The organism is Paracoccus aminovorans (genome assembly GCF_001546115.1).
GTDB classification, from domain to species: Bacteria; Pseudomonadota; Alphaproteobacteria; order Rhodobacterales; family Rhodobacteraceae; genus Paracoccus; species Paracoccus aminovorans_B.
Genome location: NZ_KQ955212.1, coordinates 12,742 through 55,166, shown reverse-complemented (window position 1 = coordinate 55,166; position 42,425 = coordinate 12,742). Strand labels below are relative to the sequence as shown.

47 protein-coding genes and 10 pseudogenes are annotated in these 42,425 nt (G+C 63.4%); 29 read left to right on the top strand and 28 right to left on the bottom strand.

Features of this window, described 5'->3' with window-relative positions; all coding sequences use genetic code 11:
- Positions 1-122 (bottom strand): annotated as a pseudogene (locus ASV56_RS23245) (DDE-type integrase/transposase/recombinase); the annotation flags it as partial.
- Between the two features lie 197 nt (positions 123-319).
- On the opposite strand from ASV56_RS23245, the gene dps reads away from it, so the two are divergent.
- The gene (gene dps / locus ASV56_RS22105; RefSeq protein WP_082724980.1) at positions 320-862 is read left to right on the top strand and encodes a DNA starvation/stationary phase protection protein Dps; all 543 of its coding nucleotides are present in this window, start codon (positions 320-322) and stop codon (positions 860-862) included.
- A gap of 296 nt (positions 863-1,158) precedes the next feature.
- Here the strand turns inward: dps and ASV56_RS22100 are convergent, their stop codons facing one another.
- Together ASV56_RS22100 and ASV56_RS22095 are read right to left on the bottom strand one after the other, a co-directional pair.
- A complete protein-coding gene (locus tag ASV56_RS22100) occupies positions 1,159-1,431 on the bottom strand; it encodes a type II toxin-antitoxin system RelE/ParE family toxin (protein WP_062564110.1) in 273 nt (90 codons plus the stop codon).
- Positions 1,428-1,709: a hypothetical protein gene (locus tag ASV56_RS22095; protein ID WP_062564109.1), complete on the bottom strand. Its 282-nt coding sequence runs from the start codon at positions 1,707-1,709 to the stop codon at positions 1,428-1,430. The genes ASV56_RS22100 and ASV56_RS22095 overlap by 4 nt, the downstream gene beginning before the upstream one ends.
- 259 nt (positions 1,710-1,968) lie before the next feature.
- Between ASV56_RS22095 and ASV56_RS22090 the strand changes: the two genes are divergently transcribed.
- The 5 genes and pseudogenes from ASV56_RS22090 to ASV56_RS23230 all read left to right on the top strand — a co-directional run.
- The gene (locus tag ASV56_RS22090; protein WP_062564108.1) at positions 1,969-2,331 is read left to right on the top strand and encodes a MobC family plasmid mobilization relaxosome protein; all 363 of its coding nucleotides are present in this window, start codon (positions 1,969-1,971) and stop codon (positions 2,329-2,331) included.
- Positions 2,331-2,483 (top strand): hypothetical protein, encoded by a 153-nt coding sequence (locus ASV56_RS23870; protein WP_156429284.1) that lies wholly within the window; start codon positions 2,331-2,333, stop codon positions 2,481-2,483. The genes ASV56_RS22090 and ASV56_RS23870 overlap by 1 nt, the downstream gene beginning before the upstream one ends.
- Positions 2,484-2,625: 142 nt before the next feature.
- A complete protein-coding gene (locus ASV56_RS23240) occupies positions 2,626-3,240 on the top strand; it encodes a ParA family protein (RefSeq protein WP_082724979.1) in 615 nt (204 codons plus the stop codon).
- The gene (locus ASV56_RS23235; protein WP_082724978.1) at positions 3,233-3,499 is read left to right on the top strand and encodes a CopG family transcriptional regulator; all 267 of its coding nucleotides are present in this window, start codon (positions 3,233-3,235) and stop codon (positions 3,497-3,499) included. Before ASV56_RS23240 ends, ASV56_RS23235 begins: the two co-directional genes overlap by 8 nt.
- 289 nt (positions 3,500-3,788) lie before the next feature.
- Positions 3,789-4,046: pseudogene (locus ASV56_RS23230) on the top strand (IS30 family transposase); the annotation flags it as partial.
- Here ASV56_RS23230 and ASV56_RS22080 read toward each other — a convergent pair.
- Genes ASV56_RS22080 through ASV56_RS22060 form a run of 5 tightly spaced genes read right to left on the bottom strand, consistent with a single transcriptional unit; the run spans position 4,025 to position 9,324 of the window.
- Positions 4,025-5,044, bottom strand: a complete 1,020-nt coding sequence (locus ASV56_RS22080; RefSeq protein ID WP_062564106.1) for a DmpA family aminopeptidase — start codon at positions 5,042-5,044, stop codon at positions 4,025-4,027. The pseudogene ASV56_RS23230 and the gene ASV56_RS22080 overlap by 22 nt on opposite strands.
- Entirely contained in the window at positions 5,044-6,732 is a 1,689-nt protein-coding gene (locus ASV56_RS22075; protein WP_062564105.1) for a dipeptide ABC transporter ATP-binding protein, read from the bottom strand. The genes ASV56_RS22080 and ASV56_RS22075 overlap by 1 nt, the downstream gene beginning before the upstream one ends.
- Positions 6,729-7,625 (bottom strand): ABC transporter permease, encoded by an 897-nt coding sequence (locus ASV56_RS22070; RefSeq protein ID WP_036702812.1) that lies wholly within the window; start codon positions 7,623-7,625, stop codon positions 6,729-6,731. The genes ASV56_RS22075 and ASV56_RS22070 overlap by 4 nt, the downstream gene beginning before the upstream one ends.
- Before the next feature lies 1 nt (position 7,626).
- Positions 7,627-8,598, bottom strand: a complete 972-nt coding sequence (locus ASV56_RS22065) for an ABC transporter permease (protein ID WP_062564104.1) — start codon at positions 8,596-8,598, stop codon at positions 7,627-7,629.
- Between the two features lie 24 nt (positions 8,599-8,622).
- Positions 8,623-9,324: a creatininase family protein gene (locus ASV56_RS22060; protein ID WP_036702814.1), complete on the bottom strand. Its 702-nt coding sequence runs from the start codon at positions 9,322-9,324 to the stop codon at positions 8,623-8,625.
- A 213-nt stretch (positions 9,325-9,537) separates the two neighbouring features.
- Here ASV56_RS22060 and ASV56_RS22055 point away from each other — a divergent pair, with 213 nt between their 5' ends.
- The 5 genes from ASV56_RS22055 to ASV56_RS22035 all read left to right on the top strand — a co-directional run bounded on the left by ASV56_RS22055 (position 9,538) and on the right by ASV56_RS22035 (position 14,936).
- Positions 9,538-10,110, top strand: coding sequence for a MarR family winged helix-turn-helix transcriptional regulator (locus tag ASV56_RS22055; protein WP_062564103.1), 573 nt, complete (start codon positions 9,538-9,540; stop codon positions 10,108-10,110).
- A gap of 15 nt (positions 10,111-10,125) precedes the next feature.
- Positions 10,126-11,706: an ABC transporter substrate-binding protein gene (locus tag ASV56_RS22050; RefSeq protein ID WP_036702816.1), complete on the top strand. Its 1,581-nt coding sequence runs from the start codon at positions 10,126-10,128 to the stop codon at positions 11,704-11,706.
- A gap of 91 nt (positions 11,707-11,797) precedes the next feature.
- Positions 11,798-12,712 (top strand): polysaccharide deacetylase family protein, encoded by a 915-nt coding sequence (locus ASV56_RS22045; protein ID WP_062564102.1) that lies wholly within the window; start codon positions 11,798-11,800, stop codon positions 12,710-12,712.
- Positions 12,709-13,638, top strand: a complete 930-nt coding sequence (locus tag ASV56_RS22040) for an isoaspartyl peptidase/L-asparaginase family protein (RefSeq protein ID WP_062564101.1) — start codon at positions 12,709-12,711, stop codon at positions 13,636-13,638. The genes ASV56_RS22045 and ASV56_RS22040 overlap by 4 nt, the downstream gene beginning before the upstream one ends.
- Before the next feature lie 365 nt (positions 13,639-14,003).
- Entirely contained in the window at positions 14,004-14,936 is a 933-nt protein-coding gene (locus ASV56_RS22035) for an IS5 family transposase (RefSeq protein ID WP_062560474.1), read from the top strand.
- Positions 14,937-15,025: 89 nt separating this feature from the next.
- On the opposite strand, the gene ASV56_RS22030 is transcribed toward ASV56_RS22035, so the two are convergent.
- Both ASV56_RS22030 and ASV56_RS22025 read right to left on the bottom strand, forming a co-directional pair.
- On the bottom strand, positions 15,026-15,430 hold the full coding sequence (locus tag ASV56_RS22030; RefSeq protein ID WP_062564100.1) for a PIN domain-containing protein: 405 nt from the start codon (positions 15,428-15,430) through the stop codon (positions 15,026-15,028).
- On the bottom strand, positions 15,427-15,666 hold the full coding sequence (locus ASV56_RS22025) for an AbrB/MazE/SpoVT family DNA-binding domain-containing protein (RefSeq protein WP_062564099.1): 240 nt from the start codon (positions 15,664-15,666) through the stop codon (positions 15,427-15,429). Before ASV56_RS22025 ends, ASV56_RS22030 begins: the two co-directional genes overlap by 4 nt.
- Before the next feature lie 249 nt (positions 15,667-15,915).
- On the opposite strand from ASV56_RS22025, the gene repA reads away from it, so the two are divergent.
- The 3 genes from repA (at position 15,916) to repC (ending at position 19,359) form a co-directional block, all read left to right on the top strand.
- Positions 15,916-17,103: a plasmid partitioning protein RepA gene (gene repA / locus ASV56_RS22020; protein WP_062564114.1), complete on the top strand. Its 1,188-nt coding sequence runs from the start codon at positions 15,916-15,918 to the stop codon at positions 17,101-17,103.
- The gene (gene repB, locus ASV56_RS22015) at positions 17,103-18,026 is read left to right on the top strand and encodes a plasmid partitioning protein RepB (protein WP_062564098.1); all 924 of its coding nucleotides are present in this window, start codon (positions 17,103-17,105) and stop codon (positions 18,024-18,026) included. Before repA ends, repB begins: the two co-directional genes overlap by 1 nt.
- Before the next feature lie 166 nt (positions 18,027-18,192).
- The gene (gene repC / locus ASV56_RS22010) at positions 18,193-19,359 is read left to right on the top strand and encodes a plasmid replication protein RepC (protein ID WP_082724976.1); all 1,167 of its coding nucleotides are present in this window, start codon (positions 18,193-18,195) and stop codon (positions 19,357-19,359) included.
- Positions 19,360-19,415: 56 nt separating this feature from the next.
- Here repC and ASV56_RS22005 read toward each other — a convergent pair.
- From ASV56_RS22005 to ASV56_RS22000, 3 genes and pseudogenes are all read right to left on the bottom strand, one after another.
- A pseudogene (locus tag ASV56_RS22005) lies at positions 19,416-19,742 on the bottom strand (DUF2585 family protein).
- An 8-nt stretch (positions 19,743-19,750) separates the two neighbouring features.
- Positions 19,751-19,891 (bottom strand): DUF2585 family protein, encoded by a 141-nt coding sequence (locus tag ASV56_RS25005; protein ID WP_367577178.1) that lies wholly within the window; start codon positions 19,889-19,891, stop codon positions 19,751-19,753.
- Between the two features lie 211 nt (positions 19,892-20,102).
- Entirely contained in the window at positions 20,103-20,495 is a 393-nt protein-coding gene (locus ASV56_RS22000) for a winged helix-turn-helix transcriptional regulator (protein WP_082724975.1), read from the bottom strand.
- Positions 20,496-20,593: 98 nt separating this feature from the next.
- Here ASV56_RS22000 and ASV56_RS21995 point away from each other — a divergent pair, with 98 nt between their 5' ends.
- Positions 20,594-20,857, top strand: a complete 264-nt coding sequence (locus tag ASV56_RS21995; RefSeq protein ID WP_062564095.1) for an oxidoreductase — start codon at positions 20,594-20,596, stop codon at positions 20,855-20,857.
- Between the two features lie 209 nt (positions 20,858-21,066).
- Here the strand turns inward: ASV56_RS21995 and ASV56_RS21990 are convergent.
- From ASV56_RS21990 to ASV56_RS21975, 4 genes and pseudogenes are all read right to left on the bottom strand, one after another.
- Positions 21,067-21,561 (bottom strand): annotated as a pseudogene (locus tag ASV56_RS21990) (transposase); the annotation flags it as partial.
- Positions 21,562-21,696: 135 nt separating this feature from the next.
- Positions 21,697-22,392: pseudogene (locus ASV56_RS21985) on the bottom strand (IS110 family transposase); the annotation flags it as partial.
- Positions 22,393-22,427: 35 nt separating this feature from the next.
- Positions 22,428-22,823, bottom strand: a complete 396-nt coding sequence (locus tag ASV56_RS21980) for a PIN domain-containing protein (protein WP_172823808.1) — start codon at positions 22,821-22,823, stop codon at positions 22,428-22,430.
- 25 nt (positions 22,824-22,848) lie between these two features.
- The gene (locus tag ASV56_RS21975; RefSeq protein WP_062564093.1) at positions 22,849-23,094 is read right to left on the bottom strand and encodes a type II toxin-antitoxin system VapB family antitoxin; all 246 of its coding nucleotides are present in this window, start codon (positions 23,092-23,094) and stop codon (positions 22,849-22,851) included.
- A gap of 65 nt (positions 23,095-23,159) precedes the next feature.
- Between ASV56_RS21975 and ASV56_RS23865 the strand changes: the two genes are divergently transcribed.
- From ASV56_RS23865 to ASV56_RS21965, 3 genes are all read left to right on the top strand, one after another.
- Positions 23,160-23,309: a hypothetical protein gene (locus ASV56_RS23865; protein ID WP_156429282.1), complete on the top strand. Its 150-nt coding sequence runs from the start codon at positions 23,160-23,162 to the stop codon at positions 23,307-23,309.
- A 41-nt stretch (positions 23,310-23,350) separates the two neighbouring features.
- Positions 23,351-23,578 (top strand): hypothetical protein, encoded by a 228-nt coding sequence (locus ASV56_RS21970; protein ID WP_156429281.1) that lies wholly within the window; start codon positions 23,351-23,353, stop codon positions 23,576-23,578.
- Positions 23,579-23,711: 133 nt separating this feature from the next.
- Entirely contained in the window at positions 23,712-24,914 is a 1,203-nt protein-coding gene (locus ASV56_RS21965) for a DUF1173 family protein (RefSeq protein ID WP_062564092.1), read from the top strand.
- 11 nt (positions 24,915-24,925) lie between these two features.
- On the opposite strand, the gene ASV56_RS21960 is transcribed toward ASV56_RS21965, so the two are convergent.
- Positions 24,926-25,282 carry a hypothetical protein gene (locus ASV56_RS21960; RefSeq protein ID WP_062564091.1) on the bottom strand — a complete coding sequence of 119 codons (357 nt, stop codon included), beginning with the start codon at positions 25,280-25,282 and terminating at the stop codon, positions 24,926-24,928.
- 190 nt (positions 25,283-25,472) lie between these two features.
- Positions 25,473-26,432, bottom strand: coding sequence for an IS481 family transposase (locus ASV56_RS21955; RefSeq protein WP_062562900.1), 960 nt, complete (start codon positions 26,430-26,432; stop codon positions 25,473-25,475).
- A 48-nt stretch (positions 26,433-26,480) separates the two neighbouring features.
- On the opposite strand from ASV56_RS21955, the pseudogene ASV56_RS21950 reads away from it, so the two are divergent.
- The 7 genes and pseudogenes from ASV56_RS21950 to ASV56_RS23860 form a co-directional block, all read left to right on the top strand.
- A pseudogene (locus ASV56_RS21950) lies at positions 26,481-26,962 on the top strand (IS5 family transposase); the annotation flags it as partial.
- A gap of 241 nt (positions 26,963-27,203) precedes the next feature.
- Positions 27,204-27,362: pseudogene (locus ASV56_RS24740) on the top strand (integrase core domain-containing protein); the annotation flags it as partial.
- A gap of 169 nt (positions 27,363-27,531) precedes the next feature.
- Complete coding sequence (locus ASV56_RS21945) at positions 27,532-28,389, top strand: DMT family transporter (protein ID WP_253880241.1); 858 nt, start codon at positions 27,532-27,534, stop codon at positions 28,387-28,389.
- Between the two features lie 387 nt (positions 28,390-28,776).
- Entirely contained in the window at positions 28,777-30,444 is a 1,668-nt protein-coding gene (lldP, locus tag ASV56_RS21940) for an L-lactate permease (RefSeq protein WP_062564088.1), read from the top strand.
- Positions 30,441-31,235, top strand: coding sequence for an FCD domain-containing protein (locus tag ASV56_RS21935; RefSeq protein WP_216635432.1), 795 nt, complete (start codon positions 30,441-30,443; stop codon positions 31,233-31,235). The genes lldP and ASV56_RS21935 overlap by 4 nt, the downstream gene beginning before the upstream one ends.
- Entirely contained in the window at positions 31,232-32,365 is a 1,134-nt protein-coding gene (lldD, locus tag ASV56_RS21930) for an FMN-dependent L-lactate dehydrogenase LldD (RefSeq protein WP_062564086.1), read from the top strand. The genes ASV56_RS21935 and lldD overlap by 4 nt, the downstream gene beginning before the upstream one ends.
- A 267-nt stretch (positions 32,366-32,632) precedes the next feature.
- The gene (locus ASV56_RS23860) at positions 32,633-32,809 is read left to right on the top strand and encodes a hypothetical protein (protein WP_156429283.1); all 177 of its coding nucleotides are present in this window, start codon (positions 32,633-32,635) and stop codon (positions 32,807-32,809) included.
- Here ASV56_RS23860 and ASV56_RS21925 read toward each other — a convergent pair.
- From ASV56_RS21925 to ASV56_RS24730, 7 genes and pseudogenes are all read right to left on the bottom strand, one after another.
- Entirely contained in the window at positions 32,790-33,188 is a 399-nt protein-coding gene (locus ASV56_RS21925) for a PIN domain-containing protein (protein WP_062564085.1), read from the bottom strand. The genes ASV56_RS23860 and ASV56_RS21925 overlap by 20 nt on opposite strands.
- Entirely contained in the window at positions 33,178-33,405 is a 228-nt protein-coding gene (locus ASV56_RS21920; RefSeq protein ID WP_062564084.1) for an AbrB/MazE/SpoVT family DNA-binding domain-containing protein, read from the bottom strand. The genes ASV56_RS21925 and ASV56_RS21920 overlap by 11 nt, the downstream gene beginning before the upstream one ends.
- A 428-nt stretch (positions 33,406-33,833) precedes the next feature.
- The gene (locus ASV56_RS21915) at positions 33,834-34,841 is read right to left on the bottom strand and encodes an IS110 family RNA-guided transposase (RefSeq protein ID WP_062562688.1); all 1,008 of its coding nucleotides are present in this window, start codon (positions 34,839-34,841) and stop codon (positions 33,834-33,836) included.
- Positions 34,842-34,954: 113 nt separating this feature from the next.
- A pseudogene (locus tag ASV56_RS23220) lies at positions 34,955-35,257 on the bottom strand (transposase); the annotation flags it as partial.
- Positions 35,258-35,282: 25 nt separating this feature from the next.
- Positions 35,283-36,409 (bottom strand): IS3 family transposase gene (locus tag ASV56_RS21910; protein WP_156429061.1). Its coding sequence is split into 2 segments (ribosomal slippage): positions 35,283-36,145 and positions 36,145-36,409, totalling 1,128 coding nucleotides; the frame shifts between segments, so codons are not numbered across the junction.
- A 660-nt stretch (positions 36,410-37,069) separates the two neighbouring features.
- A pseudogene (locus ASV56_RS24735) lies at positions 37,070-38,905 on the bottom strand (oleate hydratase); the annotation flags it as partial.
- Between the two features lie 219 nt (positions 38,906-39,124).
- Positions 39,125-40,348, bottom strand: a pseudogene (locus ASV56_RS24730) (IS256 family transposase); the annotation flags it as partial.
- 241 nt (positions 40,349-40,589) lie between these two features.
- Here ASV56_RS24730 and ASV56_RS21895 point away from each other — a divergent pair.
- Positions 40,590-40,784 (top strand): hypothetical protein, encoded by a 195-nt coding sequence (locus tag ASV56_RS21895; protein ID WP_010400642.1) that lies wholly within the window; start codon positions 40,590-40,592, stop codon positions 40,782-40,784.
- A 185-nt stretch (positions 40,785-40,969) separates the two neighbouring features.
- Here ASV56_RS21895 and ASV56_RS21890 read toward each other — a convergent pair whose 3' ends face one another.
- Positions 40,970-41,395 (bottom strand): type II toxin-antitoxin system VapC family toxin, encoded by a 426-nt coding sequence (locus ASV56_RS21890; protein ID WP_062564083.1) that lies wholly within the window; start codon positions 41,393-41,395, stop codon positions 40,970-40,972.
- A complete protein-coding gene (locus ASV56_RS21885) occupies positions 41,395-41,640 on the bottom strand; it encodes a type II toxin-antitoxin system VapB family antitoxin (RefSeq protein ID WP_010400651.1) in 246 nt (81 codons plus the stop codon). Before ASV56_RS21885 ends, ASV56_RS21890 begins: the two co-directional genes overlap by 1 nt.
- 65 nt (positions 41,641-41,705) lie before the next feature.
- Here ASV56_RS21885 and ASV56_RS23855 point away from each other — a divergent pair, with 65 nt between their 5' ends.
- The 3 genes from ASV56_RS23855 to ASV56_RS25000 all read left to right on the top strand — a co-directional run.
- Positions 41,706-41,855: a hypothetical protein gene (locus ASV56_RS23855; RefSeq protein ID WP_156429282.1), complete on the top strand. Its 150-nt coding sequence runs from the start codon at positions 41,706-41,708 to the stop codon at positions 41,853-41,855.
- A 41-nt stretch (positions 41,856-41,896) separates the two neighbouring features.
- Positions 41,897-42,124, top strand: coding sequence for a hypothetical protein (locus ASV56_RS21880; RefSeq protein WP_156429281.1), 228 nt, complete (start codon positions 41,897-41,899; stop codon positions 42,122-42,124).
- A 133-nt stretch (positions 42,125-42,257) separates the two neighbouring features.
- Positions 42,258-42,425 (top strand): DUF1173 family protein (locus ASV56_RS25000; protein WP_156429285.1); only part of this gene is annotated, 168 nt, incomplete at its 3' end.

Here is a 42,425-nt window from a genome sequence, read left to right as displayed (position 1 = left end):
GCGGCTCTGGCGTTCCGGCGGGTTTGCACGAGGATGTCGAGCGTGTGGCCATTGGCGTCAACCGCCCGCCAGAGCCAGTGTTTCCTGCCGCGTATCGGGATGACGACCTCGTCCAGATGCCACGACACAACAACTTGGCAATGCCATCCTAAGAGTCTAAGAGGCGCCGGTGCGCACAGATCGTCCGTTTGGTCGCGCTGCACGGGCTGAACATGCTGGGGAACAGGGAAGTGGAGAAGCTGCGCCAGAGGGCCACGGCCTGACGGGACTTCCGACGGCGCCCCCTCGCGGGCGCCGTTTTCCTTTGCGCAGACCGGGCATGCGGGAACCGGTCTGCCGGGCCAACGTTGAGGGGGCAACGCAACGGAAAGAAAGGAAGACCGGCATGGCCGTCAATCTCAAGGGACTGAAGGACAACGCCCGCAAGGCCGCCATCGAGGAACTGCAGGCCTGCATGTCCGACGGGCTGTCGCTGTCGATGGCGCTGAAGCAGGCGCACTGGAACCTCAAGGGGCCGAACTTCATCGCGGTCCACGAGTTGCTGGACGCGGTCAAGGCGCGGCTGGACCCCAATATCGACGACATGGCCGAACGCATCCAGCAGCTTGACGGCACGGCCAAGGGGACCGTCGAGACGGTGGCGCAATCGACGAGCCTTGACCCCTATCCCACGGACCTGAGCGCCAGCGACGACCATCTGCGCCAGATCTGCGAGCGGATGCGCGCCTATGGCGGGCGGGTGCGCGACGGAATCGACACGGTGGGCGACGCCGGCGACCAGGACACGGCGGACCTGCTGACCGCGGCCTCGCGGCAGGCCGACAAGGACCTGTGGTTCCTCGAAAGCCACCTCGAGAAATAGGCTTTCGCGAACGGCCCCGCCCTCAGCGGCGGGGCTTGCCCTTCCAGGTGTCCAGCCAGCTGCGGAACCGCCGCCGCGTCTGGCGGCCCTGCGCCCCCGCCCTCGCCCGCGCCGCATCAGTGCGGGCATCGACCCGGTCCCACGCCCGGTCGGCCCGCCGGACCGCGGGATCCACGGTGCGTTCGCGGAGAGCGCCTGTGGCGCCCTGTAAGGGACTTGGGCACACCAAGGGCTTGGAAGCGGCCCACAGGCGCGTGCGGCGCTCTCACGCCTGCTTGCGCGGCCCTAGTCAGCGATCAGGGCCAGAGGCGGGCGGTATGAACGAGGGCGAGAACCCAGATCTTGTCCTGGTTGATGGTGTAGACCAGGCGATAGCTGGGATGCGGGATCAGCTCGCGGGTGTCGGGAATATGGCCTGGCTTTCCCATGAAGGGGTGATCTGTCAGCCGGGATGCGGCTTCACCGAACAGCTGGTCCATGCGGATCGCAGCGGACGGGTTGTCGGCCGCGATGTAATCCATGATGTCGGCGCGGTCCTGTTCGGCTTCAGGTGCCCAGAGAACGATCACGCGGAGCCTTCTGCGAGTTTGGCCCGTCTGGCCGCGAAATCGGCTTCCACGGCCTCGTGGTTGCGTCCCTGGCCATCCAGCATCGAAGCGCGGGCCTTGCCCACCTTGCGGCCCAGATACTCGCTGTAGGCCCGCTCATGACGGCGCTTCTCGATGTAATCGCGCATCAGTTCACGGACGACCTGCGATGCAGGGCGGTCAGCGGCTGCGGCTTCGGCCATGAAGCTGTCCCGCAGATCCGGTTCCAGCTTCATCGTGAATACGGCTTTGGTGTTCATAGCTCATCCTCACAGATACTGACATAGTGTATACTGCGTCAGTATCTCAATTCCAGACCGATCATCTGTTCCTCTGTCTCAACCGGTGGCGATCCCTCTTGCGTGCACCTTCTTCGCCAGCATACTCTCGTGGCCACGGCAAGGCTGCGCCTTGCCCTGACCACTCGCGCTGGTGAGGGGGCGTGCCGCCCCCTTCAAACCCCCGGTCCGCACAGAGTGCGGCAAGGGCGATCCCCTGCACCCCTCTGGAGCCCGCGTCATGGCCGACGACCCTTCCGCTGCCCCCGAGCCTGCCCGCTGGATCAAGCTGCGCGCCAGCGCGGCCGAGCGGGCGCGCTGGCAGGCCCTGGCGGCGGGCCGGGGCGTGTCTTTGTCGGAGCTGATCCGGGCGTCGCTCAGCGGGTTGCGGCTGCGGACGCGGCGGGAGCCGCCGCCGGTCGCGCCGGAGTTGCTGCGGGAGCTGGCGCGGATCGGGAACAACCTCAACCAGCTCGCCCGCGCGGCGAACCGGCACGAGCCGGTGACGGCCACGGCGCTGCTGGCCCGGCTGATCGCCATCGACCGCGAGCTTGGGGCGCTGCGGGCGGCGCACAGGCGGGCCGACCCGCCGGAGCGCGGCTGATGCTCATCAAGTTCACCAGTGGCGGGCGGGGCGGCGGCGGGGCGGTGTGCGATTACCTGGTCGATGTCGGCCGGGATGGGCGGGAGCTTTGCCCGCCCGAGGTCGTGCGGGGCGACCTGGCGCGGACGCGGGAGCTGATCGACAGGCAATGACCCTACGTCGGTAGAGAGTTTATACATCAGACGTAATCGCACAATAGCATAGGCGCGCAGTCGCATATTTGCGTAAATATGCAGAGTCGCAGTCGCGTGTCTATGGCTTTGCGCTTTCGCATAACCGCGCTATTGTGCGATTATGAAAACGATAGTCATCGCCGCTCAAAAAGGTGGGGCAGGGAAGACAACCCTTGCTCGGAACCTCGCAGTAGCCGCCTCGGGTGAAGGGGGTCGCATCTTGTGCCTGGATCTCGATCCTCAGGGCTCGCTTCGAGGTTGGTGGGAGAGTCGCGAGGCTGATATGCCGGCCATGCTCGAACGGGACCCGGCACCAGACGCACTTAGACCAACGCTCGCGGCAGCTAAGGCGCAGTTTGACCTCTGCATCATCGATACCCCACCTGCTGCTCCAGAATGGTTGTCTGAGGCCCTTGGTGCTGCCGACCTAGTGCTCATCCCTGTCCGACCTTCGCCAGATGATCTTCGGGCAGTGGGTGCGACGATCGCCGCAGTCAACCGTGCTCAGGTCCCGTTCGCCTTTGCTCTCTCGCAAACACCGCGCGCGAGGATCACCGACGAGGCGGCTCGCGTTCTGGCACAGCACGGGCGGGTGGCTCCGGTGAACATCGCACAACGTGTGAGCTACGCGGAAACGGGCGCCACGGGGCAGGGTGTGACCGAGACATCCGATGATAGGGCAGGGGCCGAGATTGCTGCTGTCTGGACGTATGTGAAGGGGATTCTCAATGGCTAAGAAACCTGTGACCCTGGACGGTCTGCTCAACACCGCGACCAAGCCACTCGACACCGGCATTCCTCAGCGCGGGGCAGGGCAGGAGCAACCTGTCGCGAAACCTGCGCCGAAGAAAAGAGAAGGGGAGAAGCGTCTGACGCTCGCTCTAGATGGCGAGACCTATCGCCGTCTGCGAATGCACGCGGCGACGACGGATGAAACCCATCAAAACATACTTGAACGCGCACTTACGGAATACCTCAACCACGTAGGTGCGTAATTACGTAGATGCGTATTCTCTTTATTTGGTGTTAATCAGCCTGTTCAGGATCCTACGCGACAATATTTCGTATTGAGCCGCTCTGCACTGCCATTAATGCTGTAGCCACACTCAGCACGTTGCTCTGATCACGCGGATTATGATGGAAAAGCACCTTCTTACCGAACGGGACATCTGCACCAAGTTCATCACTCCGGCACTGCGTGCAGCCGGCTGGGACGAGATGACGCAGATCCGAGAGGAGGTCAGCTTTACCAAGGGTCGGATCATCGTGCGTGGCAAAATGGTGATCCGTCGCAATGCCGCCACGCGCTCTGGCGGGTTCGATTATCGTGCCACAACGGCCCAGTGGCATGCCGAACGCTCGGCCAGGCGGCCGAAGGCCGCGAAGCTGGCGACGAACGCGGCGTTGCGGCAGTATGTGCAGGACAGGCTCTCGGGCCATATCCCGCACCCGGGCGGCTCGGTCGTTGTCGGCCCGCAGACAGCCTGGAAAGGCCGGCGACACGGGCGGCGGCAACCGCGTCAGTGGGCCGCCAGCCAGTCCGCCAGCAGCGGACGCGCAAGCCCGTCCGGCCCGGTGACGGCGGTGGCGGTGCAAAGCGCGTTCAGGATCGCCTCCTCGGTGCTCTCGGCGGCGGCGCAGAAAATGTCGTCGATGCGGTCGTCCGAAAGCCGGACCAGCGGGATCGTGTCGCCCTCGGACTGATGCGGCAGCCGGTTCACGGTGGTGAAGCCCAGAACGATGTCGCCGCTGCCATGGCCCCAGAAGGCGCCGAGCCGCGCGATCCCCGCTCCGGCGCGGCGGCAGATGCGTTGCAACTGGCGCTGATCCACCGGCACGTCGGTCGCGAGCACGACGATGATCGAGCCCTTTTCAGCCTCGGGGAGGGCACGCGGATCGGCGCGGCGTCCATCGGGCAGCACCAAATCCCCGGCGCGGCCGAAATTCGCCAGCACCAGCGCGCCCAGGTGACAGTCCTGCCCCCCAACCGCGACCCGGCGCGAGGCGGTGCCGATGCCGCCCTTGAAGCCGAAACAGGACATGCCGGTGCCGGCACCGACCGACCCCTCGGCCACCGTAGTTTCGGCGGCGCCTAGAGCGGCCAGCGCATCGGATTCGGTCACGGCCAGCGCCTGGATGTCAGACAGCGGCCCGTCGTTGCATTCGCAGACCACGGCATTGACGGTCGAGGTCCGACGCCCGATCTGCGGCGTTTCCGCAATGGCGCGGCGAACCAGCGCATTGACGCAGGTGCCGACACCGAAGGTATTGGTCAGCAGCACCGGGGTCTCCAAAGTCCCGAGTTCCCCCACCTGCACCAGCCCGGCGCTTTTGCCAAAGCCGTTGATCACCTCGACCGCCGCTGTCAGCTTGTTCAGGAACAGGTTGCCCGGCTGCGGGATGATCGCGGTGACGCCGGTGTTCACCTCGCCCCGGCGCACCGTCGCATGACCGACCCGAACCCCGGGCACGTCGGTGATCGCATTGCGGGCGCCCGGGGGCATGATCCCGGTCACCAGCCCATGGTCGCGCGCCCGCATCACGATGCCAGCCGGGGAATCGCGTCCAGCAGCATCCGCGTATAGGGCTGCTTCGGCGCGTGGAAGATCTCGGACGCGCTGCCAGTCTCGACGATCTCGCCGTGGCGCATGACCACCACCCGGTCGCACAGGTGGTGGACCACCGAAAGATCGTGGCTGATGAACAGCAGCGTCAGGTTCAGGTGCCGGCGCAGCTCCATCAGCAGGTTGATCACCTGCGCTTGGATCGACACGTCGAGCGAGGCCACCGGCTCGTCGCAGACGATCACCTCGGGCTGCATGGCCAGGGCGCGGGCGATTGCGATGCGCTGACGCTGGCCGCCGGAAAACTGGTGTGGGTAGCGGTTCGCCAGCGCCGGGTCGAAGGCCACGGCGCGCAGCCAGCGTTCGACATAGGCGCGCGCCTCGGCCTTTGTGCAAAGCCCGTGGACTATCGGCCCCTCGGCCACCGACTGGAAGATGGTGCGGCGCGGATCGAGCGAGGCGAAGGGATCCTGAAAGATCATCTGGACCTTCGTGCCGCGCTTTCGCTCGCCCTGCATCACCGGCTCGCCGCCGACGCTAACCGTGCCGGCGCTTGGCGCGATGATGCCGCAAAGGATGCGTCCCAGTGTCGATTTACCCGAGCCGGATTCGCCAACAAGACCAAGGATCTCTCCCCGCGCGATGCTCAGCGAGGCTGATTTGACCGCATGGACCCGCGCGGGCTCACTTGCCAGCCCCAGCTGCATTCCCAGCCTCCGCAGCAGACCGGCGGGGCGCTGGAACAGCTTGTCGATGTGTCGTATCTGGATGAACTGCGGATCGGCAGGCGCACCCACGGCCGTCCCGCTCAGCTTCGAAGGGTCGAGCCTACCTGCGGCCTCGGTCGCGCCGGACGCCAAAAGCTCACCCGGCTGCGAGCGCGAAGGCAGCGCGTCCAGCAGCGCCTGTGTATAGGGGTGCCTGGGCGCATCCAGCACCTTGCGCACCGGGCCCGCCTCGACGATCTCGCCGCGTCGCATCACCGTGATCTTGTCGGCGATGGAGGAAACCGTGGCGAGATCATGGCTGATCCAGATCAGCGAGGTGCCCATCTCGGCCACCAGCGACTTGACGACCTTGAGGATCTCTGCCTGCACCGAGACATCCAGCGCAGTTGTCGGCTCATCTGCGATCACGAGGCGCGGGCGATGCAGCAGCGCGATGGCGATGGCGACGCGCTGGCGCATGCCCCCGGAAAATTCGTGCGGATACTGGTCCACCTTGCGCTCTGGTTCAACGATGCGGACGCGGTCCAGCGCCTCAACCGCGCGGCGGCGGATCTCGGCGTCGGATACCTGTTCATGGGCGCGGATAGCCATGCCGATCTGGTCGATGATCTTCAGGACCGGGTTCAGGGTCATCATCGGATCCTGGAACACCATCGAGATGTCCTTGCCCCGGATCCCGCGCAACTCGCGCTCATCCAGGCCCACCAACTCGCGTCCGCCAAAGCGGATGGAACTGCCCGCCTCGATCCGGCCGGGCCTGTCAATGAGCCCGATCAGCGAAAAGCCGGTGATCGACTTGCCCGAGCCGGATTCGCCGACCAGTCCCATGATCTCGCCGCGCCTGAGCGAGAAGGATATGCCCTCGACCGATTTCACGATGCCCCGGTCGGTGTGGAACCATGTGCGCAGATCGCGCACCTCTAGCAGATCGGTCATTTGCGCAGCCTCGGGTTCAACTGGTCGCGGATCTGGTCGCCGACAAGGTTGATCGCCATGATCAGGATGATCAGCGCCACCCCGGGATAGATCGCGATCCAGTAGCGGCCCGACATCAGGTATTGGAAGCCGTTCGAGATCAGCATCCCCAGCGAAGGTTCGGTCGCCGGCAGGCCGACGCCCAGAAAGGACAGCGTCGCCTCGAGCGAGATGGCGGATGCGACCTGCACCGTCGCGACCACGATCAGCGGCGGCAGGGCGTTCGGCAGGATGTGGCGGGTGATGACGAACCAGCCGCCCATCGGCACCGACAGCGCCGCCTGGACATAGTCCTTTTGCCGCTCGGCGGCGGCGGCGCCATGGGCGGTGCGCACGAAATAGGCGTATTGCGCAAAGACGAGGGCGAGGATCAGTTGCTGCTTGCCCTGGCCCAGCAAGGCCGCGACGACGAAGGCCAGCAGGATCGCCGGAAAGGAAAGCTGGATATCGACGATGCGCATGATCAGCGCCTCGATGCGGCCTCTGACATAGGCGGCGGTGCATCCGACCACCGCCCCGATGGTAAAGGCGATAGCCCCGGCCATCAGCCCCATCTGCAAGGAAATCCGCAGCCCATAGACGATGGCCGACAACAGGTCACGGCCTTGGCTGTCGGTGCCCAGGAGGTGCAGCATTCCGTCGCGCCCGACATAGCCAGGCGGTCGGCGCGCATCGCGCAGCACCAGCGATTTCAGATCGTAGGGATCCTGCGGCACGATGAAAGGCGCGAAGACCGCGACGAATACGATCAGGACCACCACCGTCAGCGCCACGACTGCGACCTTGTTGCGGCGGAAGTCGCGCCAGAACTGCGCGAGGGGCGAGACCGAGCCCGTGGTTGTTGCTGCCGACATCTCAGTTCTTCCCATGACGCAGGCGGGGATCCAGCAGCGCATAGGCCAGATCCACGCACAGGTTGATAACCACGAACAGCGCCGAGACCAGCATCAGGTAGGCGACCATCACCGGCCGATCAAGCGAGGTGATCGAATCGACGATCAGCTTGCCAAGGCCCGGCCAGCTGAAGATCGTCTCGGTCACCAGCGCGAAGGCCAGCGTCGAGCCGAGTTCAAGGCCAAAGACCGTGACCAGCGGGATCGAGATCAGCTTCAGCACATGCCGCCGCAGGATGGTGCGTTCGGGAATGCCGGCGGCGCGGGCGAACTTGATCGTATCGGTCAGCATCACCTCGCGGGTGCCGGATGCGGCCAGCCGGCATATCATCGACATCTTGAACAATGAAAGATTTAGCGCCGGCAGGATCAGATGCGACCAGCCGTCGAGCGTCAGGAAGGAAAACGGCACTCCGATAAGTTCGCGCGTGGCGCCGCGCCCACCGGCGGGCAGGATGCCGAGTTGCACGGCAAAGACCATGATCAGCATCAGCCCGATCCAGAAGGTCGGCACCGAAAAGCCCAGGATCGACGCCGCCATGATCAGCCGCGACGTCTTGCTGTCGGGCCGGTAGCCGGCATAGACGCCCAGCGGAATGCCGATGCCCGAGGCAAAGAACACCGCGATCAGCGTCAGTTCCAGCGTCGCCGGCAGCTTCTGGGCGATCAGGGTGCCCACCGGCATGTTGAAGACGAAGGATCTGCCCAGATCCCCGGTCAGCAGGCGTTGCAGGAATTGCAGGTATTGCTGCCAGACCGGCAGGTCGAGGCCGTATTGCTCGATCACCTGCTGGCGGATCGCCTGCGTCGCGTCGGGCGAGATCAGCACATCGACCGGGTTGCCGATCACATAGACGCCGGCAAAGACCAGCACCGACATGACCAGCAGCACGACCAGAGCCTGCGCTAACCTGCGGATGATAAAAGATGCCATTGGGCCTCCGTGGGGGCGGTACTGTCAGTGCCAGCCGTGCTCGATCTGGTGACGGGTTTCCTCGACCGCGACCTGCCAGATCGCCAGCATGTCGGCGTCGGGGCGCTGAAAGACGCCATGATAATTGCCCTCGGCGATGCGCTCGCGCTTGCGCCATGCGTCCACCCGGGCAGTGGCGTCGAAGTCGATGCATTCCTTGGCAAAGTTCGGAACCTGCGCGCCCTCGATCCGGGTCCAGGGAAAGTTCTCCATCCAGCTTGCATGAGAGGCGGCCGGATCGGTTTTCTGCACCTTGGCCCAGGTCCGGGGTGCACGCCACCAGTCATGCAACTTGACCGAGGTGTCGCGGTGCTCGTTCATCCATTCGATCAGCAGCGGGTTGACCGGCGAATTGCCACCGTGGCCGTTGACAATCAGGATGCGGCGAAAGCCCGAGCGATAGACGCTGTCCAGCATGTCCTCGACGACCGCCAGATAGGTGCGCAGGCGCAAGGTCATCGTGCCCGGAAAGGCGGCGAAACCCGAGGCCATGCCGAAGGGCAGGCAGGGATAGACCGGCACGCCCAGCGGTTCTGCCGCCTCGACCGAAACGCGCTCGGCCAGGATCATGTCGGTGGCGAGGCTGAGATAGGCGTGCTGCTCGACCGAGCCGATCGGCAGGATGCAGCGGTCGTCCTGCGCCACGCGGGCCTCAACCTGGCCCCAGTTCATGTCCTGAATACGCATCTCATCCTTTCCGCGCAGGATCCGACCTTCTTGCCGCCGCGCTGTCAAATCTTCCTGCAAACCCAATTTTTGTTCCATTAGGGCAATGATTTTGATTGACGCAAGGGATTTCTTGCAAATACGGTTCCGAATGGAACTGTTGGTAAAAATACAGACACCCGCATGGATGATGAGATACGCCAGTCACTCTACGAAGGCAGGGCCGGCCGGGACATGCCCCTGACCATTGAGGGCATCGCCGAGGATAGCCCGCTGCGAAGCCGCCTGTGGGCGAATCCATGCTGGTTTTCGTTCCGGCTGAACTATCTTGCCCTGCTTTTCAACAATCCGGTCTATGGCCTGATCCAGGACAGGCTTGGCCTGCTGCGCCCCGATTTCGTGCTGCTGTGGTCGCTGTATCTGGGCGGGTCTTCGACCCTGACCGATGTCGTGCGTTCGTCGGGTTTTCCCAAGAACACGCTGAGCCGCGCCGCGGGAAAGGTGCTTCGCCTCGGCCTGATCGAACGCGAGGGCGACGCCGAGGACCAGCGGCGGATCACGCTGCACCTGACCGACAAGGGCCGCGCGGCGGTCGAATCGGTCGAGGCCGCCATGCTGGGGCACGAACGGCGCATGCTGGAATGTCTCAGTCCTGCGGAACGGCTGACCCTGTCCGAGATCCTGACCAAGCTGGTCGCGGCCTCGGGGGACTGGCCCCAAACGCTTGCCGGGGAACCGGCGGGTGCTACCGGGCCGGTGCCCGGAAACACACAAGAAACCGGCCCGCAACCGGTCGATCAACCTTAATCCAAGAGGGATACCATGAACCTGAAACCCAAGCTTCGTGCGCTGCTGCTTGCGACCGCGCTGGCCGCGCCGATCCCGGCGCTGGCCGATGACCTTGTGATCGCGACCAAGTCAGGCCCGGCCTCGATGGACCCGCATTTCACCGCCACATCAGCCAATGCCGAAGCGACCAAGCAGATTTTCGACACGCTGCTGAAATCCGGCAACGACCTTCAGATCGAGCCGCAACTGGCGACCGAATGGAAGGCCATCGACGATACCACCTGGGAGTTCACGCTGCGCGAGGGGGTCAAGTTCCACGACGGTTCCGACTTTACCGCCGAGGACGTTAAATTCTCGATCGAGCGCATCCCCAACGTCACCGGGCCGAACCCGACCACGGTCTATGTCCGCAACGTCGCCGGCACCGAGATCGTCGATCCCCATACCATCCGCATCAAGACCCATGGCCCTGCGCCGACGCTGCCCAACGATTTCGTGCGGCTGTTCATCGTCTCGCACACGGCGGCGGCGGATTACTCGACCAAGGAAACCTCTGCCGAAGGCTTCAACTCGGGCAAGGCGACCATCGGCACCGGGCCTTACAAGTTCGTGAGCTGGGCGCCGACGCAGGATCTGGTGCTTGAGAAATTCGACGGCTACTGGGGCGGCGCGCAGCCTTGGGACAAGGTGACGCGCAAGGAAATCCCCAACGACGCCGCCCGCGTCGCGCAGCTGCTGGCCGGACAGGTCGATCTGATCTCGAAAATCCCCGCCACCGACCTTGCCAGCGTCGAACAGGACGGCGCGCTGAAGTTGGTCAAGAACCCCTCGGCCTTCATCCCCTATCTGGAATTCGACTTCCGGGAGGACACACCGCAGGTCTGGGACAATTCCGGCAAGAAGGCCGAGAAGAACCCCTTCCTGGATCCCCGGGTGCGCGAAGCCTTCGACCTGGCGCTGGACCGCGAGACGATCATCGAATTCGCGCTGGAGGGCATGGGGGTGCAGGCGACGCAACTCGTGACCCCGAGCGTTTTCGGCTATAACAAAGACATCCCCGAGCCGGTCTATGACGTGGACCGCGCTCGTGCCCTGATGGCCGAGGCGGGCTATCCCGAGGGCTTTAAGGTCACGCTGGCCTATGCGAACGACCGGATGCCGACCGAGCTTGGCCCGACCGTCGCCCAGCTTCTGGCCGCCATCGACGTCAAGGTGGATGTGCAGGGCGTGCCCGCGACAGTGTTCAACCCGGCCAAGACGCGCGGGGAGTATTCGCTCTACATGGCTTCCTGGGCCACGCTGACCGGCGAATCGAACTATACGCTGTCGGCCCTGATGCACACCAACGAGCCCGAGAAGTCGCAGGGCGCCTTCAACGTGCGCGGCTATTCGAACCCGAAGATGGACGAATTGATCGAGGCCGCCGCCGCCGAGATGGACGAGACCAAGCGCAAGGCCCTGCTGGAAGAGGCCAACAAGCTGGTCGCGACCGAACGGCCCGACCTGCCCTTAGCGATCAACGTCTCGGCCTGGGGCATGAAGGCCGACAAGGTGACCTATGATCCGCGCGCGGACGAGGACACCGTCGCCATGGACGTGCATCCCGTGAAGTGATCCCCTGCCCCGGCGCATCCGGGGCGCCGAGGCCGTGCATATGCGCCGGATCGGGACACGCCCCGATCCGGCCCCTTTCAGGAGAGCCGAAATGACCCTTGCCCCCGATACCCCGCCCTATTCCTGGGACGAACCGACTTGGCGCGGAGTGGTCGAGTTCATCCGCGCCGGCCGGTCGCTGAAACCGGCAAGCTGGCCAGGGGGCGCACGTTGCGCCGTCGCGCTCAGCTTCGACAGCGACCATGAAACCAATGAATTGCGCGACGGCGGCAAGTCCATCGGCCGCATGTCGCAGGGAGAATACGGCAGTCGGCGCGGCATTCCGCGCATCCGCGCGCTTCTGGACCGTTTCGGTGCCAAGGCCAGCTTCTTCGTGCCCGGCGTCTCGGCCAGCCTGCACCCGGACGAGCAGAAATCGCTGGTGGACGATGGCCACGAGGTGGCGCTGCACGGCTGGATCCACGAGGTCAATACCCTGGTCCCCCCCGCGCAGGAACGCGAGTTGATGCTGCGCGCCGCCGACACGCTGGAACGCATCACCGGGGTTCGCCCTGTGGGGATGCGCACCTGTTCCTGGGACTACAGCCCGACCACGCTGTCCATCGCCGAGGATCTGGGCCTGCTCTACGACAGTTCGCTGTTCTCGGACGACGACCCCTATGAGATCGTGACCGACGGCCGCCCGACCGGCATCGTCGAACTGCCGGTGGAATGGATTCGCGACGATGCGCCCTACTTCTCGATGAACCGCTTCGGCGGCACGCGTCCCTATACGCCCCCGCCCGCCGTCCTCGACATCTTCCTGCGCGAGTTCGAGGCGGCTCATGCCGAGGGCGGGCTGTTCCTCCTGACCATGCACCCGCATGTCATCGGCTACCGCTCGCGCATCTTCATCCTGGAAGAACTGCTGAAGCGCATCGAGGACAAGGGTGATTGCTGGGTCACGACCCATGCCGACATCGCCCGCCATTGCGCCAGCGCGTCCGGAATGGAGGTGCGGGGATGACGAAACAAACCTGGGCATTGGCGGTTCACGGCGGCGCGGGCACCATCCTGCGAGCCAAGATGACGCCGGAAAAAGAGGCTGCCTATCACGCCGCCCTGCGCCGCGTGCTGGAGGCGGGGCAGGCGGTGCTGCGCGATGGCGGGCTTGCCATCGACGCCGTGACAGCGGCGGTCGTCGTTCTTGAGGACGAGCCGCTGTTCAACGCCGGGCGCGGTGCGGTCTATACCTCGGCCGGCGAGCAGGAGATGGACGCCGCCGTAATGGACGGCCGTGACCGGCAGGCCGGCGCGGTCGCCGGCATCTTCGGCCCGCGCAACCCGATCCGGGTGGCGCGGCTGGTGATGGACAGCCCGCAGGTACTGCTGACCGGCGCCCCCGCCGTGGACTTGGCGCGCGCGGCCGGGCTGCCCTTCGGCGACCGCGATTATTTCTTTACCGAGCCGCGCTGGACCGCGCTTCAGGAAACCATGGCGTTGCGCGCATCGGGCACGGCGGAAACCGATCCCGCCCGCCGCCACGGCACGGTCGGTGCGGTGGCGCTGGACCTGTCGGGCAATCTGGCGGCAGCGACCTCGACCGGGGGCATGACCGCCAAGCCGCCTGGCCGGGTTGGCGATTCGCCAGTGATCGGAGCCGGCACTTTTGCTGACAATGCCACCTGCGCTGTCTCGGGCACCGGGCATGGCGAGATCTTCATCCGCTGGACCGCCGGGGCAGAGATCGCTGCCCGCATCCGCCATGCGGGCCAAACGCTGGAACAGGCGGCGACGGCGGTGGTAATGGAGGATCTGATGCCCAACGACGGCTCGGGCGGGGTGATCGCCGTGGATCGCGCGGGCAATATCGCCATGCCTTTCAATTGCGAGGGCATGTATCGCGGCACCGCCCGGCGCGGCGAGGCGCCGCAGACCTTCATCTATCGTTGATGAAAGCGCCCCCCGCTCAAGACCGGCGGGGAGCGCATGTCCACCCTATTCCCGCCGGAGAGATCGACCCAGAAGCCGCATTGATGCCGCGAGGTGATTGCAGAGACGGGCTTTGCGCAGCGACGGGATCGGGCCTGTCCCCGCCTGATACCACGACCATTCGGACGGGCCCCCGGCCGTCGGCCAGCCCGAGCGGATGAACGCGCCCCAATAGGTCGGCATCGACTTGGGGAGTTCCAGAGGCTCGGCGCTTAGCGCCTTGCGGCCTTTGGCGAAATTACCCCGATCCGAGACTAGATAGGGGCTCTGTTGCACAAATCGCGTGAGGGATTCATCTCGCGAATCCAGGGTGGTAGCTGGGATGCATGAGCAGACCCATACCCCCGACCTACAAGACCAGGAACTGGCCAGCCTACAATGAAGCACTCAAGCGCCGGGGCTCGCTGACGATCTGGTTTGACCCCGAGATGAGCTGGGATGCCGCGCCGACAGGCAGGCGTGGCCGCCAGCAGACCTACAGCGATGCCGCTATCCAGACGTGCCTCTCGATGAAAGTGCTGTTCGGCATGGCGCTCCGGCAGACGACCGGGTTCGTCGAGAGCCTGCTACGGCTGGTCGGCCTGAACTGGACGGTGCCCGACTTCAGCACGCTATCTCGCCGCCAGAAGACCTTGGCCGTGAACATCCCCTACCGCGGCTCCAAGGGGCCGTTGCACCTGCTGGTCGACAGCACCGGGATCAAGGTCGAAGGTGAAGGCGAGTGGCACGCACGCAAGCATGGCGGCCCGAAACGGCGCGTCTGGCGCAAGCTCCACCTTGGGATCGATGAAGAAACGTTGGAGATCCGGGCCGTCGAAGTCACCGGGAGCCACATCGGTGATGCGCCCATCCTACCCCACCTTCTCGACCAAATCCCGCAGGACCAGGAAATCGGTAGCGTTACGGCTGATGGCGCCTACGACACGCGCAAATGCCACGATGCGATTGCAGATCGCGGTGCCCATGCCGTCATCCCGCCCCGCAAGAACGCGAAGCCCTGGAAGACGATCACCGCCGGAGCCGTGGCCCGAAATGAGGCCCTGCGCGCGGCGAAATACCTGGGCCGCGCGCTCTGGCGACGATGGTGTGGATACCACCGCCGAAGCCGCGTCGAGACAAAGATGCATTGTATCAAGTTGCTGGGCCAGCGGCTCATGGCACGGGACTTCGACCGACAGGTCGCCGAACTCCAGGTCCGCATCGCCGTCCTGAACGGCTACACCGCGCTCGGAATACCCGTCACGGAAGCTGTGGGATAAGTCCGTCCGGGGAAAGGGGAACCTCGGCCTTAAGCCGATTTGTGCAACAGAGCCCGAGAACCCGGCGGCGCGGCTGTTGGGCTGAGACGTCAGAAACGCGCGGGCATGGATGACATCCCTGCCCCGGCCACTGCCTTGCGATCGAAGCTGAAGATCGCGTCGCAGCCATTGTCTTCCGCCGCCAGCGCGATCATCTGGTCGGAAAACCCCGCGCCGCCCTGTCGATACCGCTCGACGGCAAGGCCAACGCGGTCGGCTGCTTCGATCTGCAGCTCTTTCGCGGCCAACAGCCCATCGATCGCGGACGCGATGTCATGGCGCGGCAGGTGATAGGCGCGCTCCAACACCCAGACCAGTTCGACCATGACTTCCCGGCACAGAAATCCGGGACGATCCGCGCCGAGACCCGCCATCAGCGATGCGGCCTGCGCATATTGCTGCGGATCGTCCTGCGTCAGAAAGCGGACGATCACATTCGTATCCAGTGCGATCATGCCCGGTGCGCACCAGCGGCGATGGCCTGCTCCATCTCCTCCAGAGTGACGGCTTTCTGTCCGTCCCGCCGCAGCATCCCCGCCAGTTCCGCAACCGGCCGGGTCCGCATCAGCCGCACCTGCCCGTCATCCAGGATCACATAGCGCAGCCGATCGCCGGGCGCCAATTCCAGCGCCTGCCGCACAGCCTTCGGCAAGGTCGTCTGGCCCTTGATGGTGATGGTCGATTCGGACATGCTGGCCCCAATGCGGATGCTTGAACATCATTACATATGGCATATTTGCCTTTCTTTTGCAACCGCTCCGGCTTGTTGAGCGGCCGCGATCAGCCACAATATGTGGTCCAGCGCCGAAAAACCCTTGCGAGAATCGGGAAAAGCACGCATTTAATTACGAAAGAAACAGAATAAGACGGCCAAAAGCGTAACAATCGGCACAGCCGCAGCGCAAGAAGCCGAAACATGAGGGGCAGCGCCGTGAACAATATGCGGCCAAATACGCGTATCGACAAGCTGATCGGCGATCATGCCGCAGCTCTTTCCGAGCGCCTGCAGGCGCATCGCGAACAGCTTTTCCCGCCAGACGCAAAGCGCGAGCTGCGCAAGTTCACCTCGGGCGAGGTCGCGGACCTGCTGGGCGTCAAGGACGCCTATCTGCGCAAGCTGGATCTGGACGGCAAGGGACCGTCACCCGAGACGCGGGCCGGTGGACGCCGGTATTACAGCCCCGCCGACATCCAGGCGCTGCGCGTCATGCTGGAAAAGGGCGCCAAGGCGCCCGGAACCTATCTGCCCGGACGGCGCGAGGGCGATCATCTGCAGGTCGTCACCGTCATCAACTTCAAGGGCGGGTCGGGCAAGACCACCACGGCCGCACATCTGGCGCAGAAGCTGGCGCTGGACGGCTATCGGGTTCTGGCGATCGATCTGGACCCGCAGGCCAGCCTGTCGGCGCTGCACGGGGTCCAGCCCGAATTCGACCTGGTGGATGGCGGCACCCTGTATGACACGATCCGCTATGAGGATCCGGTTCCGATCAAGTCCGTGATTCAAAAGACCTATTTCACCAATCTGGACCTGATCCCCGGCAATCTGGACCTGATGGAGTTCGAACACGCAACACCCATGGCATTGCGCGAACGGTCGGGTAACTATTTCTTTACCCGGATTGGCGACGTTCTGGTCGACGTCAAAGACGAATACGACATCGTGGTGATCGACTGCCCGCCGCAGCTGGGGTTTCTGACCATGTCCGCTCTGTCCGCGGCCACCGCCATTCTTGTGACTGTCCACCCGCAGATGCTGGATGTTATGTCGATGTGCCAGTTCCTGCTGATGACATCGAACCTTCTGGGCGTTGTCGCCGATGCCGGCGGGCGCATGGATTACGACTGGATGCGCTATGTCATCACCCGATACGAGCCGGGCGACGGGCCGCAGAACCAGATGGTCAGCTTCATGCGGTCGATGTTCGGCGAGAATGTGCTGAACCATCCGGTATTGAAATCGACCGCGATTTCGGATGCCGGGATCACCAAGCAGACCCTCTATGAGGTTGAAAAAGCTCAATTCACGCGCTCGACCTATGAGCGCGCAATGGAAAGCCTGAACGCGGTGAACGCAGAGATCGAGGGCTTGATCCAAGCGGCCTGGGGTCGCGGCAAGGGGGCATGATGGCACGCAAGGATCTGTTGAAAAACCTGATGAATGCGCCCACCACGACCGAGGAGCCGCGCCCCCTGCCCCGCTCGGATCGAGGTGCGATCGGGGCCGTTTCGAAGTCGATCAGCGAGTTGAAAAGCCGCGCGATCATCGAGGTTCATCCCGACATGATCGACCGCGCCGGCATCGACGACCGGCTGGATGAGGACGCGGCCGGGATCGAGGCCCTGAAGGAATCGATCCACGAATACGGCCAGCAGGTGCCGGTGCTGCTGCGCCTTTCGCCCAATGACGAGGGCCGCTATGAGGTGGTTTTCGGGCGCCGTCGCGTCCAGGCCATGCGAGAGCTGAAGCTGCCCGTCAAGGCGATGATCCGCAGCCTGAACGACCGCGAGCTGATCGTGGCGCAGGGACAGGAGAACACCGCCCGCAAGGATCTGAGCTTCATCGAAAAGGCGAATTTTGCCGCGCAGATGGTCAGGGCCGGGTTCGATCGCAAGGTGATTTGCGATGCGCTGAGCATCGACAAGACCGTGATCTCGCGAATGCTGACGGTAACCGATGCCATCCCAGAACCCGTCATCCGCGCGATCGGGGCAGCGCCCTCGGCCGGGCGGGATCGCTGGCTGGCGATGGCACAGAAGACCAAGGGCCAGCCGCCCGAGGAACTGATCGCGGCGGCGCAGGGACCGGATTCGGACAGCCGTTTCACCGCCGTGCTGTCATCATTGACCGCACCCCGCCCCCGATCCGCGCCGCAGGTCCTGCGTGGTCACGACCAGGCACGACTTGGGCGGATCACGCGAAGCCGGAAAAAAACCGTGATCGAGCTGACCGGAGAAGGCCGCGCCTTTGCCGACTGGCTGGCCGATCACATTGACGAGGTTCACCGCAACTGGCTGGAAAATCGCCCGAAAAGCGGCCCGAACGACTGAACGAAACCAGCAAGGAGGCACAATAAGGCAAAAGAAAGCCCCCCAGGACAAGATATCCCGAAGGGCCGTTTCTCGATCTAGCACCTCGAAGATAACGGCAATCGTTGACAGCTGTCAACCGGCGTCTTTCCGGCGAGCGATTTTCTATTGCCCTGTGACAATCGATATGAGGCACATTTCTGCGACGCCCTTCGGGCGCCGTCCGGTTTCGGCTGGACTGCTGGCAAACAATGCGCTGGCCGAGGCCCCTGCCCTGCCCCGAATTCAGGACAAATGGACCATTCTGCAAGACGTGACGGAAGCGCGCAAAGCCTTCGGCGTTTCGGATCGTGATCTTGCCGTGCTTGCGGCCCTGCTGTCCTTCCACCCGACCAAAGAGCTGCGCGACAACGACCAGTTGATCGTGTTCCCCTCGAACGCCGCGCTGTCGGGCCGGGTGCATGGAATGCCCGAAAGCACCCTGCGCCGCCATATCGCCGCATTGACCCGCGCGGGCCTAATCCTTCGCCATGACAGCCCGAACGGCAAGCGCTATGCCACCCGCAACAACGCCGGGCAGATCGACCGTGCTTTCGGCTTTGATCTGCGGCCCTTGCTTGTGCGCGCGGCTGAAATTGCCGAAGCCGCCAAAACCGCGCGGCAGCTGACCCTGCAACATCGCCGCCTGCGCGAAAGCGTCGTCCTGCGGCTGCGTGATGCCGCCAAGCTACTTGCCTGGGCAAGTGACCCCTCGGCGTCCGGGCTTGAAGCGCTCTCGCAGATGCTGACCAATGTGCAACGCCAGATCCGGCGGAAGCTGCCCCTTGAGGACCTGCGGAAACTCGGGCTTGCGCTTGACGATCTGCTGGCCGAAATCAAGGTAAAGCTGCTGCCTGAAGCGCAGGAAATGAGCGACAATGCCAGCCAAAATGAGCGGCACCATCAGAGTTCAGAGTCAGAATCTTATGAATCTGATTCCTGCCAGAGAGAAGGAAGAACGCGGATAATCGACGGTGCTGCGCCCAAATTGCCCCTGGAACTGGTCCTGAAGGCGGCACCGGAGATCACCACATATGCCCATCAGCCGATCCAGAGCTGGAGAGATCTCTTGAATGTCTCTGCCTTCGTTCACCCCATGCTTGGGATCAGTCCCGATGCCTGGGCCTCTGCTCGCCGGCATATGGGTGATGACACGGCCGCGGTGGCCTTGGCCTGTATACTGCAACGCGCAGCGATGATCCGCTGCCCCGGTGGCTATTTGCGCGCATTGACCGAAAAGGCCGCGCGGGGGATATTCTCGGCAGGGCCGATGGTCATGGCCCTGTTGTCGGGCAACCAGATGCAGCGGGCGTGATGTTGACAGCTGTCAACCTGGTTCTGGACGAGACGGAAGGCCGTGCAAAACGTCGGCTAACCTGCCTGCCAGTCCCGGATTGCATCAAGCGACCACAGCAGCATCAGAACGTTCAACACCAGCCCGTCGCGGATGATCCAAAGCGTCAGCGCCTCGAAACCCAGAACCAGCGCGACAGAGGCCCCGACCGGCAGCACCCGCGCCAGCCAGAAGCCCACGATCATCGCAAGAATGTCGGCGACCGAATTCAGCACGCTGTCGCCGTAATAATCCAGCGAGATGGTCACAGCACGATACTACCCGATGAAGCCGTCGGAATTATCGACGATCTCCCATGCCGCTTCGATCAGCGTGGCAATGACCAGCCGTACGCCAGAAGGCATCCATCGCGCTACCAACCACAGCAGCCGATCCCGTGCAGCAGATGCGAAGGCATGTACCAGTCCGCGACATGGTGCGAGTTTTCCGCACTCATGGCCTGGCCGTGCCAAAGCTTGACATGACCGCAGGTGCAGATCGGTTCGTGTCCCATCGCAAGCAGCCACAACGCGGTACCCAGAACGATCTGGGTCACGAGAATGAAGGGGTGAAACCCTGTATCATCAGCCGTGGTCGCCGCTTGGATTGGTCAATCCATGACAGGGATAACGGATTGTCGGCACGCTTCGCCAGCTATTCCACGCGAGCGGGGCAGGGGCGCGCCTTTCCGTGCCAGCCTTCAGACAGCTTGCGGGTACGCCAGATCAATCACCATTCGTACGCCTGTCATAGGCGCTGCGGGCGGCTTCGACGGCGGCCATATTCTCGTAGGTCCAGCGATAGATGGCCTGGAATGGCGGCAGCAGCGTTCGTCCCAGCTCGGTCAACTGATACTCGACGCCCGGCGGGTTTGTCTCAAGGACATGGCGGGCGATGATTCCGTTTCGTTCCAGACGCTTCAACGTTGCTGAAAGCGATTTCTGCGACACGCCCTCAAGGCATCTTTTCAGCTGGTTGAAGCGGGTGGGGCCGTTGTTAAGAACCGACATGATCAGCATCGACCATTTGTCCGCAACCTGATCGAACAGCAACCGGGACGGGCAATCGACGGAAAAGCGGAACGCTGAACCGTCAGAAGTGTCGGGGCAGGGGGGCATCGGTTTCCTCCGGGTAACCTGGTGCGTTTCAAGTGTGTAGTTGAAACCAGGTATCTATCATATACCTAGATGCTGACGCAGGAAAAAGACAGGATGCAATGACGACAGAGGTACTTTTCCGACCGTTTACCGTTGGCGGGCTGACGCTTCCGAACCGCATCGTCATGGCCCCGATGACACGGGCGATGGCGGCTGAGGGTGTACCCGGCGCCGCGCAGGCGGATTACTACCGCAAAAGGGCAGGGGTCGGCCTGATCCTGACCGAGGGGACAGTGATCGATCGCCCGGGACTCTGTTTCCCTAATCGGCTGAGGGTCGGAGTAGCCCTTTCCCGAGACATCCTCGTCCCACGGCTTCCGTGACTGGGATGCCGAGCGCGGTGAAGCCATTGCGCACGGCGACACGGAGCTGGAACTCGGCGGCCTGCCGGTCGAAGTCCTGGCGGACAGGCGCTGCCCTAACAGGCTGCTGAAGAAGTCACGGTCTCAGAACGGTATCCTGTTTTCGCAGCCCCCGATGTCACGGGCATTGCGGACGGCGTGGCGGGACCGCCCTCTGGTCAGTGCCGTCGTCACGCTCCCAGTAGCCGGGGCAACCGGGCCAGGTTGTTGGCGGCCATTGTCAACACGAAGCGGGAGCGGACGCGTTCGATGCCGCGATAAACGGTCTGGGCGAGGCCGCCGATCGTTTTGCTCCAGCCAAACGGCTCCTCGATCCGCTTTCGGTGTTTCTGTGACAGCGCGTAGCCCTCATGTCGCATGGTGCGGCCATCGATCGCCGAATGCCGGGCTTTCTGCCCCACATGCGGCGTGACGCAAGCCTGCCTGAGGTCGCGGACGAAGTCGGCGCTGTCGTAGCCCCGGTCCGCACCAAGCGTCAGCCGGCGGGTCGATCCCGGGGAATGGGCGTGGATCATGGCCAGAGCCGCCCGGCGCTCGGCATGGCCGTCAGCCTTTGTCAGTTCAGCCTGCACCACCAGCCCGCTGCGGTTCTCCATCAGGGCATGGCCGACGAAGCACAGCATCGCGCCGGTGCCGGGGGACTTCTTGTAGAGCCGCGCATCAGGATACTTGAGCGGTTCATTGTCACCATCAGGCCACTCGACAAGAAGCCATTCCTTGGGCCGTGGCTGGGTGAGGTTGTAGTCTCTGGACGCGACCCGCAGGTGCACGGCAGCAAAGCGGGATGTCAACTCGACGTTGCTGCCCTCGCGCCATGTGATGGTCTTCCACGCATCGGCAGGCAGACCCTGCGCGAGCGCCTTGGCTGGCGGAGCCAGAACAGCGATGGCCGTGGCAATCAGCGGCCCGATGCCCGGCACCGTCATCAGCCGCCGGGCGACGTCATTCTCCTTGGCGCGACGGGCGATCTCCGCATCGAGCTTGGCGATCTCTGCCTCCAGGTGCATGAGCGCCGCGATCAAAGCCTTCAGTGTGGGAATGGCATCGGCAGGCAGGTCACTTTCCGGATCTTCCACGATCGCGATCAGCCGTGCGGCGTTGGTTGCCCCTTGCGGCACGATCTGACCGAACTCGGTCAAATGGCCGCGCAAGGCGTTGATCGCTTGCGTGCGCTGCCGGATCAGCAGCTCCCGGACCCGGAAGACCATCGCCGCGCCCTGCGTCTCTTCGCTCTTCACCGGCACGAAACGCATCGTGGGTCGCAGTGCGGCTTCACAGATCGCTTCCGCGGCGGCGGCATCATTCTTCTGACGCTTCACGAAGGGCTTCACATAGGCAGGCGGGATCAGCCGCACGTCATGGCCCAGCTTGCCGATCTCGCGGCCCCAAAAATGCGCGCCGCCACAGGCCTCCATCGCCACGACGCAAGAGGGCAGCTGGCTGAAAAACTCCAGCACCTGCGCTCGCCGTATCTTCTTGCGCAAAACGGCTCGTCCTCTGCGGTATCATCTCTATTTTCCATGGTGAAACCTCAAGCCATATCCGTCTCGGAAAAGTCATTGCCCTTGTAGAGCAAGGGCACATGGTAGGCTTTCGCGCAGGCATAGGAGAGCGCGTCCCCGAAATTGAGCTGCGCAGGGTGGCCGACGACCTTGCCGTAAACCGACAGCGCCCGCATCGCTTCCTTCCCCATCCCCGTGGTGATGTGCATCTCTTGCGCTTCGGCCGCCTCGAAAAACCCGTCGACCAGTTCGGCCGCCGCGGTAAAGTCCTCGGCTTTCGCCGGGCCTTTGCCGCGGGCCTGCACCTTTGCCCTGACCAGGGCGAGCGTCGCTTCCATCCGCACGACCGGCGAGAATCGCAGCGCGCCGCGCGAGGCCTCCATCGCCTTCAGCAGCCCGGGCGCTTCAGGTTCGTTCAGCAGCACCGCAACCACCGCGCGTCCAGGAACATCAGTCCTCGCCCCATTGCTCGTCAAAGAACGGCTTCAGGTCTTCGCCCATGCTGACGAACCCCGCCTCGGCCGCGCGGCGCTGGATCCTGCCAACCCGATCCACAAGCCGTTCCTCGGCGGCAAGCGCCTCGATCTGCGCGGCAAGCGCCTTGCGCACCGCCTCGGACTTGTTTTTTACGCCAGTCATGGCACAGTATTTGGCGACCAGCGCGTCGATCTCATCGCCTTTGATAAGCATTGCCATCGGTCTATCCTTTGTGGTATAGATGATATATAACTTTCAGTATATACTTTTGCAAGGAGGATGACGTGCGACTGATCTTCCGTCTCGGCATCGCCGGCGTGGCCGCCTATGTCTTCATGCCCGTCCTGCAGGACATTGCTGCGGTCGATCCCATGGGCAGCGTCGCTGCAGGCCTCGGCGCCGCCGTAGCTGCGGTTGGTTATATCACCGCTTGAGACAGAACATGATGAAGGGAAATTATTTTATGGAAGCTATCATGAACACGCTGGCTAGAGTGGCGGGTATGGTGGCCTACGTTTCGGTGGTCGTATTGCCGACAGTGCTGCTGCTCTTTCTGCTCGGCCTTGACGTTATGCCAACCGCTTTGCCAACATTTCTAGCCCTTCTGGTCATCGCAGCATGCATCGGCCTCGGGTTTTTCATGGTTTCCCTCATCGAAATCCGACCCGCGCAGCCGAAGAAGAAAAGCGAACCTGCGATCTAGGGCGTCTGCCCGCCGAGGCGGGCACCGCGTGCCGCCGGCCGCGCCGCAGAGGGGTGATCCTCGGGACAGGTGGCTTTTCCGTCGATGCCGGTGTCGCAACCCATCTCATATTTGACGATAGAAGCTGTCCAGAATGACGAAAGAACCCACCTATCGCCTCGGCCATTCCAGCTTTTCCGCCGATGCGGAACGCCTGCAACAGATTCTGGCATGGGCGCACGAGAAGAAGGCACGGCCGACCTGCCTGTGTAGTCGGGCGGAGCCGCCCATGTATGTTGCCAAGATCGGCTCCGGATTTTTCCTGAAGCGAATGCCCGGAACCGGCCATCTTCACGAGCCCTCCTGCCCGACCTTCGACCCGCCGCCGGAAGTGTCCGGCCTGGGCCAGGTCAACGGCCAGGCAATCGTCACGGACGAGGCCGGCGAGACGCTTCTGAAGCTCGATTTTCCCCTGTCGGTTAAAGGGGCCCGCGCCACGCCGGTAGGTGATGGCGGCGACGAAGCCACGTCCGCCGAAGCCAGCCCGTCGAAACTCCGGCTGCTGGCAACACTCCATTACTTGTGGGAAGCGGCCGACCTCACCAAATGGCGCAGCGCCTACGGTCGCCGGCGCAGTTGGTGGATCGTGCATCGCGAGCTACAGGGCGTCGCAGCCAGGACCAAGACGAAGGCCGGAGCAATGGCGGATACCCTGTTCGTTCCGCCTGTCTACTCCATCGAGGACAAGGACAGGCTCGCCGCCGAACGTCGCCGGTTCATGCACCGGCTTCTGCCGGCGAAGGGCAAGCCGGTTCCGCTCGGCATCCTGGTCGCGGAACTCAAAGGTCAGCAACCGTCCCAATACGGGAGGAAGCTCACCTTCAAGCATTTGCCCGATTTTCCCCTGTTCATGGACGAGGAAACAGGAAAGCGGTTCGACAAAATCGCCGGCGAGAAGGTCGAAATGGTCGAGGCGATGCCCGACACCCATCTGATCTGCATCGCCACCTTCAGCACGAAGGGAAACTACGGCAATGTGCGCGAAATCGCTGTCATGCCGGTCACCGGCCAATGGCTTCCGTTCGACAACGAGCGGGAACATGAATTGGTCCAAGCATTGATGGATCGCGATTTCGTCAAGTGTCTCAAATACAACCTGAAGGCCGGCGCTCCTGTCGCAAACGCCTTGCTGCTGGACGCCGAAAGCCCTGTGGCCCTCTTTTCGCCGCCCGCCGACATGCCCGGCGAGGAAGAGGATGAGCTTCGGGCCATCGCTGCCGAAGGTGTCTATCCTGCCTGGCATTGGCCGGCAGGAGAGTTCGAAATGCCGGTGCTGCCGGAACGGAAGGGGGTATGAGCGGTCGGCGCCTATTCGGTTACATACTTGACCCGTTCGGTCGGATCACCAGTGCCGCGCACATGCGATCTGCGCCAGGTCAGTTGCCCATTTCGTGCCAGAAAAAAGTGCCCGCGCACCCAATGGGCGGATCGGGCCGCTATCGCGACCCGGTCGCCCTGATGATGCGCGTCACGTTCGGTGCGGCCGGCGCGGGACAGCCGGATCACCGAGGGCGCAAAGCGTGGCGCCCGGCGCCCGGCGGTATTGGCCGCCTTTGCATCGCTCTTCGACAGCGGGCGAGCTGCGTCGCGTTCCAGGATCTTCGGGCGCGAAAGGGTCGCACATAGAACCGCGAACAGGCTGCCGATGCGCACCGCGCCGTTCATATCCTCTCTCAAGCGATCATTCGGTGTTACGCCCTCCCGAGCCGCAAACCGGTCATAGAGTTGTGCGACAGGTGTTCGCGTGGTCGAGACGTCGTGAGGGTGAAAAATCACTTCGGCGCCACCGTAAACCGTCTGCCAGGGCTTGTGGTCGTGCAGAGCGTGACCTTGATACCGTCCGTTTCGGCGGTCACTAGGTGTTCAGTCCCGGCATCTGGTGGATCGGATCGACGATGAATCTGTCCGGCTCTGAAGTCCAGACTTTGCAGATGTATTCGTAGGGCGTGAGACCGCTGAGCGTCTTCAGCCTGCGAGCGAAGTTGTAGGCAGCCATGAAGTCCATGAGATGTGTGCGGAGTTGGTCGTGGGTGTCGTAGTGGAAGCGTTTGACGGTAGCCTCCTTGATCGTTCGGTTCATCCGCTCGACCTGGCCATTGGTCCAAGGATGGTTGGGCTTGGTAAGCCTGTGCTCGATCCCGTTGGCTTCGCAAATCATGTCGAAGCGCATCGGCCGGGAGTAGGCAGTGTTTCGGTTCCTGGGCTGCTCGGCAAACTGGATGCCGTTGTCCGTCAGGATCGTGTGGATGCGATAGGGCACGGCTTCCAGTAGATGCTCCAGGAACTCCCAAGCGGTCTTCCTGTCAGCCTTTTCGACGAGTTGGGTGACCGCGAACTTGCTCGTTCGGTCGATGGCCACGAAGAGATAGAGCTTGCCCTCGGCCGTCTGCACTTCGGCGATATCCATGTGGAAGAAACCGATGGGATAGCGCTTGAACCGCTGACGCTTCGGCTTGTCGCCGCCGATCTCAGGCAGGCGCGAGATGCCGTGCCGCTGAAGGCACCGATGCAGCGCTGACCGTGTCAGGTGAGGGATCGAAGGCTGTAGAGCATAGAGACAGTCGTCCAGCGGCAAGAGCGTGTGACGCCGAAAGGCAACGACCATTGCTTCCTCAGCCTCGCTGAGCACGGAGGATCGGGGCTCCTTGGGCCCAGTCTTCAAATCCTCGACCGTCTCGCGGTTACGCCATTTCGCCACGGTCTTCGGATTGATCCCAAACTCCTGGCTCAGTGCCGCGATCGAAGCTTGCGATCGCTGTATTGCTGCTCGAATGGCGTGCGTGGTCGTGGCGCAGCCGTGACGAACTTGTCCCATAGTGCTTCCTTCCATTCCGACGAATGGATCGCACCATCAAACCGTGGGATCAAACAGCATCGCACGGCCTCCAGCCTGCGGGCGAAAAAAGGGGGCCCGGCGACCAGAGGGGCCGCCTGATCGGCCGCACCAAAGGCGGCATGAACACCAAACTGCACGCCGTCACCGACGCTGATGGGCGGCCGATCCGGTTCTTCATGACTGCAGGTCAGGTGAGCGACTACAGCGGTGCTGCGGCCCTGTTGGGCAGCTTGCCGGCGGCAGAATGGCTGCTGGGCGACCGTGGCTATGATGCCGATTGGTTCAGAGATGCGTTGAAAGACAAGGGGATTAAGCCCTGCATACCGGGACGGAAGTCCCGTGGAAAACCCGTCAAGTATGACAAGCGCCGCTACAAACGCCGCAACCGGATCGAGATCATGTTCGGGCGGCTGAAGGACTGGCGACGGGTCGCAACCCGTTACGACAGATGCCCGAAGGTCTTCCTCTCAACCATCGCCCTCGCCGCAACCGTCATGTTCTGGCTATGAATCGAGAACGAGATGCCGTAACGGGGCCGGGATAATGTGAACGCCCTGCGCTGAGCGGATTCTGCAACGGAACCGTCGCCTACCTGTCGGACGTTTCCGAGGTAGTCGCGACCAGACTATGCGGGTCGTGGTCATGAAGGGCGGGGCACACCAAGCTGCGGCGATGACTTACGATCAATGGCCTGCGCGCCCAGTTGTCCGGTAAGCCTGCATATCTTTTTCACCGGCCCGGGCCTGACGGATCAACGAACTCCTGTTCTCCAGCATGCCTTACGCCCGCGAGCTGATCGCGACATGGCGCGACGACTACAATCACCGCCGCCCGCACACGAGCCTCGACGGGCTCACACCGCGGGAGCTCCTCAATCGGTCAGTGAAGAACCAAACCCTGAACAGAAGCGGCTCTTTGCAGGAAGAGCGGGACCCGCCCTGCGCCGCCGGGGACGGGTGGCGCAGGACTGGGCAGGCTGCTAGGACCTGCCTGTATTCCCAGCAAAGGCCTCGCCATGGAACGTGCTTCCGCCATTCATCAGCACGGACCGCAAGGGCGGATGCGTCAGGCGGCGAATATGGCCGGGGCGGCCTGGATGATCGCCGCCATGGCGGCCTTCACGCTGGAAGACGCGATGATCAAGGTCGCTTCGACGGCCATGCCCGTTGCGCAGGTGCTGCTGAGCTTTGGCCTGGGCGGCGCCCTGGTCTTTGCCGGGCTCGCCCTGCGGCGCGGCGAACGGCTGTTCAGCCGGGACGTGCTGTCGCTGCCCATGCGCCTGCGCGTCGTGTTCGAGATCGCGGGCCGGCTGTTCTATGTCCTCGCGCTGGCGCTGATGCCGCTGTCGGCGGTCACGGTCATCCTGCAGGCCACCCCGGTCGTCGTGGTCGCCGCCGCCGTGATCTTTGGCGAGCGCGTGGGCTGGCGGCGTTGGACCGCGATCGGGCTGGGCATGGCCGGGGTGCTGGTGATCCTGCGGCCGGCGACCGAGGGTTTTTCGATGCTGTCGCTGCTGGCGGTGGCCGGGATGCTGGGCTTTGCCGGCCGCGATCTGGCCAGCCGGGCCGCGCCCGCCACGCTGGGCACCAATGTCCTGGGCTTTTACGGCTTTCTGGCCGTGGCGGTGGCCGGGCTGATCGTGGCGCTGTGGTCGCATCAGCCCTTTGTGCCGCCGGGGCTGCGGCCGGGGTTGCTGCTGGCGCTGGCGGTGCTGTGCGGGGTCGGCGCCTATAGCTGCCTGATGAAGGCGATGCGCACGGGCGAGGTCTCGGCCGTGACGCCGTTTCGCTATGTGCGGCTGATTTTCGGGCTGGCGCTTGGCGTGGCGCTGTTCGGGGAAAGGCTGACCGCGCCGATGCTGCTTGGCTCGGTCATGATCGTGCTGTCGGGGCTGTTCATCATGTGGCGCGGCGCAAGGCCAAGCCGCGCGACATGATCTTGGCCCGAAGGTCGGCTGTGTCCGCCTGAGCGGCCATCCATCCCCTGTTTTGCAGAGACCGGCAGGCGTTGCGCCCGCGCACGCGCGACGGGATGCCGCAACGGCCGTGCCGAATGCAACCGAATCACCCGGTCCTGCCGGACCACTGCGACCCAAGCATGCGCGAATCCAACCCGATTCCAGGCACCGCGGCCGGTGGTCTGACCAGATGCGAATTTGGCCGGAACAATGAAGGATATAGGCCCTGAATATCCGTCATCACCACCTTTGGTATGACCATAAAATGACGGAAAATAAACAGATTTTCTTGACGAAAAGCCGAAACGCCCCCAACACCGCGCCCATGATCCTTATTGGTCATACCAGTTATGGGAGGAGCAAACCTTGACTTGGGCGCAGAATTACGACCCGCTTGGCAACATCTGGCTGTCCAGCCTTGTCGCCGCCATTCCGATCCTGTTCTTTTTCCTGGCGCTGACCCGGCTGCGGCTGAAGGGTTTCCAGGCCGCGACCATCACCGTCGCGCTGACGCTGGCCATTGCCATCCTGGTCTATGGCATGCCGGTCAGCGCCGCGCTTTCCTCGGGGATCTACGGCTTTTTCTATGGGCTGTGGCCCATTGCCTGGATCATCATCGGGGCGGTGTTTCTCTACAAGATCTCGGTCGCGACCGGCCAGTTCGAGATCATCCGCCGCTCGATCCTGGGCATTACCGAGGATCAGCGCCTGCAATTGCTGCTGGTCGGCTTTGCCTTTGGCGCCTTCCTGGAAGGGGCTGCGGGCTTTGGCGCGCCGGTGGCGATTACCGCCGCGCTGCTGGTGGGGCTGGGCTTTCGCCCGCTTTACGCCGCCGGCCTGTGCCTGATCGCCAATACCGCGCCGGTGGCCTTTGGCGCCATGGGCATCCCGATCATCGTCGCCGGGCAGGTCACTGGGCTTGACCCGTTCCACATCGGCCAGATGGCCGGGCGGCAATTGCCGCTGCTGTCGATGCTGGTGCCCTTCTGGCTGATCATGATCATGGACGGCTGGCGCGGCGTGCGCGAGACATGGCCGGCGATCCTGGTCGCGGGCGGCTCGTTTGCCGTCGTGCAATTCCTGACCGCGAACTTCATCGGCCCGGAACTGCCCGACATCACCGCCGCCATCGCCGCGCTGATCGCGCTGCCGCTGTTCCTGCGCGTGTGGAAACCGAAACGCATCTTCCGCTTTGACCAGCAGGACGTGGCCCAGGATGGCGCCGCAGCGGTCGCGCCGCTGGAGACCGGCCACAGCTATACGCCCGGCCAGATCGCCCGCGCCTGGTCGCCCTTTGTCATCCTGACCGCCTTCGTGACGCTGTGGAGCATCGCGCCCTTCAAGGCGCTGTTCGCCGCCGGCGGCGCGCTGGAAAGCTGGGTGCTGAAGCTGCATGTGCCGTTCCTCGACAATGTCGTGCAGAAAACCCCGCCCATCGTGCCCGAGACCGCGCCCTTTGCCGCGCTTTACAAGTTCGACTGGTTTTCGGCCACCGGCACCTCGATCCTGTTCGCGGCGCTGGTCACGATCCTGGTGCTGGGCATGAAGCCGGGCAAGGCGGTCGCGGTGTTCGGCGACACGCTCAAGGGGCTGCTGATCCCGATCTATTCCATCGGCATGGTCCTGTGCTTTGCCTTCCTCGCGAACTATTCGGGGCTGTCGGCGACGCTGGCGCTGGCGCTGGCGCATACCGGCCCGGCCTTCACCTTCTTCTCGCCCTTCCTGGGCTGGCTCGGGGTGTTCGTCACCGGCTCGGACACCTCGTCGAACGCGCTGTTCGGGGCGTTGCAGGCGGCGACCGCGCATCAGATCGGCGTGTCGGACGTGCTGCTGGTCGCGGTCAACACCACCGGCGGCGTCACCGGCAAGATGATCTCGCCGCAGTCCATCGCCATCGCCTGCGCGGCGGTGGGGCTGGTCGGGCGTGAATCGGACCTGTTCCGCTTTACGGTCAAGCACTCGCTTGCCTTGGCGGCGCTTGTCGGCATCATCACCACGCTGCAAGCCTATGTCTTTCCGTGGATGATCCCGTGACCCCAGCCCGCCCGCCCCGCAACAGCGTCTCGTCCCGTGTCGAGGCCGAAATCGAACGGATGATTTCGGCCCGGCGGCTGCGCCCCGGCGACCGCCTGCCGTCGGAACGCGCGCTGGCGGAAAAGCTGGGCGCCTCGCGCACCGCGCTGCGCGAGGCCATCGGCCGGCTGGCCGCGCGCGGCCGGGTCGAGGTGCGCAAGACCGGCCTGGTCGTCGCGCAGCCCGATGCGCGGGTCTGGGCGCAGGAAACCATCGCGGCGCCGCTGGCGCCGCTTTTGGCGCTGCATCAGGACTATGGCCATGACGTGATGGAAATCCGTCTGGCGCTCGAGGGGACCGCAGCCGCGCAGGCCGCGCTGCGGGCCGACGCCGCCGCCAAGGCGCGCATCCGCGACGCCCTGGGCGTCATGAACCCCAGCGAGGCCCCCGACGACCCGGCCGCCGAGGCGCGCAACGACGCCGCCTTTCACCTGTCCATCGCCGAAGCCTCGGACAATGCGGTGCTGTATCAGGTCATGCACAGCCTGTTCGGGCTGCTGGAATCCAGCATCTCGGAAAGCCGGGACAAGCTTTATCAGGAACCCCGCATGGCCGAGGCGCTGTATCGCCAGCACCTGGCCCTGTGCGATGCCATTGCCGCCGGCGACCCTCAGGCCGCCCGCGCCGCATCCGACGCGCATCTGAACTTCGTCGCCTCCACCATCCGCCAGATCGACGAGGATCTGGCCCGCAAGGCCCGCGCGAGCGCCGCCCGCGCCGCCGGCCTGACAGCCGAAAGCAGCAAGCCATGATCATTTCCTCGATTTCCGACTATCGCGAGGCCGCCCGCCGCCGCCTGCCGCCGTTCCTGTATCACTATATCGACGGCGGCGCTTACGCCGAATACACGCTGGGTCGCAACGTCGCGGACCTGTCGCAGATCGCGCTGCGCCAGCGCATCCTGCGCAATGTCGAGGCGCTGAGCCTTGAAACCACCGTGCTGGGGCAGAAACTGGCCATGCCGCTGGCGCTGTCGCCGGTCGGGCTGACCGGCATGTATGCCCGGCGCGGCGAGGTGCAGGCCGCCAGCGCCGCCGCCTCGCGCGGGGTGCCATTCACGCTCTCCACCGTCTCGGTCTGTCCCATTGCCGAGGTGCAGGCCGCCAGCGCCGCGCCGATCTGGTTTCAGCTTTATGTGCTGAAGGACCGGGGCTTCATGAAGGACGCGCTGGAACGCGCGCAGGCGGCGGGGGTCACCACGCTGGTCTTTACCGTCGACATGCCGGTGCCCGGTGCGCGCTACCGCGATGCCCATTCCGGCATGTCGGGGCCGAATGCCAAGCTGCGCCAGTTCACCCAGGCCGCGCTGCATCCGCAATGGGCCTGGGACGTGGGCGTCAAGGGCAAGCCGCATGATCTGGGCAATATCTCGGCCTATCGCGGCAGCCCGACCCGGCTCGAGGATTACATCGGCTGGCTGGGCGCCAATTTCGACCCCTCGATCGGCTGGCGCGATCTGGAATGGATCCGCGATTTCTGGAAAGGCCCGATGGTCATCAAGGGCATCCTGGATGTCGAGGACGCCCGCGACGCGGTGCGTTTCGGCGCCGATGGCATCGTGGTGTCGAACCACGGCGGGCGGCAGCTGGACGGGGTGCTGTCCTCGGCCCGGGCGCTGCCGGCGATTGCAGATGCGGTCAAGGGCGATCTGGCGATCCTCGCGGACAGCGGCTTGCGGTCCGGTCTGGACGTGGTGCGGATGCTGGCGCTGGGGGCGGATTGCTGCATGATGGGCCGCGCCTTCATCTATGCGCTGGCGGCGGCCGGAGAGGCGGGCGTGGCGAACATGCTGGACCTTGTGGCCAAGGAGATGCGCGTCGCCATGGCGCTGACCGGGGTGAAGTCCATCGCGGAAATCGACCGCAGCGCGCTGGTCGACTAAGCCGATTGCGCGGGGCGGGGCCATGGGCCCTGTCCCGCGCCAGATCCCCAGGCCAGCCCGGTCCCGGCAAGTGTCTGGGGAAGTCGCCCAGGGTCCATGTCAGGGGCAGCAGCCTTTGTTCATGCCCCGCTGGGCCTTGGTGCGACGGAAAGCCTGGGGGCATCAGGTGATCGGCTGAAGCTGGGAAGGGTTCTGCATCGAGATCCTGATCGCCACCGCGGCGCCCGGACCCGAGCCCCTCATCTGCCGGACGGCAGCGGGGCCGGGATGGACCTTGCGCTGCGGCTAGCCGGCGTTCTTGACCTGATGGGCAAAGCCATGGACCGCGTCGGGCTTGGCCTTGGCGACGATCTCGTCCAGCACGCCCTTCGCCTCGACCTCGGTCGGCCGGGCGATGGCAAAGGAGCCCTTGCCAAGGTCCGGATCACTGCCGGAAGGGATTGACGATCCGAAGTCTGCCTTCGATCAGCTGACCATGCTGAAGATCTTCCGTATAGAGCTGCTCGCAACCGCTGGTCAGTGCGGCAGCGACGATCATCGCATCATAGACCGAGAATCCGTATCGTTCACCGACAGCCAGGCCTACGTCATGAATTCTGGCCGAGAGATCGATCACCTTGCACAACCCGCGCACACCCATCAGGAAATCGCCTGCCTCCTGCCAGGACATTCCGGCCTTCCTGATGCAGTTGACCAGGGCTTCGTTCAGTACCTGGACGCTGATCACGCCGCCACTTGCCAACAGGCCGGCGGCGATGTCGCCCTTCGGGCTGTCGTCAAGCAGGTAGAGGACGATGTTCGTGTCGAAGAAATCAGCGCGCATTCGCGTCGTCGCGGCTTATTCTCTCCGTGGCGGGGAGCCGCCCGCGGAATCGGCGCAGATCGGCAAGCACGTCCTCGGCCGAAGGCCTGCGATGCACGGCAAAGCCTTTCTCGGCGGGATGCAGTTCGATCTCGTCACCAGCCTTCAGCCCGAGTTCGCGCACGAGCTCGGCGGGCAGCCGGACAGCCAGCGAGTTGCCCCATTTCGCGATCTGCATGATCCTGGTTCCCAAGTATGATATACCTTCACAGAATGTATATCCTTCATCCGTAAGATTCAAGTCTGCTAGGGTCAGGACTTCGGTAACGGGGTCGTCCCAGTCAAGCGGTTTTGCGCATACGGGATGTGCCGCCGGAGCGCGCGGTCTTGTTCTTTGAGAAAGTGATCTGCTTCCCTGTTCGGCAGCCTTCGCCTGAGATCGACCCGGGTGCATGCTTCGGTCCGTGGTCAGCGCTGTGGCTGCCAACATGATGCTGGTTCAATGCAATTCCGATGTGCCCATCTCATTGGCGTGCTCGATACGATCGGCATCAGTCCTGAGCACGGCATCACCGGAACCGCGTCCCGTGGGGACCTCGAAGGCCCGCGATCAGGCGGGCAGCAGTCTGGAATCTGTGTCTTCAGCCGGCATGAAGCACGGGAATGTCAAAACGGAAAGTCGGTGTCATCCTTCCACATCCGGTGCAGGATCACGGCGATGCGGCGGGCCAGCGCAACCATCGCGCGCTTGGCACCCCGACGGCGCGCAAGTTTTGCCGCCCAGGTTCGCAGCCAGCTCGCCCGTCCACGATGCATCATGACGGTTGCGGCCTGGCACAGCGCGCGTCGAAGGTTGACGTCGCCTGCCTTGGTGATCCCGCCCGAGATGTCGCGCTCGCCCGACTGGTTGCGAGACGGCGTCAGGCCGACCCATGGTCCGACCTTCTTCGAGGATGTGAAGCGGGCGGGATCATCGACAGCGGATCGATAGGTCAACGCCACGACGGCGCCGATCCCGGGCATCGACATCAGCCGACGACAGACCGGATCTTCCTGGGAGAGTTGACGGACATTGCGTTCAAGACCCGCCAGCTCTCGCCGCAGCGCCGCGCGCGCGCGAAGCATGGGTTCGGTTGCCGCTTCCAGCATCGGGTTGCCCGCCGCCAGTTCGCGGATACGCTGTTCGAACCTGCCGCGGGATATGGTGCCAACCTTGAGCCCGAAGTTCCGCAGCAGCCCGCGCAGTGACATTTCCAGCGTGATAAACCCTTGTTGCACAGCCTTACGAGCGCTGAGCACCGCTCTAACCTCCTGTGCAGACACCGATTTGCAATGAACGGGTCGGAACCAACCAAGATGAATCAGACGTGCAATACCCTCTGCATCCCGCCGGTCCGTCTTGATCGGCATGGCCTTCAGGGCGCCTTTTACCTGTCTGGTTTCCATTAGAACGACAGGTAGTCCCGCATCTGACAACCCGCGATGCAGCCACTGCGACAAGGGGCCAGCCTCAAGCCCGACGGCGGCAATTGCGCCGTCCTGGTCGCAGATCCAGCACGACAGCGCTTTGGGCTCGCTGGCCACCTGCGCCTCCTTCACGATCTTCCCATGCTCGCTGATCACGCAGATCGCGGTCTTCTCCAGCGACACATCCAGCCCGACAAACAGCTTCATCCCGCAGTCCTCCATGTAGATCCGATACGGGAATGGCGCCAGCTTGCCCTCAATCTTGCAACGGTAACGGGCGGGTCGCGACGCAGGCCCCGTTACGGCATCTCGTTCTCGATTCATAGCCAGAACATGACGGTTGCGGCGAGGGCGATGGCTGAGAGGAAGACCTTCGGGCATCTGTCGTAACGGGTTGCGACCCGTCGCCAGTCCTTCAGCCGCCCGAACATGATCTCGATCCGGTTGCGGCGTTTGTAGCGGCGCTTGTCATACTTGACGGGTTTTCCACGGGACTTCCGTCCCGGTATGCAGGGCTTAATCCCCTTGTCTTTCAACGCATCTCTGAACCAATCGGCATCATAGCCACGGTCGCCCAGCAGCCATTCTGCCGCCGGCAAGCTGCCCAACAGGGCTGGACTGCCCCCACCGAGTGGTCCGGGTTGATTGTTAGTGCATCGTCGGCCGCTGGTCTATTGGGATGACGGCTTCCGGTGCGGGTGGGCGGTATCCCAGGGAGCTGTGCGGCCTGACAGTGTTGTAGTGGCGGCGCCATCGCTCGATGAGGATCTGGGCCTCCCTGAGCGAATAGAAGACTTCTGCATCCAGGAGTTCGTCGCGGAATCGAGCGTTGAATCTCTCGCAATACCCGTTCTCCCAGGGTGAACCCGGCTCGATGAACGCGGTCTTGGCACCAACTGCGCCGATCCAGCCCTGCACCTTCTTGGCAATGAATTCCGCGCCATTGTCGGACCTTATGAACGCAGGCGGGCCACGCAAGATGAACAGATCCGTCAGGGCGTCGATTACGTCGGTGGAATTGAGCCTGCGGTTTACACGGATCACCAGCGCCTCCTTCGTGAATTCGTCGATGATATTGAGCGTCCGAAACAGCCGTCCGTCATGTGTCCGGTCCTGAACGAAATCATAGGACCAGACGTGGTTCGGGTGCTCCGGCCGGAGACGGACGCAGGACCCGTCGTTCAACCAGAGCCGACCCTTCTTTGCCTGCTTTTGCGGGACCTTCAGCCCTTCACGCCGCCATATCCGTTCCACGCGTTTATGATTTACATGCCAACCGGCGTTGTTCAGCAATCCGGTGATCATCCGATAGCCATATCGCCCGTAGGTGCGAGCGAGCGTGATGATGTCTTCCGTCAGCCGTTCTTCGTCCGGGGCGCCGCAAGGAACCTTGCGTTGCGTCGAGCGGTGCTGCCCGAGGATGCGGCAGGCGCGGCGCTCGGATATGCCGAGCGCCTGCCGCACATGGTCAATGCACTGGCGACGGCGCGAAGGGCTTAGAAGTTTCCCCGTGCAGCCTCGCTCAGGATCATCTTGTCCAAGGTCAGATCTGACACCGCGCGCCGCAACCGCTGGTTCTCCGCCTCAAGCTCCTTGAGACGCTTCAGCTGATCCCGGTTCATGCCGCCATACTGCTTGCGCCAGCGATAATACGTCGGCTCGGTCACGCCGATCTGCCGCACCGCGTCGGAAATTGCCATTCCCTGTCCATGAAGCACTTCAATCTGTCGAAGCTTCAGAACGATGTCTTCCGGTTTGTCTCGCTTGCCTGCCATCTGATGGTCCTCCTGAACAGGATATTTCTATCCCAGTGGGTGGACCACTTCAGTGGGGGCACTCCAGTGTCCGAGACCCCGGCCAGACTGATGGGATTGTCGGACGTCGGGCTTCGAGTGGGCGCACGCGCCGATCTTCTGATCGCCGAGGCGCCCGATATTTCTTCGCTGGTCGCAGGGGGCACAGGGCATTTGCGTGTGCTTTCGGCTGGGCGACAGGTGTCAGAGCGTCTCGTTCGTTCGCAGACAGACATGCCACGAGTGCTGGGCATCGCCTGATGAGATGCAGGAGTGGTGGCGTCAGGTGGTTGCCATGTGACACTGGCGCGACCCATCCAATATCGTCGGCCAGACAAGTATAGGCCACGCTGCGGATCACATCGGATACAATGGCGTCAGACTATGGCTTCCGCAGTCGAATTCGGCAGGCATCTGGCGCGCAGGGATCGGCGAGCCATCCAGGTGCCCAGTCCCAGCACTCGATGGCTTGGATTTGCCCGGAAAATGTGGAGAGCACCAACTGAGGAACCAAGAGGTGTTCTATGGGAAACGGCAACAGACCGACGCCTGAGTTTCGGGATGGGACTGCGCGGCTGGCACGGACGAGCGCGAGGACGCGGTAAAGGTGCAGGCAGCGTCATGTCAGGCTGCGGGGGGGCGTTACCGCCCCTTGAGAAGTTTGAACTCGTCGCGGATCTTTTGCAGCCATCCCCCGATCAATGCGGGCGCCTGTCCCACGTTGCCAAAGATGGTCTTCAACTCGGCTTCGGCGGCCTCACGCGTGCCCTGATTGCGGTCTGGCAGCGGCGGCAGAATATGGGCGTAGTATGTCTTGCCCAGCAACCGATGCAGCAGACGCTCACCGGGGAAAGGCTCGTTGTTATTGACGGTGCGGGCCGCCTTCAGCAACGTGCGGATGTCATACTGGACGGGGCTGACATCGGGCACCTGCTTGCGCAGGCCCAGAAGCGAATAGACTGCCACCCGCGCCGTGCGGATCGAGCTGTCCATCGTGAAGACGATGTCGTTTGCTGTTTCGACGAACTGACCGACCAGACCAAGGTTGGTTGAGCCTGCGGGGACGACATGCGGGCGGTCGCCCGCCGCGCGCGGCATGAACATCGAGGTGATGTAAGGCATCAAGGCCAGCCTGACCTTGGTGTTGGCTGCGACCGCATCGAACTGATCCTCGGGGATGCCCAAGTGATGGCACAGCTCCTGCAGGATCTCGCGGCCGGTGCATTCAGGCATGGTCTTGGCGACGCGGTTGCCGGCCTTGTCCATCAAGAGGCCATAGACCCACAGCACCAGCGTATCGCCGGGTTGACCGGGGAAGTGAGGCTGCCGGTTGCAGGTCACGCTCATGACCCAGTTCGAGTCGGTGAAGGTGATGATGCCGCCCGTCACCGTCTTGCCCGAATAGGGGTCGTTGATCGACAACTCGCGCAGCCGCTCGACCAGGGGTGAGGGTTTGCAGGTCAGCGTCGCCGATTCCCACATCGACTTGTCGACATTGCCATAGAATTTCTGCGGTTTTCCAAAGACTGGCGATTTGGCGGCAAGGTTCTTCCACAACGCCCAGTCGCTGTCCGGGCCGGGATCGGCACGGCCGCGATCCAAGACCGGCGCGTTATCCATATCGCCGTAAGCCGTGCCTTCGGTCATCGACCCGGTCAGCGCGATCACGATATCGGTGTTCCTGACCGCGATACGCTCATCGGCGCCGTTCACTTTTGCCAAAATGCCGGTCACCGTGCGCTTGTCACCGTCTTCGGACATTTCCAGATCATAGACGCGTGTCCCGAACTGGACTTGCACGCCGTGCTTTTTCAGATGCTCGACCAGCGGTTTGACGAAGGTGTCGTGCTGATTGTATTTCGGGAAGACCAGACAGGACATGTCGGCAAAACCGTCGATCGAGTCCAGAAAGCGATGGATATACAGCTTCATTTCCAAGGCGCTCTGCCAATTCTCGAATGCGAACATCGAGCGCCAGAGAAACCAGAAATTGGTCTGCAGAAAATCTTTGCTGAAATACTGCTCAATGGTCAGGTCATCCAGATCCTCTTTGCGTTTCAGCATCAGCCGGATCAGTTCCCATTGCTGGGACCGGGTCAAGCCAAAGGTCGAGAAATCCTTGACCTCGCCCTGCTTGTGCATCAGGCGCGATTTGGACCAGTTGGAATCGTTGTCGTTGAGCAGGCGATATTCATCCAGAACGCTGTAACCCTCGGGCAGTTCCAGTGCTTGCACGTCCTGAAACATGTCCCACAGATTGTCGTAATTGAAATTCATTTCGCGGCCGCCACGGATGATATAGCCATCCTCGGCATTTCCAGCACCATCAAGTGACCCGCCCGTCACGTCCAGCGCATCCAGAACGGTAATGTCCTGACCCTTCATGCCGCCGTCGCGGATCATGTAGAAAGCAGCCGCAAGGCCGGCGATACCGCTGCCCACGATCCACGCCTTGCGACCCTCGACCTGATTGCCCGGATAAGGGCGATTGCGCATGTAGGCGCCCATCATGTCGGGAATGGGCATGGTATTGGCAGGATTGTTCGACCAGTAGCCTGCGGTGGTATCGTTTTCGACCTTGAAGGGCTTTTGTGTTTCGTCGCTCAATTGCTTTCTCCTGTAGGGTCCGGTCGTGTCGCGAATGTGGTGGAAATTGCCGAGCAGCGGGCTCCGGGCATGTGACATTGGCTCCAGGCAGGCCGCGAGGTCAAGGGACATCGGCACGAGAGGCTGAGAAAGGGTTTCCCAGCCATCGACCTTTCGCATCTGGATCTGCCCTGACGCCAAGAGCGCCCAGAGCAGCATCGGCACGGTCTCGGCGCAGGGCAGCACGGTCTGGGTCTTGATGCGGCGGCGGAACTCCTCGTTCAGACGCTCAATGGCGTTGGTGGTCCGTGCCGACTTCCATTGCGACGGATCGAGGCGGGTGAAGCTGAAGAGGCGATCGCCGGCCTCCTCGAGGCTATCGGCCACGGCCCGGCACTTGAGCTTCCACTTGCGGAGGAAGGCCTTGCGGCGCGTCTCGATCTCGGCCGCGCTGTCGGCGTAGATCATGTCGCGGTAGTCTTCGCTCAGCTCGTCGTGCAGGCGCTTGGGCGCGTGGCCGAGCAGGTTGCGGTGCTTGTGAACCGTGCAGCGTTGAATGGCCAGATCCTCGCCCCAGAGTGCCACAAGCGCGGCTTCAAGGCCGGGGGCGCCGTCAACGATTACGAACTCGGGCCGCCTCAGGCCCCGCGCGTCCAGATCGGCGAGGAATTGGCTCCAGGCAGCCGTGCTTTCGCCGCCCATGTTCCTGATGGAGAGGAGCACCTTTTGTCCGTCGCGCCGAACACCGATCGCCGCCAGCACCGAGATGTTGGTGGCCTTGCAGTCCAGCCGGGTCTTTATGACGGTGCCGTCGAGGATGAGCCGCACGATATCCTCCTCGGCCAGGTCGCGGGTGGACCACGCGTCCCAATCGACCTTCACCTTGCGCCAGGCCCGGCTGACCACGTCCTTGCTCACCGCCCCCTCGAACAGTCCGAACAGCGCCCGCTTGACCCGGCGCATGTTGGTGCCGGCCAGGTAGACCGCCGCGATCAGGGCCTCGGCCTTCTTTGTCAGCCGCCTGTAGCGGGGCAGTGCCTTCGAGCGCCATTCGGTGATCTTGCCGGCTTCGTTCTCGATCCGGGCACGAGGAACCCGCACCGTCTCAGTGCCGAATGTGCCGGTCAGCTGCCGATCGCGATGCCCGTGGCGGTAGCCCTTGGCCCGCTCGTTGCCGCGGCCGTAACGAAGCCGTCCAAGAAAGTCGGCCAGTTCCTCTTCGAACATGGCCTCAATGGTGGCACGGACATTTGCCCGAAGGCGATCCTCGATCGGATCATACGCCCCTGCGTCGGGCAGTAGCGAAAAGGACGAGCTGTCGGTATTCTGCTTCATGGCGTGATCTCCCTGGCGGTTGCCGCCGCCGGTTGGGTGGGTGTCAGCTCACCCGGAGATTACGCCGCCGTCCAATTTCCACCACTTCCGAGACACGACCGCGGCCGCTTGAGCGCGGCCTTGCTAGCGGCCCGTGCCGGGCCGTCCCTGACTCAGCGTGTCCGCATGCTTGCGACCGTGCGGGGCGGCTAGAGCCTCGCAATCTTCGGTCTCATCGCTTACATTTCACAAGGAGCATCCAATGAGCGACGCCGACATGACCACCGCCGAACAGTCCCTTGCCGATGACAAGATGCGGGCCGAGATCGCCAAGCTGATCGCGGAAACCTCGAAGATCAATGCCGAGGCCCGCTGGTATCCGCTGGCCGTCGCGACCGGCCTCGTCGGCGCCATCGCCGGCCTGACAGCCTTCATCATCAAGCTTTTCGGTCTCTGACCTATGCGGCCCCTTCGGGGGCCGCTTTAACTTCAGCCGGGCGCAGCCTGGTCGTTCTCTTCCCCGCCAGCAATGCCGCATCGGCCGCGGCCGAGGCAGCGCGGAAAGGTCGCGGATCCTCATGTAGATCGGCCCAGGCTTCGCTGTTCCAGAATGTCGCAACGTATAGCTTCATGGCTGATCCTTCACGCCAGATCGGTTTCAGAAAAGTCATTGCCCTTGTAGAGCAAGGGCACATGGTAGGCTTTCGCGCAGGCGTAGGAGAGCGCGTCCCCGAAATTGAGCTGCGCAGGGTGGCCGACGACCTTGCCGTAAACCGACAGCGCCCGCATCGCTTCCTTCCCCATCCCCGTGGTGATGTGCATCTCTTGCGCTTCGGCCGCCTCGAAAAACCCGTCGACCAGCTCGGCCGCCGCGGCAAAGTCCTCGGCTGCCGCCGGGCCCTTGCCGCGGGCCTGCACCTTGGCCCTGACCAGGGCGAGCGTCGCTTCCATCCGCACGACCGGCGAGAACCGCAGCGCGCCGCGCGAGGCCTCCATCGCCTTCAGCAGACCGGGCGCTTCTGGTTCGTTCAGCAGCACCGCAACAACCGCGCTCGCGTCCAGGAACATCAGTCCTCGCCCCATTGCTCGTCAAAGAACGGCTTCAGGTCTTCGCCCGTGCTGACGAACCCCGCCTCGGCCGCGCGGCGCTGGATCCTGCCAACCCGATCCACAAGCCGTTCCTCGGCGGCAAGCGCCTCGATCTGCGCGGCAAGCGCCTTGCGCACCGCCTCGGACTTGTTTTTTACGCCAGTCATGGCACAGTATTTGGCGACCAGCGCGTCGATCTCATCGCCTTTGATAAGCATTGCCATCGGTCTATCCTTTGTGGTATAGATGATATATAACTTTCAGTATATACTTTTGCAAGGAGGATGACGTGCGACTGATCTTCCGTCTCGGCATCGCCGGCGTGGCCGCCTATGTCTTCATGCCCGTCCTGCAGGACATTGCTGCGGTCGATCCCATGGGCAGCGTCGCTGCAGGCCTCGGCGCCGCCGTAGCTGCGGTTGGTTATATCACCGCTTGAGACAGAACATGATGAAGGGAAATTATTTTATGGAAGCTATCATGAACACGCTGGCTAGAGTGGCGGGTATGGTGGCCTACGTTTCGGTGGTCGTATTGCCGACAGTGCTGCTGCTCTTTCTGCTCGGCCTTGACGTTATGCCAACCGCTTTGCCAACATTTCTAGCCCTTCTGGTCATCGCAGCATGCATCGGCCTCGGGTTTTTCATGGTTTCCCTCATCGAAATCCGACCCGCGCAGCCGAAGAAGAAAAGCGAACCTGCGATCTAGGGCGTCTGCCCGCCGAGGCGGGCACCGCGTGCCGCCGGCCGCGCCGCAGAGGGGTGATCCTCGGGACAGGTGGCTTTTCCGTCGATGCCGGTGTCGCAACCCATCTCATATTTGACGATAGAAGCTGTCCAGAATGACGAAAGAACCCACCTATCGCCTCGGCCATTCCAGCTTTTCCGCCGATGCGGAACGCCTGCAACAGATTCTGGCATGGGCGCACGAGAAGAAGGCACGGCCGACCTGCCTGTGTAGTCGGGCGGAGCCGCCCATGTATGTTGCCAAGATCGGCTCCGGATTTTTC

Bases quoted from the DNA above. Each gene is read 5' to 3' on its own strand.
- dps (WP_082724980.1), top strand. From the start codon at position 320: ATGCGGGAACCGGTCTGCCGGGCCAACGTTGAGGGGGCAACGCAACGG.
- ASV56_RS22065 (WP_062564104.1), bottom strand. From the start codon at position 8,598: ATGGCATCTTTTATCATCCGCAGGTTAGCGCAGGCTCTGGTCGTGCTG.
- ASV56_RS22070 (WP_036702812.1), bottom strand. From the start codon at position 7,625: ATGTCGGCAGCAACAACCACGGGCTCGGTCTCGCCCCTCGCGCAGTTC.
- ASV56_RS21960 (WP_062564091.1), bottom strand. From the start codon at position 25,282: ATGAACGGCGCGGTGCGCATCGGCAGCCTGTTCGCGGTTCTATGTGCG.
- ASV56_RS23240 (WP_082724979.1), top strand. From the start codon at position 2,626: ATGAAAACGATAGTCATCGCCGCTCAAAAAGGTGGGGCAGGGAAGACA.
- ASV56_RS21975 (WP_062564093.1), bottom strand. From the start codon at position 23,094: ATGGCAATGCTTATCAAAGGCGATGAGATCGACGCGCTGGTCGCCAAA.
- ASV56_RS21945 (WP_253880241.1), top strand. From the start codon at position 27,532: ATGGCCGGGGCGGCCTGGATGATCGCCGCCATGGCGGCCTTCACGCTG.
- ASV56_RS21880 (WP_156429281.1), top strand. From the start codon at position 41,897: ATGAACACGCTGGCTAGAGTGGCGGGTATGGTGGCCTACGTTTCGGTG.
- ASV56_RS23870 (WP_156429284.1), top strand. From the start codon at position 2,331: ATGCTCATCAAGTTCACCAGTGGCGGGCGGGGCGGCGGCGGGGCGGTG.
- ASV56_RS22045 (WP_062564102.1), top strand. From the start codon at position 11,798: ATGACCCTTGCCCCCGATACCCCGCCCTATTCCTGGGACGAACCGACT.
- ASV56_RS23235 (WP_082724978.1), top strand. From the start codon at position 3,233: ATGGCTAAGAAACCTGTGACCCTGGACGGTCTGCTCAACACCGCGACC.
- ASV56_RS21925 (WP_062564085.1), bottom strand. From the start codon at position 33,188: ATGCGCGCTGATTTCTTCGACACGAACATCGTCCTCTACCTGCTTGAC.
- repB (WP_062564098.1), top strand. From the start codon at position 17,103: ATGGCACGCAAGGATCTGTTGAAAAACCTGATGAATGCGCCCACCACG.
- ASV56_RS22095 (WP_062564109.1), bottom strand. From the start codon at position 1,709: ATGAACACCAAAGCCGTATTCACGATGAAGCTGGAACCGGATCTGCGG.
- ASV56_RS22075 (WP_062564105.1), bottom strand. From the start codon at position 6,732: ATGACCGATCTGCTAGAGGTGCGCGATCTGCGCACATGGTTCCACACC.
- ASV56_RS21970 (WP_156429281.1), top strand. From the start codon at position 23,351: ATGAACACGCTGGCTAGAGTGGCGGGTATGGTGGCCTACGTTTCGGTG.
- repA (WP_062564114.1), top strand. From the start codon at position 15,916: ATGCGGCCAAATACGCGTATCGACAAGCTGATCGGCGATCATGCCGCA.
- ASV56_RS22055 (WP_062564103.1), top strand. From the start codon at position 9,538: ATGCCCCTGACCATTGAGGGCATCGCCGAGGATAGCCCGCTGCGAAGC.
- ASV56_RS21995 (WP_062564095.1), top strand. From the start codon at position 20,594: ATGACGACAGAGGTACTTTTCCGACCGTTTACCGTTGGCGGGCTGACG.
- lldD (WP_062564086.1), top strand. From the start codon at position 31,232: ATGATCATTTCCTCGATTTCCGACTATCGCGAGGCCGCCCGCCGCCGC.
- ASV56_RS22035 (WP_062560474.1), top strand. From the start codon at position 14,004: ATGAGCAGACCCATACCCCCGACCTACAAGACCAGGAACTGGCCAGCC.
- ASV56_RS21955 (WP_062562900.1), bottom strand. From the start codon at position 26,432: ATGGGACAAGTTCGTCACGGCTGCGCCACGACCACGCACGCCATTCGA.
- ASV56_RS22050 (WP_036702816.1), top strand. From the start codon at position 10,126: ATGAACCTGAAACCCAAGCTTCGTGCGCTGCTGCTTGCGACCGCGCTG.
- ASV56_RS21920 (WP_062564084.1), bottom strand. From the start codon at position 33,405: ATGCAGATCGCGAAATGGGGCAACTCGCTGGCTGTCCGGCTGCCCGCC.
- ASV56_RS21895 (WP_010400642.1), top strand. From the start codon at position 40,590: ATGAGCGACGCCGACATGACCACCGCCGAACAGTCCCTTGCCGATGAC.
- ASV56_RS21885 (WP_010400651.1), bottom strand. From the start codon at position 41,640: ATGGCAATGCTTATCAAAGGCGATGAGATCGACGCGCTGGTCGCCAAA.
- ASV56_RS21890 (WP_062564083.1), bottom strand. From the start codon at position 41,395: ATGTTCCTGGACGCGAGCGCGGTTGTTGCGGTGCTGCTGAACGAACCA.
- ASV56_RS22025 (WP_062564099.1), bottom strand. From the start codon at position 15,666: ATGTCCGAATCGACCATCACCATCAAGGGCCAGACGACCTTGCCGAAG.
- ASV56_RS22030 (WP_062564100.1), bottom strand. From the start codon at position 15,430: ATGATCGCACTGGATACGAATGTGATCGTCCGCTTTCTGACGCAGGAC.
- ASV56_RS22000 (WP_082724975.1), bottom strand. From the start codon at position 20,495: ATGCCCCCCTGCCCCGACACTTCTGACGGTTCAGCGTTCCGCTTTTCC.
- ASV56_RS22090 (WP_062564108.1), top strand. From the start codon at position 1,969: ATGGCCGACGACCCTTCCGCTGCCCCCGAGCCTGCCCGCTGGATCAAG.
- ASV56_RS21915 (WP_062562688.1), bottom strand. From the start codon at position 34,841: ATGAAGCTGTTTGTCGGGCTGGATGTGTCGCTGGAGAAGACCGCGATC.
- repC (WP_082724976.1), top strand. From the start codon at position 18,193: ATGAGGCACATTTCTGCGACGCCCTTCGGGCGCCGTCCGGTTTCGGCT.
- ASV56_RS21965 (WP_062564092.1), top strand. From the start codon at position 23,712: ATGACGAAAGAACCCACCTATCGCCTCGGCCATTCCAGCTTTTCCGCC.
- ASV56_RS25005 (WP_367577178.1), bottom strand. From the start codon at position 19,891: ATGGGACACGAACCGATCTGCACCTGCGGTCATGTCAAGCTTTGGCAC.
- ASV56_RS22060 (WP_036702814.1), bottom strand. From the start codon at position 9,324: ATGCGTATTCAGGACATGAACTGGGGCCAGGTTGAGGCCCGCGTGGCG.
- ASV56_RS22040 (WP_062564101.1), top strand. From the start codon at position 12,709: ATGACGAAACAAACCTGGGCATTGGCGGTTCACGGCGGCGCGGGCACC.
- ASV56_RS23860 (WP_156429283.1), top strand. From the start codon at position 32,633: ATGGACCTTGCGCTGCGGCTAGCCGGCGTTCTTGACCTGATGGGCAAA.
- ASV56_RS22080 (WP_062564106.1), bottom strand. From the start codon at position 5,044: ATGCGGGCGCGCGACCATGGGCTGGTGACCGGGATCATGCCCCCGGGC.